The 55971-nt window shown below is 64.0% G+C and carries 55 protein-coding genes; 38 read left to right on the forward strand and 17 right to left on the reverse strand.

The features are described from left to right. Positions 1-445: 445 nt before the first annotated feature. Positions 446-823, reverse strand: a complete 378-nt coding sequence (locus CAG46_RS15590) for a termination factor Rho (protein ID WP_075045548.1) — start codon at positions 821-823, stop codon at positions 446-448. Positions 824-1112: 289 nt separating this feature from the next. Here CAG46_RS15590 and pstS point away from each other — a divergent pair, with 289 nt between their 5' ends. The 11 genes from pstS to CAG46_RS15645 all read left to right on the forward strand — a co-directional run bounded on the left by pstS (position 1113) and on the right by CAG46_RS15645 (position 11523). After that, entirely contained in the window at positions 1113-2144 is a 1032-nt protein-coding gene (gene pstS, locus CAG46_RS15595) for a phosphate ABC transporter substrate-binding protein PstS (RefSeq protein ID WP_025339575.1), read from the forward strand. Positions 2145-2216: 72 nt separating this feature from the next. Further along, positions 2217-3182 (forward strand): phosphate ABC transporter permease subunit PstC, encoded by a 966-nt coding sequence (gene pstC / locus CAG46_RS15600; RefSeq protein WP_023661148.1) that lies wholly within the window; start codon positions 2217-2219, stop codon positions 3180-3182. Then, complete coding sequence (gene pstA, locus CAG46_RS15605; RefSeq protein WP_024086822.1) at positions 3182-4075, forward strand: phosphate ABC transporter permease PstA; 894 nt, start codon at positions 3182-3184, stop codon at positions 4073-4075. The genes pstC and pstA overlap by 1 nt, the downstream gene beginning before the upstream one ends. Positions 4076-4150: 75 nt before the next feature. Then, entirely contained in the window at positions 4151-4912 is a 762-nt protein-coding gene (gene pstB / locus CAG46_RS15610; RefSeq protein WP_031324478.1) for a phosphate ABC transporter ATP-binding protein PstB, read from the forward strand. Positions 4913-5005: 93 nt separating this feature from the next. After that, entirely contained in the window at positions 5006-5704 is a 699-nt protein-coding gene (locus CAG46_RS15615) for a hypothetical protein (protein ID WP_085616084.1), read from the forward strand. Beyond that, positions 5704-6303, forward strand: a complete 600-nt coding sequence (locus CAG46_RS15620) for a hypothetical protein (RefSeq protein ID WP_085616086.1) — start codon at positions 5704-5706, stop codon at positions 6301-6303. The genes CAG46_RS15615 and CAG46_RS15620 overlap by 1 nt, the downstream gene beginning before the upstream one ends. Positions 6304-6460: 157 nt before the next feature. Next, positions 6461-7015: a helix-turn-helix domain-containing protein gene (locus CAG46_RS15625; RefSeq protein ID WP_015270026.1), complete on the forward strand. Its 555-nt coding sequence runs from the start codon at positions 6461-6463 to the stop codon at positions 7013-7015. Between the two features lie 27 nt (positions 7016-7042). Next, positions 7043-8389 (forward strand): glutamine synthetase family protein, encoded by a 1347-nt coding sequence (locus CAG46_RS15630; RefSeq protein ID WP_061550788.1) that lies wholly within the window; start codon positions 7043-7045, stop codon positions 8387-8389. 84 nt (positions 8390-8473) lie between these two features. Further along, positions 8474-9247 (forward strand): gamma-glutamyl-gamma-aminobutyrate hydrolase family protein, encoded by a 774-nt coding sequence (locus CAG46_RS15635; RefSeq protein ID WP_025339571.1) that lies wholly within the window; start codon positions 8474-8476, stop codon positions 9245-9247. Positions 9248-9316: 69 nt separating this feature from the next. Then, a complete protein-coding gene (locus CAG46_RS15640) occupies positions 9317-10675 on the forward strand; it encodes an aspartate aminotransferase family protein (protein ID WP_085616088.1) in 1359 nt (452 codons plus the stop codon). A 293-nt stretch (positions 10676-10968) separates the two neighbouring features. Further along, positions 10969-11523, forward strand: a complete 555-nt coding sequence (locus CAG46_RS15645) for a helix-turn-helix domain-containing protein (protein ID WP_025339569.1) — start codon at positions 10969-10971, stop codon at positions 11521-11523. A 31-nt stretch (positions 11524-11554) separates the two neighbouring features. On the opposite strand, the gene CAG46_RS15650 is transcribed toward CAG46_RS15645, so the two are convergent. Beyond that, the gene (locus CAG46_RS15650) at positions 11555-12325 is read right to left on the reverse strand and encodes an SDR family NAD(P)-dependent oxidoreductase (RefSeq protein ID WP_085616090.1); all 771 of its coding nucleotides are present in this window, start codon (positions 12323-12325) and stop codon (positions 11555-11557) included. A gap of 157 nt (positions 12326-12482) precedes the next feature. Here CAG46_RS15650 and CAG46_RS15655 point away from each other — a divergent pair, with 157 nt between their 5' ends. Genes CAG46_RS15655 through CAG46_RS15665 form a run of 3 tightly spaced genes read left to right on the forward strand, consistent with a single transcriptional unit; the run spans position 12483 to position 14753 of the window. Next, positions 12483-13004, forward strand: a complete 522-nt coding sequence (locus CAG46_RS15655; protein WP_085616380.1) for a chalcone isomerase family protein — start codon at positions 12483-12485, stop codon at positions 13002-13004. Positions 13005-13047: 43 nt separating this feature from the next. Beyond that, complete coding sequence (locus CAG46_RS15660) at positions 13048-14574, forward strand: cryptochrome/photolyase family protein (RefSeq protein ID WP_085616092.1); 1527 nt, start codon at positions 13048-13050, stop codon at positions 14572-14574. Continuing rightward, positions 14571-14753 carry a DUF2256 domain-containing protein gene (locus tag CAG46_RS15665; RefSeq protein ID WP_085616094.1) on the forward strand — a complete coding sequence of 61 codons (183 nt, stop codon included), beginning with the start codon at positions 14571-14573 and terminating at the stop codon, positions 14751-14753. The genes CAG46_RS15660 and CAG46_RS15665 overlap by 4 nt, the downstream gene beginning before the upstream one ends. Here CAG46_RS15665 and CAG46_RS15670 read toward each other — a convergent pair. The 7 genes from CAG46_RS15670 to CAG46_RS15700 all read right to left on the reverse strand — a co-directional run bounded on the left by CAG46_RS15670 (position 14691) and on the right by CAG46_RS15700 (position 20196). Beyond that, positions 14691-15179, reverse strand: a complete 489-nt coding sequence (locus CAG46_RS15670) for a DUF2878 domain-containing protein (RefSeq protein WP_085616096.1) — start codon at positions 15177-15179, stop codon at positions 14691-14693. The two genes, CAG46_RS15665 and CAG46_RS15670, sit on opposite strands and share 63 nt — an antisense overlap. Continuing rightward, on the reverse strand, positions 15179-16441 hold the full coding sequence (locus CAG46_RS15675) for a cyclopropane-fatty-acyl-phospholipid synthase family protein (protein WP_084785211.1): 1263 nt from the start codon (positions 16439-16441) through the stop codon (positions 15179-15181). Before CAG46_RS15675 ends, CAG46_RS15670 begins: the two co-directional genes overlap by 1 nt. Further along, complete coding sequence (locus CAG46_RS15680; protein ID WP_085616098.1) at positions 16416-17225, reverse strand: DUF1365 domain-containing protein; 810 nt, start codon at positions 17223-17225, stop codon at positions 16416-16418. Before CAG46_RS15680 ends, CAG46_RS15675 begins: the two co-directional genes overlap by 26 nt. Next, on the reverse strand, positions 17222-18469 hold the full coding sequence (locus CAG46_RS15685) for an NAD(P)/FAD-dependent oxidoreductase (protein WP_085616100.1): 1248 nt from the start codon (positions 18467-18469) through the stop codon (positions 17222-17224). The genes CAG46_RS15680 and CAG46_RS15685 overlap by 4 nt, the downstream gene beginning before the upstream one ends. Before the next feature lie 6 nt (positions 18470-18475). Beyond that, complete coding sequence (locus CAG46_RS15690; protein WP_075045539.1) at positions 18476-19228, reverse strand: SDR family oxidoreductase; 753 nt, start codon at positions 19226-19228, stop codon at positions 18476-18478. Beyond that, entirely contained in the window at positions 19225-19647 is a 423-nt protein-coding gene (locus CAG46_RS15695; RefSeq protein ID WP_085616102.1) for a nuclear transport factor 2 family protein, read from the reverse strand. Before CAG46_RS15695 ends, CAG46_RS15690 begins: the two co-directional genes overlap by 4 nt. Before the next feature lie 102 nt (positions 19648-19749). Beyond that, positions 19750-20196, reverse strand: a complete 447-nt coding sequence (locus tag CAG46_RS15700) for a PAS domain S-box protein (protein WP_046613898.1) — start codon at positions 20194-20196, stop codon at positions 19750-19752. A 153-nt stretch (positions 20197-20349) separates the two neighbouring features. Here CAG46_RS15700 and CAG46_RS15705 point away from each other — a divergent pair, with 153 nt between their 5' ends. From CAG46_RS15705 to CAG46_RS15720, 4 genes are all read left to right on the forward strand, one after another. After that, entirely contained in the window at positions 20350-21237 is an 888-nt protein-coding gene (locus tag CAG46_RS15705; protein ID WP_085616104.1) for a MerR family transcriptional regulator, read from the forward strand. 217 nt (positions 21238-21454) lie between these two features. Next, the gene (locus CAG46_RS15710; RefSeq protein ID WP_085616106.1) at positions 21455-22639 is read left to right on the forward strand and encodes a porin; all 1185 of its coding nucleotides are present in this window, start codon (positions 21455-21457) and stop codon (positions 22637-22639) included. A 269-nt stretch (positions 22640-22908) separates the two neighbouring features. Next, complete coding sequence (gene nosP, locus CAG46_RS15715; protein WP_085616108.1) at positions 22909-24072, forward strand: nitric oxide-sensing protein NosP; 1164 nt, start codon at positions 22909-22911, stop codon at positions 24070-24072. After that, the gene (locus CAG46_RS15720; protein ID WP_085616110.1) at positions 24041-25936 is read left to right on the forward strand and encodes a NahK/ErcS family hybrid sensor histidine kinase/response regulator; all 1896 of its coding nucleotides are present in this window, start codon (positions 24041-24043) and stop codon (positions 25934-25936) included. The genes nosP and CAG46_RS15720 overlap by 32 nt, the downstream gene beginning before the upstream one ends. 157 nt (positions 25937-26093) lie before the next feature. On the opposite strand, the gene CAG46_RS15725 is transcribed toward CAG46_RS15720, so the two are convergent. The 6 genes from CAG46_RS15725 to CAG46_RS15755 all read right to left on the reverse strand — a co-directional run bounded on the left by CAG46_RS15725 (position 26094) and on the right by CAG46_RS15755 (position 31408). Next, positions 26094-26759 carry a response regulator transcription factor gene (locus tag CAG46_RS15725; protein ID WP_013972165.1) on the reverse strand — a complete coding sequence of 222 codons (666 nt, stop codon included), beginning with the start codon at positions 26757-26759 and terminating at the stop codon, positions 26094-26096. 57 nt (positions 26760-26816) lie between these two features. Beyond that, a complete protein-coding gene (locus CAG46_RS15730; protein WP_085616112.1) occupies positions 26817-27377 on the reverse strand; it encodes a PQQ-dependent catabolism-associated CXXCW motif protein in 561 nt (186 codons plus the stop codon). Between the two features lie 292 nt (positions 27378-27669). Then, a complete protein-coding gene (locus tag CAG46_RS15740; protein WP_013972167.1) occupies positions 27670-28461 on the reverse strand; it encodes an ABC transporter permease in 792 nt (263 codons plus the stop codon). Further along, positions 28458-29198, reverse strand: coding sequence for an ABC transporter ATP-binding protein (locus tag CAG46_RS15745; protein WP_085616114.1), 741 nt, complete (start codon positions 29196-29198; stop codon positions 28458-28460). Before CAG46_RS15745 ends, CAG46_RS15740 begins: the two co-directional genes overlap by 4 nt. Further along, positions 29195-30184, reverse strand: coding sequence for a YVTN family beta-propeller repeat protein (locus CAG46_RS15750; protein ID WP_085588077.1), 990 nt, complete (start codon positions 30182-30184; stop codon positions 29195-29197). Before CAG46_RS15750 ends, CAG46_RS15745 begins: the two co-directional genes overlap by 4 nt. Before the next feature lie 30 nt (positions 30185-30214). Further along, on the reverse strand, positions 30215-31408 hold the full coding sequence (locus tag CAG46_RS15755; protein WP_085616116.1) for an ABC transporter substrate-binding protein: 1194 nt from the start codon (positions 31406-31408) through the stop codon (positions 30215-30217). 151 nt (positions 31409-31559) lie between these two features. Between CAG46_RS15755 and CAG46_RS15760 the strand changes: the two genes are divergently transcribed. Together CAG46_RS15760 and CAG46_RS15765 are read left to right on the forward strand one after the other, a co-directional pair. Next, on the forward strand, positions 31560-32834 hold the full coding sequence (locus CAG46_RS15760) for a histidine kinase (protein ID WP_085616118.1): 1275 nt from the start codon (positions 31560-31562) through the stop codon (positions 32832-32834). Then, the gene (locus CAG46_RS15765) at positions 32834-33472 is read left to right on the forward strand and encodes a response regulator transcription factor (RefSeq protein ID WP_046613887.1); all 639 of its coding nucleotides are present in this window, start codon (positions 32834-32836) and stop codon (positions 33470-33472) included. Before CAG46_RS15760 ends, CAG46_RS15765 begins: the two co-directional genes overlap by 1 nt. Before the next feature lie 180 nt (positions 33473-33652). Here CAG46_RS15765 and CAG46_RS15770 read toward each other — a convergent pair whose 3' ends face one another. Beyond that, a complete protein-coding gene (locus CAG46_RS15770) occupies positions 33653-34312 on the reverse strand; it encodes a pentapeptide repeat-containing protein (protein ID WP_085616120.1) in 660 nt (219 codons plus the stop codon). A gap of 178 nt (positions 34313-34490) precedes the next feature. Next, positions 34491-36386 carry a quinoprotein ethanol dehydrogenase gene (gene exaA / locus CAG46_RS15775; protein WP_085616122.1) on the reverse strand — a complete coding sequence of 632 codons (1896 nt, stop codon included), beginning with the start codon at positions 36384-36386 and terminating at the stop codon, positions 34491-34493. Positions 36387-36640: 254 nt separating this feature from the next. Here exaA and pedF point away from each other — a divergent pair, with 254 nt between their 5' ends. The 18 genes from pedF (at position 36641) to CAG46_RS15870 (ending at position 55728) form a co-directional block, all read left to right on the forward strand. Next, positions 36641-37102 carry a cytochrome c-550 PedF gene (gene pedF, locus CAG46_RS15780; RefSeq protein ID WP_046613884.1) on the forward strand — a complete coding sequence of 154 codons (462 nt, stop codon included), beginning with the start codon at positions 36641-36643 and terminating at the stop codon, positions 37100-37102. 5 nt (positions 37103-37107) lie between these two features. Continuing rightward, positions 37108-37983, forward strand: a complete 876-nt coding sequence (locus CAG46_RS15785) for an ABC transporter substrate-binding protein (RefSeq protein WP_085616125.1) — start codon at positions 37108-37110, stop codon at positions 37981-37983. A gap of 178 nt (positions 37984-38161) precedes the next feature. Continuing rightward, the gene (locus CAG46_RS15795) at positions 38162-38929 is read left to right on the forward strand and encodes a quinoprotein dehydrogenase-associated SoxYZ-like carrier (RefSeq protein ID WP_085616127.1); all 768 of its coding nucleotides are present in this window, start codon (positions 38162-38164) and stop codon (positions 38927-38929) included. A gap of 40 nt (positions 38930-38969) precedes the next feature. Continuing rightward, positions 38970-39902, forward strand: a complete 933-nt coding sequence (locus CAG46_RS15800) for a quinoprotein relay system zinc metallohydrolase 1 (protein WP_085616129.1) — start codon at positions 38970-38972, stop codon at positions 39900-39902. A 267-nt stretch (positions 39903-40169) separates the two neighbouring features. Further along, positions 40170-41954, forward strand: coding sequence for a PQQ-dependent alcohol dehydrogenase PedH (gene pedH / locus CAG46_RS15805; RefSeq protein ID WP_025339553.1), 1785 nt, complete (start codon positions 40170-40172; stop codon positions 41952-41954). Between the two features lie 162 nt (positions 41955-42116). Continuing rightward, positions 42117-43637 carry an aldehyde dehydrogenase family protein gene (locus CAG46_RS15810; protein WP_025339552.1) on the forward strand — a complete coding sequence of 507 codons (1521 nt, stop codon included), beginning with the start codon at positions 42117-42119 and terminating at the stop codon, positions 43635-43637. A gap of 271 nt (positions 43638-43908) precedes the next feature. Continuing rightward, positions 43909-43980, forward strand: a complete 72-nt coding sequence (gene pqqA / locus CAG46_RS15815) for a pyrroloquinoline quinone precursor peptide PqqA (protein WP_003253598.1) — start codon at positions 43909-43911, stop codon at positions 43978-43980. Positions 43981-44032: 52 nt separating this feature from the next. Further along, complete coding sequence (gene pqqD, locus CAG46_RS15820; RefSeq protein WP_025339551.1) at positions 44033-44305, forward strand: pyrroloquinoline quinone biosynthesis peptide chaperone PqqD; 273 nt, start codon at positions 44033-44035, stop codon at positions 44303-44305. 89 nt (positions 44306-44394) lie between these two features. Beyond that, positions 44395-45558: an alcohol dehydrogenase-like regulatory protein ErcA gene (gene ercA, locus CAG46_RS15825; protein WP_025339550.1), complete on the forward strand. Its 1164-nt coding sequence runs from the start codon at positions 44395-44397 to the stop codon at positions 45556-45558. Further along, the gene (locus CAG46_RS15830) at positions 45542-47269 is read left to right on the forward strand and encodes a NahK/ErcS family hybrid sensor histidine kinase/response regulator (protein WP_085616131.1); all 1728 of its coding nucleotides are present in this window, start codon (positions 45542-45544) and stop codon (positions 47267-47269) included. The genes ercA and CAG46_RS15830 overlap by 17 nt, the downstream gene beginning before the upstream one ends. A gap of 365 nt (positions 47270-47634) precedes the next feature. Next, the gene (ycaC, locus tag CAG46_RS15835) at positions 47635-48255 is read left to right on the forward strand and encodes an isochorismate family cysteine hydrolase YcaC (RefSeq protein ID WP_046613875.1); all 621 of its coding nucleotides are present in this window, start codon (positions 47635-47637) and stop codon (positions 48253-48255) included. A gap of 272 nt (positions 48256-48527) precedes the next feature. Then, positions 48528-50681, forward strand: coding sequence for an FUSC family protein (locus CAG46_RS15840; RefSeq protein WP_085616133.1), 2154 nt, complete (start codon positions 48528-48530; stop codon positions 50679-50681). Beyond that, complete coding sequence (locus CAG46_RS15845; RefSeq protein WP_085616136.1) at positions 50671-50877, forward strand: DUF1656 domain-containing protein; 207 nt, start codon at positions 50671-50673, stop codon at positions 50875-50877. Before CAG46_RS15840 ends, CAG46_RS15845 begins: the two co-directional genes overlap by 11 nt. A gap of 11 nt (positions 50878-50888) precedes the next feature. Beyond that, positions 50889-51827, forward strand: a complete 939-nt coding sequence (locus tag CAG46_RS15850) for an HlyD family secretion protein (RefSeq protein WP_025339544.1) — start codon at positions 50889-50891, stop codon at positions 51825-51827. A 22-nt stretch (positions 51828-51849) separates the two neighbouring features. Then, positions 51850-52749 (forward strand): LysR substrate-binding domain-containing protein, encoded by a 900-nt coding sequence (locus CAG46_RS15855; protein ID WP_025339543.1) that lies wholly within the window; start codon positions 51850-51852, stop codon positions 52747-52749. Between the two features lie 145 nt (positions 52750-52894). Continuing rightward, positions 52895-53302, forward strand: coding sequence for an OsmC family protein (locus CAG46_RS15860; protein WP_085616138.1), 408 nt, complete (start codon positions 52895-52897; stop codon positions 53300-53302). Positions 53303-53350: 48 nt separating this feature from the next. Continuing rightward, on the forward strand, positions 53351-54292 hold the full coding sequence (locus CAG46_RS15865; protein ID WP_085616141.1) for a pirin family protein: 942 nt from the start codon (positions 53351-53353) through the stop codon (positions 54290-54292). A gap of 11 nt (positions 54293-54303) precedes the next feature. After that, entirely contained in the window at positions 54304-55728 is a 1425-nt protein-coding gene (locus tag CAG46_RS15870; protein ID WP_085616143.1) for an OprD family outer membrane porin, read from the forward strand. Positions 55729-55971: the final 243 nt, after the last annotated feature.

Genomic DNA, 55971 nt, shown 5'->3' on the forward strand with positions numbered 1-55971 from the left:
ACAGCTACAACGGCTATGAAACGCCAGTAGCCATGGAGGAAAAGCTCAAGGCAGCGGCATGAACCTTAACCGGTGTCCAAAATTACTTGACCAGATCAAACCCGCTCCCACAGGGATCGCGCCCGGTTCAGGGTTGGCGCCATTCCAGTAGAGGCCATGGCCTTGCCCAAGGATCGTGAAAGCCTGCACGGGCCGGTGTGGGAGCGGGTTCACCCGCGAACACCGGCGTAGCCGGTGCCATGCACCGCGTTGCATTCTTCGCGGGTAAACCCGCTCCCACAGGGATCGCGTCTGGCCTAGGGTTGGCGCCATTTCAGTAGAGGCCATGGCCTTGCCCAAGGATCGTGAAAGCTTGCACGGGCCGGTGTGGGAGCGGGTTCACCCGCGAACACCGGCGTAGCCGGTGCCATGCACCGCGTTACATTCGCCGGGCCGGGGGCTTGTGTCATGCGTGTTTGAGCGCTTCCACCAATTGTGCCTTGGTCATGGTGGAGCGCCCCTTGATGTCTTTACTGCGCGCTTCCTTCATCAGGCTCTGCTTGCTCTGGGTTTCCAGGGAACTGCCCGATGTGCGGGAATGACCCTGGCGTGACTTCGCCGCCCGTTTGGCCGAGTCCGAGCGAGCAGTTTTCTTCTCGCTGGAAGAGGTGGCCTTGCCCGAGCCGCCTTTCTTCTCGCCACCCCCGGACTGTTTGTTGACGGTGGCCCAGGCGCGTGCTTCGGCCTGGTCTTCCGGCACGCCTTTGTGCTCGTAGCTTTCCTCGATATGTTCGGCCTTGCGCTTCTGCTTGTCGGTGTACTTGTCCTTGTCGCCGCGTGGCATGGCATTCACTCCCGTCTGGTTTGCATGAGCGGTTGAATGCCGCGGCAACACCCGAGTGCCCGGTAATCGACCAGCGGTGCCAGGAAACCTGTCGCCCACTCGAAACAGTCATTCAACCGACACATCGAGGCCTTAGGGTTGAGACAGGAACCCGTCCAGGGCTCTGCTCACTGATGTTGCCGTGATGGCGCCGCCAGACGGCTCTACCGTGCGGCTTGCCATTCATTGGTCACAAAGCTGTAACATTGCTGCTGCAAAGTGTGCCGGCCATCACACGGAGCGCTTTTCGATGATACGCCTGATGAAGTCTGCTGCACTCGCCGTTGCCGTTTCGCTTTGCGCCACTTCGGCATCCTTCGCCGCAGAGAACGTCCGCCTGACCGGTTCCGGCGCCAGCTTCCCGGCACCGATCTACCTGACCTGGTTCAAGGCCTTCAGCAAGGAAACCGACGGTGTCACCGTTGACTACCAGTCCAAGGGGAGCGGGGCGGGTGTTCAGGACTTTCTGAACAAGACCGTCGACTTCGCCGCCAGCGACTCGGCAATGAAAGCCGAAGAAATCGCCAAGGTCGGCGAGGGCGTGCAGTTGCTGCCAATGACCGCCGGTGAAATCGTCCTGGCTTACAACCTGCCGGGCAACCCTAAAGGGCTGAAGCTGCCACGCGATGTGTACTCCAACATCTTCCTCGGCAAGATCACCCAGTGGAACGACCCGCAGATCGTCGCGGCCAACCCTGAGCTGAAACTGCCAGCCACCCCGATCACCGTGGTCGTGCGTGCCGACTCCAGCGGTACCACTGCGGTATTCACCAAGCACCTGTCGGCCATCAACGCTGACTTCAAGCAAGCGCTGGGTGAAGGCAACACCGTCAACTGGCCGGCCAGCGACAAGTTCATCAAGTCGCCGAAGAACGACGGCGTAACCGCTACCGTCCGCCAGACCCCAGGCGCCATCGGCTACATCGAATACGGCTTCGCCAAGTTGGCCAAGGTCGACTTCGCCCAGCTGCAGAACAAGGCCGGCCAGTATGTCGTGCCGAACGCCGAGAGCGGTGCCGAGGCGCTGGCTGCGGTGCAGATGCCGGAGAACCTGGTGGCCTGGCTGCCTGACCCGGACGGTGCCAAGTCCTACCCGATCACCTCCTACACCTGGATGATCTTCCGCAAGGACAACGGTAACCCGGCCAAGGCCAAGGCCATGCGCGAAATGGTCGAATACAGCCTGACCGAAGGCCAGAAGATCGCCGACTCGATGGGCTACATCCCGCTGCCAGCGTCGGTTGTCGATCAGGTACGCAAAGCGTCCGCCAACATCCAGTAACACGCCCAGGCGCTCCCGGTGTGGCCTGGCGGCCATGCCGGGTGTGTTTGCCCTCTGTCCCGGAACTTGCCAATGAACACTCCTTTTGCCATCCCGGCTAACCCCGACTCCGCGTGCCAGCCACCGTCTGCGAAAGACTTCCTGGTTGATCGCACCTTCCGTGCGCTTGCACGCATCGGTGTGGTGCTGGTGCTGGCGCTGGTCTTCGCGCTGGTCTACGAAGTGGGCCGCAAGGCACTGCCAGGCATCGAGAAGCACGGCTTTGACGTGCTATTCGGCAGTGTCTGGGACGTCAACCAAGGCAAGTACGGTATTCTGCCAGCGATCTGGGGCACCCTCTACAGCGCCCTGATCGCCCTGTTGATCGCCGGTTTCTTCGGCGTCAGCATGGCCATTTTCCTGACCCAGGACTTCCTCCCGGCCCGGCTGGCGGCGGTGTTCCGCACCATCGTCGAGCTGCTCGCTGCCATCCCCAGCGTCGTCTACGGCCTGTGGGGGATCTATGTGGTCATCCCGGCCATTCGCCCACTGACCACCTGGCTGAACAGCGAACTGGGCTGGATTCCCTTTTTCGGTACTTCCCTGAGCGGCCCAGGGCTGCTGCCTGCCGCACTGGTACTGGCGATCATGATTCTGCCGACCATCGCCGCCGTTTCGCAGGACGCCCTGACCAGCGTGCCGATGAAGACCAAGCAGGCCGCCTACGGCCTGGGCGCCACCCACTGGGAGGCCATCCTCAAGGTGATGGTGCCATCGGCAGCCACCGGCATCTTCGGTTCGCTGGTGCTCGGCCTGGGCCGTGCGCTGGGTGAAACCATGGCGCTGGCCATGCTGGTGGGTAACGCCAACAACATTTCCCTGTCCTTGTTCGCCCCGGCCAACACGCTGGCGGCCTTGCTGGCGCTGAACTTCCCGGAGGCCGGCCCGAACGAGATCGAGGTGCTGATGTACGCGGCACTGGTATTGATGTTCATCACCCTGGCGGTGAACGTGCTCGGCTCGATGATCATGCTCTACGCCCAGCGGGGTAACAAATGATGACCAACCTCACCACCCCTGCAAACGCGTTGCCCAGCCTGCAGCGCAAGCTGGAAGGCCGTTCCCTGCGCAGCCTGGTGTTGACCACGCTGGCATGGTTCGCGGCACTGGTGGCCAGCGTGCCGCTGATTTCCGTGCTGTACATGCTGATCACCCGCGGCGGCGCACGCCTCAACCTGGAGGTGTTCACCGAGCTGCCGCCTACCGGCTTCGAGATGGGCGGGGGCTTTGGCAACGCCATGGCCGGTACTTTCGTCATGGTCGGCATTGCTGCCGCCATCGCCGTACCGGTTGGTATCCTGGCCGCGGTGTTCCTGGCCGAACTCGGCCCGGACAGCAAGCTGGCCAACGCCGCGCGCTTCGCCGCCAAGATGCTCACCGGCCTGCCGTCGATCCTGGCCGGCGTGTTCGCCTACGCCCTGGTGGTGATGACCACCGGCACCTACTCCGCGCCGGCAGGTGGTGTGGCCCTGGCGGTACTGATGCTGCCCATCGTCGTGCTGACCGCTGAAGAGTCGATGAAGATGGTGCCCAAGATCATGAAGGATGCCGCCTACGGCATGGGCTGCACCCGTGCCCAGGTGATCTGGAAAATCGTCCTGCCCACCGGCCTGCCGGCCATCCTGACCGGCGTCATGCTGGCCGTGGCCCGTGCCGCCGGCGAGACTGCGCCGCTGCTGTTCACCGCGCTGTTCAGCAACTACTGGATCCTGCATGACGGCGACCTGGCAGTCATGAACCCGACGGCCTCGCTGGCCGTACTGATCTACAACTTCTCCGGCATGCCATTCGACAACCAGCTCGAGCTCGCCTGGGCGGCCTCGCTGGTACTGGTGATGATCGTGCTGGTAATCAACATTCTGAGCCGAGTATTCGGCAAGCCCAAGTATTGAGAAAGGGAGCATCCGACCTTGAACGTATCCACTGCGCCAAAAGCCGCTCCCGTGGTCAGCGAAGCCCCCATCGTCATGGACTGCAAGCTGGACAAGATCTTCTACGGCAATTTCATGGCCGTTCGCGACAGCCATGTGCCGATCCGCAAGAACGAGATCACCGGTTTCATCGGGCCGTCCGGCTGCGGCAAGAGTACCGTGCTGCGTAGCCTCAACCGCATGAACGACCTGGTGAAGGGCTTCCGCTTCGAAGGCCATGTGCACTTCCTGGGCCAGGATGTCTACGGCAAGGGCGTCGACCCTGTGGTGGTGCGCCGCTACATCGGCATGGTGTTCCAGCAGCCCAACCCGTTCTCGATGAGCATCTTCGACAACGTCGCCTTCGGCCTGCGCCTGAACCGCTACAAGGGCGACATCGGCGACCGCGTCAAGCACGCGCTGCAGGGCGCCGCGCTGTGGGACGAGGTGAAGGACAAGCTCAAGGTCAGCGGCCTGGCCCTGTCCGGCGGCCAGCAACAGCGTCTGTGCATCGCCCGCGCCATCGCCACCGAGCCGGAAGTGCTGCTGCTGGACGAACCCTGCTCGGCACTCGACCCGATTGCCACCCGCAGGGTGGAGGAGCTGATGGTCGAGTTGAAGAAGGACTACACCATCGCCCTGGTGACCCACAACATGCAGCAGGCGATTCGTGTGGCCGACACCACTGCGTTCTTCTCGGTCGACATCTCCAAGGGCACCCGTACCGGTTACCTGGTCGAAATGGGCCCGACCACGCAGATTTTCCAGAACCCGCGTGAGCAGCTGACCGCCGACTACATCAGCGGCAAGTTCAGCTGAGGCCGTACCTGCCAAGGTGGCCGGGTGTTGCAGTCAGGAAGGCTGCAACACCCGGCCGCATTACCTTCCGCCAAGTGTTACCAGGGATTTCCAATGCCAGCGACGCGTCGTCTTGACCTGCCAGCGGTAGAGCGCGCACTGCGTGAGGTGCAGGCCCGCTTTGCCGAACTCAGCCAGCATTTCACCGAACCGCGGGATCCATTCACCGACGAGGTGCTGCTGAATGTGGTTGAAGGCTATGCCCTGATTGACGACTATGTCGCCCGGGGTGTCGACCTTTTCGACCTTCAGCAACTGAACCTGATGCTGGAGATCAACGCCACCGTGCTGTGCGGCAGCGACCCGGCACGCAGGCTGGAATTTGCCCCGCACCTGGCGGCGACCGAGGCGCACTTTTTCAATAATGTGGAGGGCGGCATCAAGGACCTCTACAACTGGTATTGCTCGTATGGCAGCGACTCGATCTGGAAGCGCGCGGCGGGTGTCTACGTTCGAATTCTGAGCAAGCCGCAGCTGTTCATCGAAGGCAACAACCGCACAGGGTCGCTCATTGTCAGCTACTTGCTGATGCGCGCGGGGCTACCACCATTCGTGCTGTCGCTGGACAACGCCGAGGGTTACTTCAACCCGTCCTCGGTCATACGCAACTCCGCCAAGCATGGGGTCAAGGCTTTGTACGAACTACCCAAGATCAAGAAAAAGTATGCAGCTTTCCTTGAAGCGCACGCGCCCGAGCCCGGCAAGTTCTTCCTCGGCGGCGCATCCATGCCTGCGCGCGAGAGGTGCCGCTGATGCAAAGCCCTTCTCTGTTCCAGCGCGGGCGGCAAGCCCTCGAGCGCACGTTCAATCGCCCGCAGGTACGCATTTCGTTCGATATCGACGACACGCTCGCCTGCCAGGCCGACCACGCCGCCGCCGAGCACAGCAAGCTGCCGGCGTTCGTCCACCGCTGGTTGGGTGAACCCCTGCGCAGTGGCACGCGCTCGCTGATTCGCGACCTGCGCCGCCAGGGTTGCAGCATCTGGATCTACACCTCGTCGGGGCGCACGCCGTCCTACATCCGCCGTTGGTTGATGCTCTACGGTATCCGCGTCGATGGCGTGGTCAACAGTGACCGGCACCAGCATATCCTGGCCGTGAACGGGCTTGAGAATTCGCCTTCGAAGTTGCCGTCGGCCTTCGATATCGACCTGCATGTCGATGATTCCGAGGGCGTGCGGCTGGAAGGCGTCGACCACGGTTTTCGCGTGGTGGTGGTGTGCCCCAAGGATGACAACTGGGCGCAGAAAGTGATGGATGCGGCGGTCGATGTCCAGGCACAGCTGGCCTGGCAGCAACCGCACCGCTATGAAATGCCGGTACGGCAGCGTTCGCAGGCCCTCGCTTCCTGAGGGCCTCAAGGTACTTTTCTCGTTACGCCTCTTCGCTACTTGTTGCCCCCCACCTCCATTCGCGGCTTCCCATTTTCAGCTTCGGCTTGACTCGTGAAATTTTTCATGTAATTTTTCATGAAAAATAACTCTAAAAATTTCACGGCAGTCTCAAACGATGAAGATGCACGAAGAGGTTGAAGCCCTCGCGATCCTTATTCACGACCTGCGCAAATTCAAGAACCTGACCCTGGGCGAACTGGCCGAGCGCATCAACCGCTCGGTCGGCTTCCTGTCCCAGGTCGAGCGCGGTGTTTCGCGCCCTACCGTGGCCGACCTCACCGCCATCAGTGAAGCGCTCGGCGTATCCACCGCGTACTTCTACAACCTGAGCAAGCCGCGCAGCGTCAGCTGGGTCACGCGCCCCCACGAGCGGCGCACGCTGTACCTCGAGTCGGGCATTACCGATGTGCTGGCTTCGCCCACCATCGGCGGCGCGTTCTCCATGCTCGACAGCCATCTCGAGCCAGGCGCCAGCAGTGGCGAGCTGTACCTGACTGACCGTTCCGAGCAGGGCTGTTTCGTGCTCGAAGGCGAACTCACGGTCTGGCTGGACCACGGCGACGCCGTGACCCTGCAGGCCAACGACTGCTTCCAGCTGCACCCCCACGCGCAGTTCCGTTACGCCAACCTGACGGAAAAAGCCACCCGCGTGCTCTGGGTCTTCAACTGAATTCGTTCACCTCACAAGGACAAGAAGATGAGTGTCGTCTTTCCGGATCTGCTGACTGAAGTGCGCTCGTTCCGAGCGCAGCACCCAGAAATACGTTATGTCGACCTGATTGCGCTGGATATTCCCGGGCACTTCTACGGCAAGCGCTACCCCATGGACATGCTGGAAAAAGTCGCAGCCGGCGCGCCGCTGAAGTTGCCGCAGAACTGCGTGCTGCTGGGCACCCAGGGTGGCCTCTACCCGATCGGCGACTACTGCTTCGCCGACGGCGACCCGGATGCCGCCCGCCGCCTGGTGCCGGGTACCCTCAAGCCGGTGCGCTGGGAAAAGGAACCGATCGCGCAGATGCTCATCACCTCCGACGGCACTGCCAAGCCCATCGAGTTCGAGCCCCGTGAAGTGCTGGCCCGGGTGATCCAGCGCCTGGCCAGGCGCGGCATTCGCCCGGTGGTGGCTTTCGAGCTGGAGTTCTACCTGTTCGACCGCAAGCTCGATAACGGCCTGCCACAGTACCCACGCGACAAGGCGACCGACGACCACGACGACCAGCCGAACATGCACATCGAGCGGCTGTCGCGCTTCGCACCGGTGCTGCACGAGATGGTCGATGGCGCCAACGAGCAGGGCGTGCCAGCGAACGTCATCACCGCGGAGCTGGGCCCAGGCCAGTTCGAGATCAACTTCTCGCACAGCGACGATGCCATGAGCGCGGCGGACTGGTCGGCGCTGTTCTGCCGCAGTACCCGCGGGATCGCGATGAAGCACGGCTACCGAGCCAGCTTCATGAGCAAGCCGTACCTCGACGCGCCGGGCAGCGGCATGCATGTGCATGTCAGCCTGTACGACAACGCCGGCAACAACATCCTGGCCGGCGATGACCAGCGCAAGCTGCGCCATGCGGTGGCAGGGTGCCTGGAGCTGCTGCCGCACTGCATGCCGATCTTCGCCCCCAACCACAATGCCTACCGCCGTTACGGCGCCATGGTCAACGCGGCGAGCAAGGCCAGCTGGGGTTTCGAAGATCGCGATGCGTGTATTCGCATCCCCGAGTCCGACCCGCGCAACCTGCGTATCGAACACCGCCTCGCCGGTGCCGATGCCAACCCGTACCTGGTGCTGGCGGCCATCCTGACCGGGATGGAGCATGGCCTGGAACGTGGCGTCGAGCCCATTGCCCCGCTGAACGACAACCGCCAGAGCGGCATCGAGTTCCCCAAGGATGCCTTCAGTGCCCTGGCGGCCATGCGTCACCACCCGGAGGTGAACGAGGGCCTGGGCAGTGAATTCGTGATGGTCTACTGCGAAAACAAATACCAGGAGCAACTGGACTTCATGCGCCACATCGATGCCCGCGAATACCGCTGGTTCCTGTAGCTGCCGGGGTTGGGGCAGCGCCGCTGCCCCCTGCCTTTCTACCGTTTCAATACAACGCGCAATATGGATTTGCCGGAGGAAGATATGCCACGTGTGCCCGTTATCGGCATTACCGCATGCACCAGCATGATCGAGCTGCATGCAACCCAGACCATCAGCGAGAAGTACGCGCGCGCGGCGGCCAAGGCAGCGTGCGGGCTGCCCATCGTGATACCCAGCCTCGCAGACCTGATGGACAGCGCCGATATTCTCGACGTGGTGGATGGGCTGATCTTCACCGGTTCGCCGTCCAACATCGAACCGTTGCACTACAACGGCCCGGCCAGTGCAGCGGGCACCCATCACGACCCGCTGCGTGATGCCACCACCTTGCCGCTGATGCGTGCGGCCATCGCCGCCGGTGTGCCGGTGCTCGGCATCTGCCGTGGCTTCCAGGAAATGAACGTGGCGCTGGGCGGCACCCTGCACCAGAAGGTGCATGAGACCGGCATGTTCATGGACCACCGCGAAAGCAAGGGTGAGCCCATCGAAAAGCAATACGGCCCGCGTCACGCCCTGCATATAGAGCCCGGCGGCATGCTCGACCGCATGGGCTTGCCGGCGGTCATCGATGTCAATTCCATCCACGGCCAGGGCATCGATGTACTGGCCCCCGGGCTGAGGGTGGAGGCGCTGGCACCCGATGGCCTGGTGGAAGCGATTTCGGTCGAGAACAGCAAGGGTTTTGCCCTGGCCGTGCAATGGCACCCCGAGTACCAGGTCATGGACAACCCACATTACCTGACCATCTTCCAGTCCTTTGGCAAGGCCTGCCGGCATCGCTCGGTATTGCGCCAGATGCTGTTGAAGTCCGCCTGACAGCGATCTATCCCAATTACAAAAAAGTACCTGCGTAGCACGGCTGCGCAGCTTGATGGAGTGAAGTCAATGAGTGAGCAGAATTCCCAGACCCTCGCCTGGCAAGCCATGAGCCGCGACCACCACCTGGCCCCGTTCAGCGATGTTCGGCAACTGGCCGAGAAAGGCCCGCGCATCATCACCTCGGCCAAGGGCGTGTACCTCTGGGACAGCGAAGGCCACAAGATTCTCGATGGCATGGCGGGCCTGTGGTGCGTGGCGGTGGGCTATGGGCGCGATGAGCTGGCCGACGTCGCCAGCCAGCAGATGAAGCAGCTGCCGTACTACAACCTGTTCTTCCAGACCGCGCACCCGCCCGCGCTGGAACTGGCCAAGGCGATCGCCGATGTGGCCCCGCGAGGCATGGACCATGTGTTCTTCACCGGCTCCGGCTCCGAAGGCAACGATACCGTGCTGCGCATGGTCCGCCATTACTGGGCGCTCAAGGGCCAGAAGAGCAAGAAGGTCATCATCGGCCGCATCAACGGTTACCACGGCTCCACCGTGGCCGGCGCGGGCCTGGGTGGCATGAGCAGCATGCACCAGCAGGGCGGGCTGATCCCGGATATCGTGCACATCCCGCAGCCGTACTGGTATGGCGAAGGCGGCGACATGACCGAGGCCGACTTCGGCGTGTGGGCGGCCGAACAGCTGGAGAAGAAGATCCTCGAAGTTGGCGTGGACAACGTTGCCGCCTTCATCGCCGAACCGATCCAGGGCGCTGGCGGGGTGATCATTCCACCGCAGACCTACTGGCCGAAGGTGAAGGAGATCCTGGCCAGGTACGACATCCTCTTCGTCGCTGACGAAGTGATCTGCGGCTTCGGCCGTACAGGCGAGTGGTTCGGTAGTGACTACTACGACCTCAAGCCCGACCTGATGACCATCGCCAAGGGCCTTACCTCCGGCTATATCCCCATGGGCGGCGTGATCGTGCGAGATGAAGTGGCCAAAGTCATCAGCGAAGGCGGCGACTTCAACCACGGCTTCACCTATTCCGGCCACCCGGTGGCGGCTGCGGTGGGCCTGGAGAACCTGCGGATACTGCGTGATGAAAAGATCATCGAGCAGGTGCACGACAAGACCGCTCCGTACTTGCAACAGCGCCTGCGCGAGCTGGCCGACCACCCGCTGGTAGGCGAGGTACGCGGCCTGGGCATGCTCGGTGCAATCGAACTGGTGAAGGACAAGGCCACCCGTGCGCGTCATGAAGGCAAAGGTGTCGGCATGATCTGTCGCCAGCACTGCTTCGACAACGGGCTGATCATGCGCGCCGTGGGCGACACCATGATCATCGCGCCGCCGCTGGTGATCAGCATCGAGGAGATCGACGAACTGGTGGAAAAAGCTCGCAAGTGCCTGGACCTGACGTACGAGGCTGTTCGCTGAGCGTCTGGGCGAGACAGTTGCCCCCACCTGACCGGTTGCGCGGTCAGGTGTAGGAGCGGCCTTGTGTCGCGATGGGCTGCAAAGCAGCCCCGGCAGTTTGTGCATCTGCGCTGAAACCCTGGGGCTGCTTTGCAGCCCATCGCGACACAAGGCCGCTCCTACAAGGGCCCGCGTCAACCGACCAGGCATATCTTCGCCGGCTCGTGCAATGCCGCGAAGCATCTTGCTTTGTGAAATGAATCATGTACTTTTCAGGGCATCAATTTTTCCCATCCGAAAGTCGCGATTCAACCATGAAAGTGCACGAAGAGATCGAAGGCCTGGCCGTACTGATTCGCGACCTGCGCAAGTTCAAGGGCCTGACACTGGGCGAACTGGCGCAGCGCATCGGCCGTTCGGTGGGCTTTCTGTCCCAGGTCGAACGGGGCGTATCCCGCCCAACCGTGGCCGACCTCACGGCTATCAGCGAAGAGCTCGGCGTCTCCACGGCCTATTTCTACAAGCTGGACCAGCCGCGCGAACTCGAGTGGGTCACCCGCCCTCACGAGCGTCGTACCCTTCACCTGGCCGGTGGCATCACCGATGTGCTGGCATCCCCCACGATAACGGGCGCGTTCTCCATGCTCGACAGCCACCTGGAGCCTGGGGCCAGCAGTGGCGAGGAGTACCTGGACGACAGCTCGGAGCAGGGCTGCTTCGTGCTCGAAGGCGAACTGACCGTATGGCTGGATGGCGGCGAGCCGGTAACGCTGCGCGCCAGTGACAGTTTTCAGCTGCAACCCCACGCAAGTTTTCGTTACGCCAACCTCACCGACAAGCCCACCCGCGTGCTCTGGGTGTTCAGCTGACAAGAGAAGCCAAGCCATGCTGGCTTTGGCGTCACCAGGCAATCGGTGTGCCGTCCCACGCCCAGAATGTACCGCTCTGGTCGGGGCCGTGTCGGCTCACCAGCGCTAGGATGCATGTCGCTGCAAATGCCGGCGAGAACAGTTTTCCCGGCGGTACATTGCCCTGAAAGGGTTGGGAAAGGCGGGTGTCGGTGGTCCCGGGATGCAGCAATAGTACCGTGGAAGCAGGGTTCAGTCGCTTGAGTTCGATGCTCGCAGTGTGCAGAAGCTGGTTGAGCGCGGCCTTGCTGGCGCGATAGCTGTACCACCCGCCAAGATGGTTGTCGCTGATCGACCCGACCCGCGCCGACAGTGCCACATAGGTCATCGGTTGCTGTCGCAACAAGGGCAGCAAATGCCTGAGCAGCAGGACAGGGGCGAAACAGTTGGTCGTGAAGCTGGCCAGCAGCCCAGCCATGTCCACCTGTGTCAGCGCTTTTTCGGCCCGTGCGGGTGCCTCTTGCAGCACGCCAAGCGTGCACAGTACAAGGTTCAGCTGGTCGCAGCAGGCGCCCACCCGTGCCGCCAGTGTTTGCAGTGCCACTTCGGAACACGCGTCGCAGTCGATGCGAACCAACTGTCTTGGGTGCTCGGCGAACAGAGCATCCAGCGCAGGGCTGCTGGTGGCATGTCGCGAGACGGCAAACACCCGCCCGATGTCGGCGCGCCCCAGCAACTGCGTGCACAGTGCAAGGCCAATTCCCTGGCTGGCTCCGCAGACCAGTACGTTGGCGGGAGAGTGAAGGTCATTGATAAGGCTCACTGAACTGCCTCCTTTCCTGGCACCACCGTATGTCCGCCTGTTCGCCACTTGCGCCGACATGTCGCTACGGGGTAGACACGTAAAATTGTACAATATGGCTAAAATCTGTACATAATTAACAATGTTGTACAGGTATTTTGGAGTGCTCGAGGTTACCATGGGGCGCACTGCTCGTTGGACCTGGCTTTGCCTGCTACTGACAGGCCTGTCCGAGGCGGCGGACTGGCGAGCGGAGCTCCCGGCGGCGCAACGGCTGGGCTCCGGTGAGTTCACCTGGTTCGGCCTGCGTCTTTACACCGCACAGCTATGGGCAGCAGGTCCGGTTCAGGGCTGGAACCGGCCTTTTGCCCTTGAACTCGCCTATCACCGAACGCTGTCCAGAGACATGCTGGTAAAGGCCAGCCTCGAGGAAATGTACCGCCTGGATCCTGATAGCCTGACGCCGCAGCGGCGCGCGGCGTGGTCCCAGGCCATGCAGCAGGCGTTCGTGGATGTACGCCCTGGCATGCGCATCACCGGCCTGTACATGCCGGGGCAGGGCTGCCGTTTCTACGTCGATGGCAAACTCAGCCGGGCGGTCGCCGACCCCGTTTTTGCACGGGCGTTCTTCGCCATCTGGCTCGATCCACGGGCCAGGGATCAACAACTGCGTCAGCGTCTGCTGGGGGACATGCCATGAATCTGCATAGCGGTAACGCTGACCAGCCAGGGGGAGCCTGAAGATGCGCCTGGGTCTGGTACTGGGTGACCAGCTGTCCTTCGATCTGGCCAGCCTCAACGCCCTCGATCCTGCCCGCGATGCTGTGCTGATGGCAGAAGTGGAAGGGGAAGCAAGGTATGTGCCGCATCATCCATTGAAGATCGTCCTGATCTTCAGCGCCATGCGGCACTTCGCCCAGGCGCTGCGTGAGCGCGGTTGGCAAGTGCATTATGTGCAACTCGACGATGACGGCAACAGCGGTAGCATCGTTGGCGAGTTGCGGCGCTGGCAGCAAGCCTTGGGAGCCACGCACATTCACCTGACCGAGTGCGGAGAGTGGCGCCTGGAGCAGGCGTTGCGCGATGCCGCACTGCCGCTTGTGTGGCATCGCGACACGCGATTTCTCTGTTCTCGCGAAGCCTTCGCGCGCTGGGCCCGGGAGCGCGGCCAACTGCGCATGGAGTACTTCTACCGTGGCATGCGCAAGCGTACCGGTCTGCTGCTGGAGCCTGACGGCAGCCCGGCAGGTGGAACCTGGAATCTCGATGGCGACAATCGCAAGGCCTTGCCCCGCCAGCTGCGTGGCCCCTTCGCCGCGCATTTCGAGCAGGACGAGATCACGGCAGCGGTAATAGCCCTGGTACGCCAACGCTTCAGCGACCACTACGGAGCCATCGACGGTTTCGACTATCCGGTGACCCATGCCGAGGCAAGGCAGCTCTGGCAACACTTTCTGGATTTCGGCCTGGCAGCTTTCGGTGACTACCAGGATGCGATGGCCGAGGGCGAGCCGTACCTGTTCCATGCGCGCATCAGTGCGGCGCTGAACATCGGGCTTCTGGACGTACGTTGCCTGTGCGAGGAGGTCGACAAGGCCTGGCGCGAGGGGCGAGTACCGCTCAATGCAGCAGAGGGCTTCATCCGCCAGTTGATCGGCTGGCGCGAGTATGTGCGCGGCATCTACTGGCTGCGCATGCCGGAGTATGCGGCGCTCAACTACCTGGGCAACGAGCGAGCGTTGCCGGAATTCTACTGGACCGGGCGCACCCGCATGCGCTGCATGGAGCAGGCCATCGGCCAGACCCTTCGCCTGGGCTACGCTCACCATATCCAGCGGCTTATGGTCACCGGCAACTTCGCCTTGCTGGCCGGTATCGCCCCAGCCGCGATTTGTGAGTGGTACCTGGCGGTCTACATGGATGCCTTCGACTGGGTCGAGCTGCCCAACACGCTTGGTATGGTGATGTACGCCGACGGCGGCTACCTGGGGTCCAAGCCTTACTGCGCCAGTGGTCGTTATATCCAGCGCATGTCCGACCATTGCAAGGCGTGCAGTTACAGGGTTGACCACGTGACCGAGGTGGATGGCTGCCCGTTCAATGCCTTGTATTGGCATTTTCTGATTCGCCATCGCTCGGAACTTTCGGCTAACCCGCGTCTGGCGCTGGTCTATCGAAGCCTGGATGGCATGGCGGCTGACCGTCGCGATGCCGTGTGGCAGCGTGGCCAGTCACTGCTGGCACAACTCGATGCGGCGCAGCCGATATGAAAAAAGGTCTTTTGCCCAGCAAGATCTGCGTAGTGTGTGGGCGGCCGTTCAACTGGCGCAAGCGCTGGGCGCGTTGCTGGGCGCAGGTGCGCTACTGCTCCGAACGATGCCGCAGGTCAGCACCGCACCGCGAGGCGCGCGAGCAAGGGCAGGGTAGCGGCCCATATCGGCACCAGTAACAGGCCGGTTTCCAGCGTGCCCATGGGCAAGTCGACATTTGCCAACCTCGCCCCGCTCAGATAGGCCAGAGGGCCGCCAACTGCACCCACCAGCGCACCGAGCCGCCAGTGCCTGTCGGCCCATGCCAGGCTGTGGCGCATGCCGCTGGCCAGCACCAGCCACAGCAGCGCAAGCCACAGCGGCAGTGGCCAGGTGTCGAAACCGAACACGCCCAGCGCGCCCAGCACGCTGTCCAGCACACATCCCACCGGCGTTACGCGCAACAGCGCCTTGACCTCTGCGTGGACGTCCGGGCACAGGCTCAGGTGCACGGCCAGGCCAGGAATCACAAGCAACGAAAGGAAGGTTTTTTCGGCCCCCAATACGCATAGCCACCAGCCAGCCTGTAGCCACAAGGCATTGGCGAGCAGCCAGCGACGGCTCATCAGGCACTGCCAGGCAAGGGCGCGCGCCGTGCCTGGGGCGCTGCCCAGAGCAGATGCGCGACACCGATGGCGCGCTCCTCAAAACCGCCTTGGCAGTAACACAGGTAGAATTCCCACAGGCGCTGAAACATGTCGTCGTAGCCAAGGTCCGTCAACGCAGCGCGTGCCTGGCGCAGGTTTTCTCGCCAGTGCCGCAGGGTGCGGGCATAGTCCTGACCGAAATCTTCCATGTGCAAGAGGTTGAGTGCGGTGTGCCGGCTGGCAGTTTCCAGCAACACGCTCAACGAAGGCAGGGCGCCACCGGGGAAGATGTAGCGCTGGATGAAATCGACCGACCGCCGCGCCTGTGCATAGCGCTGATCGCGGATGGTGATCGCCTGCAACAGCATCAGGCCGTCTGGCTTGAGTAGCGAGGCACACTGGCGGAAATACACCGGCAGGTAACGGTGGCCGACAGCCTCGATCATCTCGATCGAGACCAGTTTGTCGAAGGTGCCTTGAAGATCGCGGTAGTCTTCGCGAAGCACTTTCACGCGCTGCTCCAGCCCCAGGGCCTGAACGCGTTGCAGGGTATGGCTGTACTGCGCCTCGGAAAGCGTGGTGGTGGTGACCTTGCAGCCATATCGGGTGGCGGCGTGGATTGCCAGGCTGCCCCACCCGCAGCCGATCTCCAGCAGATGGTCGGCAGGGCACAGTTCCAGCTTCTGGCAGATGCGCTCCAGCTTGTGCAACTGAGCTTGTTCCAGCGTCTGTTCAGGGTGTTCGAACCGGGCTGCCGAATACATCATGGTGGGGTCCAGCAGCCGCTCGAACAGGGCATTGCCCAGATCGTAGTGCGCCAGGATATTGCGGCGGGCACCGCGCCTGCTGTTGCGGTTGAGTTTGTGCTGCAACCGCAGGGCAGGGCGGCCGAAGCGGGCCAGGCCACCCTCGAGGGTGTCAAGTACCTCAAGGTTTGCGACAAACAGGCGAGTCACCAGCGCCAGGTCGGGACTTCGCCAATAGCCGTGGATGTAGGCTTCGCCAGCACCGATCGAACCATTGCCGGCTATCAGGCTCCAGGTGATGTCATCAAGGATTTCCACCTCGGCCTGCAGCGGGCTGTCGGCGTCACCGAAGCTCCATTGCTGCCCGTGGCTGAGCAGGCGCAAATGGCCATGGCGCAGCCTGCCCAGGCTGGCGAGCACGGCGTTTCGTGCCAGGCCACCGAACAACGGCCCGAGGCCGGCGAACTTGCTAACGCTCAGGGTGGGGTTCGACATCATCAGGGTCCTCGCAGGAATGGCCGAGCGCCAGGTCACTCTGGCTGGGCGTGTGGTCATGGATGGGCGTGCGTTTGAACAACAGGCGCAGTGCCTGCCAGTAGATGGCCGCGACGGTGCGCAGGCTCATCCAGGGGAAGGCCAGTACGTATCGGTGCACGGCGGCTTTATCCAGCGGCTGGCGCTGCAGGGCCAGGTCGGCCTCGAACACCTTGTTATCGGCTTGCCAGTTCTCCATGTGGATGCGCACATGCTCTGCGTCCAGGGCAAAGTGCAAGCGATAGTCCATGTGCAGTGGCATGAAAGGCGACACATGAAAGGCCTTGGTGACAGTGAAGGGCCTGGCAAGGTTTTCGCTGACCGGCAGCACGTAATGGAAGCGTTCGCGCCATGGCGTGTTTCGCACCTCCAGCAGGATTGCCGTCAGTCGTCCGTCGCGGTCATGGCAGAAATAGAAACTGACCGGGTTGAACGACAGCCCCCAGCAACGCAATTGCGTGAGCAGGTGCACCGGCCCCTCAGGCATCTCTCCCGTCGCGTTGTGCACCAGCGAACGTGCAGCCTGGGCCAGCGTCTCGCCGCGGCGGGTCCGAGCTGGCAGGTAATCTGCCGGGTGCCAGCTGAGCGGCGCCAGACGCCAGCGCCACAGCCAACGTGACAGGCCTGTCAGCCAGGCTTGCTCGTCCAGGTCCAGGTAGAACATGCCGATCCTGTAGCGGAAGGCGTGGGGGCGCGGCGCCAGGCGCCGGTGGCTGACCCAGCCCACGCAAAGGCTGCTGTTCACAGGTGCTCTCCGAAATGCGCGGCCACCTTCAACGCACTGACCACGCCATCCTCGTGAAAGCCGTTGCCCCAGTAGGCGCCGCAGAAGTAGCTGTGGCGATAGCCCTGCAGCTGTTCCTGGCGCGCCTGCGCGGCGCACGCCGCAAGGCTGTATTGCGGATGGTCGTACTGGAAGCGGGCAATGATCTGCGCCGGATCCACCAGCGCGGTCTGGTTGAGGCTCACGCAGAACGTCGCCGGTGCCTGGATGCCTTGCAGAATGTTCATGTTGTAAGTCAGCGCGGCAGGCGCCTGCTGTGGCCCGCCGAGCCGGTAGTTCCAGCTGGCCCAGGCGCGTTTGCGGCGGGGTAGCAGACGGGTATCGGTGTGCAGCACCACATCGTTGCTGGCATAGCCGATGGCGCCGAGCACTTCCCGCTCCTGCACGCTCGGCGCTTCCAGCAGCGCCAGGGCCTGGTCGCTGTGGCAGGCAAACACCACATTGTCGTAACGTTCGGTACCGGCAGCGCTCATCAGGGTGACGCCACCTTCGTCGCGGCTGACCCGGTAAACCTTGCAGTCGAGGCGGATGCGCCCGGCAAACGGTCGGCACAGCGGACCGACATAGCTGCGCGAGCCCCCTTCGATCACGCGCCACTGTGGGCGTTGGTTGACCGACAACAAGCCGTGGTTGCGACAGAACCGCACAAAGAACGCAAGTGGGAAGCCGAGCATGTCCGCGCGGGACATCGACCATATCGCCGAGCCCATCGGTACGATGTAATGATCGATGAAGCGCTGCCCATACCGCTGCATCTGGAGGTAGGCGCCCAGGGTAGCGTTGGCATCGATACGCTGGTTATCCAGGTCGGCGAGCGCCTGACGGTTGAAACGCAGAATGTCCCTTAGCATCCCCCAGAACCCCGGGGACACCAGGTTGCGGCGTTGGGCAAACAGGGTGTTCAGGTCGTGCCCGTTGTATTCCAGGCCGGTGGCCGGATCATGCACGGAGAAACTCATTTCGGTCGGCCGCGAGGCGACTTTCAGGTGCTCGAGCAAGCGTATGAAGTGCGGATAGGTCCAGTCATTGAATACGATGAAGCCGGTATCTATTGCATGGCGTTCACCCTGCCAGATCACATCGAGGGTATGCGTGTGGCCCCCGATCCATTGCTCGGCTTCGAAAACCGTAACCTCATGCCTGCGTGACAGCAGATGAGCGCAGGATAGCCCTGCGATGCCGCTGCCGATTATTGCTATACGCATGGATCATCATTCCTGTTCATGACGGGCAAGGTGTTGCCCTAGCGCCAGGCGCAGGCGTGCGGGCAGTGCGCCGAGCAGTCGCAATACCAGGGTGAAAAGCAGGGGGAAGTTGATTTCCAGCGGGCGCTCGGGAAGGCGTCTGGCGATATGGCTGGCTGCGCGCTGTGCCGACCATAGCTGGGGCATGGGGAAATCGTTGCGACGGGTCAATGGCGTATCTACAAAGCCAGGGCTGACGAGGGTGACGGCGATGCCCTCGCGGGCCAGGTCGATGCGCTGCGATTCCACCAGGTAGCGCACGGCTGCCTTGGACGCGCCATAGGCACCGGCGCGGGGCAGGGCCAGCCAGGTCACCGAACTGCCCATCACTACCAGGTGAGGGTGCTGACCGGCGCGAAGCAAGGGCAGGGCCGCTGCCAGGCAGTAGCTGACGGCAAGGAAATTGGTACGGACCACGCGCTCGACAAGGGCTGGGTCGAAATGGCCCGGTTCCAGGTACTCGCAGGTGCCTGCATTGAGGATCACCTGGTCCAGTGCTCCCCAGGCCTGCTCGATACGGGTTGCGATCCCGGATACCTGTACAGGGTCGTCGAGGTCGCCGATGGCCAGCAGCACCTGCCCGGGAAAGTGTTCAGCCAACGGCGCGAGACGATCCGCATTGCGTCCGCCCAAGGCAACCTGGTGGCCTTGCTCCAGCAGGCATTGTGCAAGTGCGGCACCGATACCGCTGCTTGCGCCTGTCAGCCAGCAGCGGCTCATGCGACCCTGCCTTTGAGCCATCGAATCGCACGGCCCATGACCGGAACGTGTTCGTAGAGCAGTGCTGCTGCGTCGAAATAGTCCTGGTGGAAATGGACCCGTTCATGCCATTGCAGGTAACTGCATCCCTGCAAGGTGATCTGCTCACCACCGGCCAGGCGTGGATGGCGGAACTGCAGGGTCCAGCGCAGGTAACCTTGCCCGGGCGTCACTTCGTCGGCGCTGGAAAAGGCATAGCGGATATCGTGAGCGTTGGCGTACACCTGCGCGAAATAGGTTCGCAGAGCCGGCAGCCCCTGGATCTGATGCAACGGATCGCGAAAGGTGACATCGTCGCTGTACAGCTTTTCAAGGGTGCCGAGGTTGCCCCCGTCGAGGCGGCTGAAATGCTCGGCGAATTGCTGCAGATACGCTGACATGCTGGGCTCCAGGAAATCCTGTACAGAAATGGCTTGCTGTACAGGTATAGCTGAAGTCTAAGCGTAAATCTATACAAGTCAACGACCTTGTATAGGTTTTGGTCAGCGCTCCGCCTGGCCCAGTTGCCGGCGCAATTCAGCTACCTCGGCCTCCAGCTCGCGTAGCTTTTCCTCGGCGAAAACCTGCGCTGTAACGTCGCGCTGGATGCCGATGTAGTACGTCAACTGGTCCGCTTCGTTGTGCACGGGCGTGATGGACAACTCGTTCCAGAACAGGCTCCCGTCCTTGCGGTAATTGCGCAGCACCTGGCAGCATGGGAGGCCTCCACGGATTGCCTCGCGGATGCTGTCGAGGCCCGCCTGGTCATGATCTTCGCCCTGCAGAAAACGGCAGTCCTGATACAGGATTTCCTCGGCGCGATAGCCGGTCAGGCGCTCGAAGGCGGGGTTGACGTAGATGAGGATGCTGTCGTCGCCTTCTTGCTCTGCGACGACGATGCCATCGTTGGAATGCTCGACCATCAGTTGCAGGAGTTTCGCGTTGATCATGGGGCCCACCTACAGGCATTTGTATGCGAAGTGCGCAGCCTGGCCTGCGTGCAGAAGGCCTCGGCGCCGTTTGTTGCATGATGAACCAACGAGGCTCGCCGCAGAAGGTGCATATGGGTTTAGAATGTGCCACCCCCCAGATAAACCCTCATCATGACTGACGCCACCCCAGCCGATTTGTTACCCATGCGCGATGTGGTCAGCCTGACCGGCATCAATCCGGTGACCTTGCGGGCCTGGGAGCGGCGCCATGGGTTGATAAGCCCGCAGCGCACCGAGGGCGGCCATCGCCTGTACACGGCCCGGGATGTCCAGCGCATACGCGACATCTTGCACTGGACCGGCAATGGCGTGCCCATCAGCAAGGTAGGCGACATCCTCGCAGGTCAGCCAGATGCGCCGGTGCAGCAGCACTCGGGCTTCGACGACTGGCGCCTCGCCGTGGAGCGCGCCACCCAGGCATTCGATACACAAGCGTTGGAAGCCATCCACGGGCAGTTGTTCACCATCCTGCCCAAGGCCAGCGTGCTGCGCGAGGTGCTGATGCCGGTCTGGCATGGCCTGGCTTCAGGCATTGCGCCGGGCCAGCGTAGCCAATGGCTGTTTCTGGACATGTTCCTGCGCGCCCGCCTGCTGCTGCGTCTGCAGATGAACCAGGCCGATGCGCCGCGCGTGCTGCTGGCAGGCACCGAGGGGCAAGCCGAACTGCAGGTATTGTGTACCGGCCTGTTGTTGAGCGGCGAGCAGCAACGCATCGAAGTACTCGGGTGCGGGCAGCCGCTGGAAGAAATCCCCATGCTATGTGCGGCGATGCAGCCTGCGGCACTGGTGATCAAGGTTCAGGTGCCGGTGGACCCTGCCTTGGCCAGGCGCCTGCGTTCGCTGCAAATGCAGATCGCTTGTCCGCTGGCCTTGATTGGCGAGGGGCTGGCCGATTCGCCACCCGCCTGGAAAGGCCTGCCGTTGTGTCTGCTGGACGAGCAACGGGCTGATGCCTCAAGCACGCTAGGCGCGTTGCTCAGTGGTGCCCTGGACCTTTGACCGGGGCTCGCTCCAGTCTGCCGTATTGATCCTCGCCTGCTCCTGTGGGTTACGCCAGAAGTCTTGCCTCTGGGTGTAACCCGGTCCTGGGCCGGAATCATCACGCCCCGCACGCTGGCCAAAAGCACCTGGCAGCCCCCTCCAAGGCAGCGTTTCTGGCTGTTTGCCAGCTTCTGATAATCGCCTCCGACATCCCGTCCCCGTTTCGGAGCGCGCCATGTACAACAATAAGAATCTGTCCCCACGCTTGCTGGCGGCTGTTACCGTCAGCCTCTCGACCCTTTGCCTGAGCAGCCTCGCCCAGGCCGAGATCATGCTGTACGACAAGGACCAGACGACGTTTTCCACCGACGGCTATATCAACGCCTTCTACGTCAACAGCGATGTCGACCGGCAGGGCGAGCAGTTCGATCGCCGCCAGTCACGGGTGAAAATGGGCTTTCTGCCCAACTACCTGGGCTTCAACATGGGCAAGCAGGTGGATGACCTGAAGCTCGGCGCGCGTGCCTCGTTCTGGGTGACCATCAACGACAGCGAAACCAACGGCACCGACACCGCCATCGATGTGCGCCAGTTCTACGGCACCGTGGCCAACCCCGAGTGGGGTGAGGTGCTGATTGGCAAGGACTTCGGGCTGTTCGCCCGTTCCAATATCCTGCTCGACGAACTGCTGGCCGGTTATGGCCAGGTCAGTGACACCCTGGGGCTGGTGGACGGCGGCGGGGTATCGTTCGGCAACATCGGTAGCGGCTACCCGTACCCGTTCCCCACCTCGCAGATCACCTACCGCACGCCAGTGATGGACGGCCTGCGGGTGGCGGTGGGCATCATGGACCCGGTGGACACCAACGACAGCAGCCCGACCGGCAAGGCCTATCAGGAAAACCCGCGTACCGAAAGCGAGATCACCTACCAGTTCGACCTGGCTGGGGCGCAGATCTACAGCTGGGTCAACGGCAGCTACCAGACCTCCGACAACACCGACCCGGCGGTGCAGTCGGTCACCTCCAAAGGTGTCGGCTACGGTGTGCAGGCGAAGATGGGGGGGCTGTCGCTGACCGGCTCGGGGTTCCAGGCCAAGGGCATCAACCCGTTCTTCACCAACAACGCTGGCGAACCGACCTTGCGCAATGTCGACAGCGATGGCTACCTGCTGCAGGGCTCCTACAAGGTCGGCAAGAACCGGGTGGCGCTGTCCTATGGCAAGACCAAGGACGATGGCAACGGCGCGGTGGGCAGTGGTGCGGATTACGAGACCCGCGGCGTGGCGCTGTTCCATGACGTCAACGACAACCTCAAGCTGGTTGCCGAGTACAACCAGTTTTCCATCGACGGCCATGAAACCAGTGACCAGAACGAAGACACCGATACCTTTGCGGTGGGGGCGGTGCTCACCTGGTAAGCCTTGCCAGACCGGGCAACACGGTCAATTGCAGGAGCGGCCTTGTGTCGCGAAAGGGCCGCAAAGCGGCCCCAGGATTTCAGCAGCGATGCACAAATTGCTGGGGCTGCTTTGCAGCCCTTTCGCGACACAAGGCCGCTCCTACAAGGTCCCGCGCATGCCGGTGATATTACGTCCATGGAACCGCCCACCCGCTACCCAAGTAGCATTCGTCGTCGATGATCGCCTTCGTACACTCATCACTCAGCCACCCCGCGCCGGAGACCACGATGCAGCAGGCTCACAACGACGGTGTGGTCAGCGCCATGTCCCAGGCAACCGACGCCCGGCAGGCAGCTCAGGAGCTGGCGGCGCAGTTGCTGCACCCGCACCTGGGCTTCGTGCTGTTCTTCTGCTCCGCCGAATACGACCTGCAAGCCTTGGGCGAAGCCCTGGAGCAGGGTTTTGGCGGCATCCGCCTGGTCGGTTGCACCAGCGCCGGCGAAATCACCCCGCTGGGCTACGGCCGCAATTGCATAACGGCAGTCGGGTTCGATCATCGGCACTTTTCCATCGCCACCGAGCTGATCGATGAAATGGAGCGCTTCAGCCTGATCGACGCCCAGCAGATGGTCGAGCGCCTGGTCGGCACCTGTCGCAGCAATAACCTAGCGCCGATCAAGGGCCACAGCTTTGCCCTGACCCTGCTCGACGGCCTGTCCAGCCGCGAGGAAATGGTGCTCGCCGCCCTCAGTGCGGCCCTGGGCGATATCCCGCATTTCGGCGGGTCGGCCGGCGACGACAACTACCTGACCCGCACCCACGTGTATTTCGGCGGCGCGTTCCACCACGGCGCCGCGGTGGTGGTGCTGGTCAATACCTGGCTCGACTTCGAAGTGTTCACCACCCACCACATCCTGCCGCGTCAGGAAAAGCTGGTGGTCACCGGTGCCGACAGTGCCCAGCGCCGGGTCTTCGAATTGAATGCCGAGCCTGCTGCCGAGGAATACGCCCGGCACATCGGCGTGCCGGTGGCCGAGCTCGATCATCAAGTGTTCGCCGCACATCCGCTGGCCGTGCGCATCCATGACCAGTATTACGTGCGGGCGATCCAGCAAGTGCACCCGGACCTGAGCCTGAGTTTCTACTGCGCGGTGGAGAACGGCATCGTGCTCACCGCCATGACCCCGGGCCCGCTGTTGCCGAACCTGCACCAGTTGTTCGACGGCTTGCAGCAGCGCCTCGGCCCGCTGCTGCTGACCATCGGTTGCGATTGCTTCCTGCGGCGGCTGGAGCTCGAAGCCCGGCACGGCCTGGAGCCGATCGGCGCGTTCCTGCGCGAGCAGCGGGTGATCGGCTTCAACACCTACGGAGAACAGTTCAATGGCATGCACATCAACCAGACCTTCACCGGGGTCGCCATTGCCCGCAACCGGCCTCCTGTCGGTCGCTGAACTGCAGGCCGAGGTCGCCCGGCTGCAGCACCAGAACCACAAGCTGCAGCGTATCAACGGCGCACTGATCGAGCGTATCGAGTCCGGCGTCACGCGTGGCAACGACCCTTATGCCGCGTTCCAGCATTCGGTGGTGCTGGCCGAGCAGGTGCGCGAACGCACCGAAGCGCTGAACCAGGCCATGGCCGAGCTCAAGGCCGTCAACCACCTGCTCAGCGAGGCCCGGCAGCGGGCCGAGACGGCACACCAGCACCAGATTCGCCTGATCACCGACCATGTGCCGGCGCTGATCGCCTACCTGAATGCCGACCTGGTCTACGAATTCACCAACAAGGTCTATGAAGAATGGTACTGCTGGCCTCGCGGCGTGATGCTGGGCCAGAGCCTGCGCGAGGCCCACAGCGAGCAGCATTACCAGCGCCTGGAGGCCTACGTGGCGCGGGCGCTGGCAGGGGAGAGCGTAACCTTCGAGTTTGCCGAAACCAACATCAACGGCCAGGAACGCTACATGCTGCGCTCCTACGTGCCGAACCGCCTGGCCAATGGCGAAGTGGTGGGCATCTTCGTGTTGATCCGCGACATCACCGAGCGGCGCAATACCGCGCAGGCGCTGCACCAGGCGTATCAGCATCTGGAGCAACGGGTACGCGAGCGCACTGCCGAGCTAACCAGCCTGAACGAACAGCTGCTGCGCGAAATCGAGGAGCGCAGCCGGGTGGAATCGCGCTTGCGCGAGGCCAAGCGGGAGGCCGAGCAGGCCAACCTGTCGAAAACCAAGTTCCTTGCCGCCGTCAGCCATGACCTGCTGCAGCCACTGAACGCGGCGCGGCTGTTCACCAGTGCCTTGCTCGAACACCGCGAGCCGCACAACAGTGCTCACCTGGTGCGTAATGTCAGCAACTCGCTGGAGGATGTGGAGAACCTGCTAGGTACCCTGGTGGATATTTCCAAGCTCGATGCCGGCGTGATCAAGGCCGATGTCGCCCCGTTCGCCCTGCGCGAACTGATGGACAACCTCGCTGCCGAATACGCCCAGGTGGCGCGCAGCGAAGGGCTTGAGCTGCATTTCGTGGGCTGTTCCGCCGTGGTGCGCAGTGACATTCAGCTGCTGGCGCGGATCCTGCGCAACCTGCTCAGCAATGCCATTCGCTACACCCGCAGCGGCCGCGTGGTGCTGGGCTGCCGGCGCCAGCGTGGCGGCTTGCGGATCGAAGTATGGGACAGCGGGATCGGTATCGCCGAAGAGCACCTGGAAGAAATGTTCCAGGAGTTCAGGCGCGGCGATGTGCAGCGCCCGGACCAGGACCGTGGCTTGGGCCTGGGCCTGGCGATCGTGGAAAAGATCGCCGGCATCCTCGGCCACCGGATTCGGATGCGGTCATGGCTTGGCAAAGGCTCGGTATTCGCGGTCGAAGTGCCGCTGAGCGCCACTGCGCCAAAGGCCCAGCCGAGCCTGGCGATCAGCGAACCGATGCTCGAGCGCCTGCGCGGGGCGCGGGTGTGGGTGCTGGATAACGATGCGGCGATTTGCGCCGGCATGCGCACCCTGCTGGAGGGGTGGGGTTGCCGGGTGGTCACCGCGCTGTCGGAGGAGGACCTGGCGCGCCAGGTGGACAACTACCATGCCGAGGCCGACCTGCTGATCGCCGACTACCACCTGGACAACGACTGCAATGGCGTCGACGCCGTGGCGCGGATCAATGCCCGCCGCGCCCAGCCCTTGCCGGCGATGATGATCACCGCCAACTACAGCAACGAGCTCAAGCAACAGATCCGCGAGCTGGGCCACACCCTGATGCACAAGCCGGTGCGGCCGATGAAGCTGAAGGCGGCGATGAGCCATTTGCTGGGCAGCCAGGGCTAGCCGCGATGCCAGACAGTCAGCGGTATTGGGGCTGCTGCGCAGCCCATCGCCGGCAAGCCGGCTCCCACAGGTACTGCGCAGGACTCGAGAGTTGCGCAGTACCTGTGGGAGCTGGCTTGCCGGCGATGGGCCGCAAGGCGGCCCCCAGATAGCGGTATCAACGCCGCAGGTAATCACCGAAATCGATATCACCGGCACTGAGGATGGCCTGCACCCGGTTGTGCACGTTGAGTTTGCGCAGGATCGCCGAAACATGGGCCTTGACCGTGGTCTCGGCGATATCCAGGGTGTAGGCGATCTGCTTGTTCGACTCGCCCTTGGTCATGCGCTCGAGCACCAGCAGCTGCTTGCGGGTCAGGGCCTGGAGCATCTCCGGCGGGAAGCTCGGGGCATCGTTCAGGCGCCGGCTGGTGCTGCTTTTCTGGGCACGGATGATGTCGGGCGGCAGGTAGACGTTGCCATTGAGGATCTGCTCGATCGCCTCGATCATCTGTGAGCGGGGCGAGGACTTGGTGATGAAACCCACCGCACCATAAGTGATGGCCTGCAGCACGATCTGCTTTTCCTGCTCGGCCGAGACGATCACCACCGGCGTGGTCGGTGCCTCGTTGCGCAGGGTGATCAGGCCATTGAGGCCATGCATGCCGGGCATGTTCAGGTCGAGCAGGATCAGGTCGAGGTCGTCGTGCTCGTGGGTCAGCGCCAGAGCGCTGTCCAGGTCGGCAGTTTCCATGACTTCGCTGCCCTGGAAGCCATCGCTGATAACGTTGTGGATAGCTTCGCGAAACAGGGGGTGATCGTCGGCAATCAGAATTTTGTACATGGCCTTTTCACCTCGTTTTTATTGGATGGAGCGGGCACGCGTTTGCAGGCGATGAATTCAGGGGAAGGGTTCTGGCTGCGCCGGTTGCAGCGGCAGGTTGGCCTGCTGCCAGGCGTCCAGGCCGTCGCGGTACCAATACAGATTCTCATAGCCCAGGGCTTTCGCGCGTTTTACCGCGTTCCAGCTTAACCAGCAATCGGAGCGGCAGTAAAAGACCAGCGGTTGCTCCGTGCGCCCGGCGGTGGCTTGTTGCAGGTTGCGCACGAAGTAATCGTGCCACGCCGGGCTCAGCTCACCGTCGCCGGTGTTGGCCAGCCAGCGGCTGCCGGGGATGTTGGCGTGGGGTTCATCTTCGATGAAGCGGCCTTGCAGCCATTGGCGGCGGTAGACGTCGATCAGTACCGGCCTTGGGGTGTGCCCCAGCAGGGCTTGCAGGGTGGCAGTGTCGATGACCTGGCCGCCCTCGACCTGTTGTGGGGTCGGGCTGCGGTAGAGGGTGGTGCGATAGCCGTCGGCGGAGAATAGCGGCGTGGTGTCGGCCTGGGCGATGCCCAGCGTCAGGCTCAGGGAAAGCGCCGCCAGCAATGGGCGTGGCAGCCGGGGCAGGGCACGTGGCATGGGGTTTGTCCTTTTTGTTATAGGTCCATTACATGCCAGTGGCGGTGCATTGTGAATGCGACGATCAGACAGCAAAGGCAGTACCAAAGTAGTAGAAAGCCGGGCGCCTCTGGCCTGATCCTGCCCAATATCTGAATGCATGCGCGATCCCTGTGGGAGCGGGTTTACCCGCGAACACCGGCGAAGCCGGTGCCATGCACCGCGTTGTCTTCTTCGCGGGTAAACCCGCTCCCACACGGACCGTGTTCCTTCAACGGGTTCGGCGAAGGGTCCGGAGGGAGACAGCTGCCAATCAGCGCGGCTTGCGCAGCGCCGCATGCTGGGGGTTGAAGGTAAGGATCGCCAGCAGGGTGAACAGCACGGTCAGCCCCAGGCATACCGCCAGCGCCAGCGGGTTGAAGCGCTCATACAAGGCAAAGCGCACCAGCTCCACGGCATGGGTGAACGGGTTCACTGCACACAGCCAGTACAGCCACTGGCTGGCCTCACGCATCTTCCACAACGGGTACAGCGCCGAGGACAGGAAGAACAGCGGGAATATCACGAAGTTCATCACCCCGGCAAAGTTCTCCAGCTGGCGAATCGCATTCGACAGCAACAGCCCCAGGGCGCTGAGCATCAGCGCCACCAGCAATAACGCCGGCAGCGCCAGCAACAAGCCCGCAGCCGGTGGCTGCACGCCATACAACCAGGCAATGGCAAGAAAGGCGTACACCTGCAGCAGGGAGATCAACGAGGTTGCCAGCAGCTTGCTGCCGAGCAGGAAGGGCCGCGGCAACGGGCTGGTCAGCAACACGCGCATGCTGCCCATCTCCCGGTCATAGACCATCGACAGCGAGCCCTGCATGCCGTTGAACAGCAGGATCATGCAGGCAAGGCCCGGGATGATGTAAACCTCGTAGGGGATGTAGGTGTCGTAGGGCTCGATGATCGCAATGCCCAGGGCCGCGCGAAAGCCGGCGGCGAACACCAGCAGCCACAGCAGCGGGCGCACCAGGGCGCTGAGAAAACGGGTGCGCTGCAGGACGAAACGCAGGCATTCGCGCAGGAGAATGCCGTTGAAGCACTGCCAGTAAGCGTTCATCGGGCATCGGCTCCTGTGGGGGCGCTGGTCAGGCGGGCAAAGGCATGGTCGAGGTCACCGCCGTGCTCCAGGCTCAGGGCGTCGGCCGTGCCGCTGGCCACCAGGCGCCCTTGATGCAGGATCAGCAGGTCATCGCTGGGCTGCACTTCGTCCAGCAGATGGGTGGTCCACAGCACACTGAGGCGCTGCTCGCGGCACAGCAGCCGCAGGTGCTGGTTGAGCGCCAGGCGGCTGGCCGGGTCAAGGCCGACGCTGGCCTCGTCGAGCAACAGCAAACGCGGTTCATGCAGCAGCGCGCGGGCAATCTCCACTCGGCGTCGATGGCCGATGTTCAGCGCCCGGACCGGCTCACGCCGCCGTTCATCGAGGCCCTGGCGGGCCAGTTCGGCATCGACCCGAATATTGCCCTGGCGCCGCGACAGGCCATGCAGCGAGGCGTGGTAGCGCAGGTTCTGCTCCACGCTCAGGTCAAGGTCGAGGGTGCTTTGCTGGAACACCACGCCCAGTTGGCGCAAGGCCGGGCGTGTGGCGTTGCGCAGCGAGCAGCCGCACACGCGGATGTCGCCATGCTGCAGGTCGTACAACCGGGTGAGCAGGGCGATCAGGGTCGACTTGCCGGCGCCGTTGGGGCCCAGCAAGGCGGCGAAACGCCCGGGCGCCAGGCTGAAGCCGACCTGCCTGAGCGCCTCGCGCTGGCCGTAGGCAAAGCTCACGTCACTGACTTCGAGGGTATTCATGGCGTCACCACCACGCCCCAGGGGTAGCGGCCGACCTTCACCGACTTGAGCACCTTGAGGTTTTTTGCATCGATCACCGAAACGTCGCCGCTGACCCCGTTGGTGGCCAGCAACTGGCTCTGGTCCGGGGTGAACGCCAGTTGCCAGACCCGCCGGCCCACCAGCAGGTAGTCGAGTACTTCGTAGGTCTTGGCATCGACCACCGCCACATGGTTGGCCGGGCCCAGGGCGACGAACGCGTACTTGCCATCGGCGCTGAGCTTGATGCCTACCGGCTGGACCTTGTCCGGGTGCACGCCCTTGATCTGGAAATTCAGGGTTTTCAGCACCTGGCGGCTGGCCACGTCGAGGATGGTCACCGTGCCGCCGATTTCTGCCGAGGCCCACAGCCGCGAGCCGTCCTGGCTGAACTCGACGAAGCGTGGCCGCTGGTCCACCGGGGTGCTGTCCGCCAGGGTCTGGGTGCTGGTGTCGATCCAGTGCAGCATGTTGGTGGTTTCGCTGGTGTTGACCGCCCACTTGCCATCCGGGCTCACCGCCATGCCTTCGGGCTCGATGCCGACGTCGATCTGCCCGAGCACCTTGTCGGTCTGGGTGTCGATCACCGTCACCAGCGCGTCGTCCTCGTTGGACACGTACAACCAGCGGTCGTTGGGGTGCAGGGCGAACTGCTCGGGGTCCTTGCCGGAGGGCAGCTCCTTGATGATCTTGCGGGTGGCCACGTCCATCACCTGCACTCGGTCCGAATCGCTGGCGCAGATGTACAGCAGCGTGTTGTCGTGGGACAGCAGCAGGCCGCGCGGGCGCTGGCCCACCGGCAGGGTCTCGGTGACTTGCAGGGTCTGCATGTCGATCAGGCTGAGGCTGTTGTCCTTCTCGTTCGACACCCAGGCGGTGGCGGCCACGGCATGCCCGCCGGCAAGCGCCAGGGCGCCCGACAGCAGGCTGGGGTAAAGCAGTGCCCGGTGAAACGGGGAGCGACGCATGGCGAAATCCTTTTTGTTGTGGTTATCGGGTCAGGGGTAGCCGCAGGTCACTTCGGGCTTGTCGTAGCCCAGGCTGTCCATTTCGTTGAACGGGTGCAGGAAGCCCTCCTGCGGCGAGGTGCTGACCAGGGCCCGCGGCTGCACCAGCGGGATTGGCTGGCGCAGCTCGCCGTTCCACGGGCGGTAGCTGAGCTTGCGGCCCTTGAAACCGTCCAGCGGCAACTGCTCGCTGAGCAGCAGTTGCTGCAGGGCGCGGGGCTCGGCCTGGCGCAGTTTGCTCACTGCGCTGGCGACGCTGCGCACGGCCATCCAGGCGGCGAAGTCGCGGTCGTTCATCCAGCGCCCGGCCTGGGCTTCGAAGCGCTTTTGCAACTGCGCCGCGCCGAAGGTTTCCACGGTCTTGTGCCAGCCGGTGGGGGTCAGGCCCTGGGTGCCGGCCACCGGGCGCGGGTACCAGGTCTGGTAGGGCAGGTACTCGCCGAAGTCGCCGCGCTCGTCGGCCACCAGCACCACGTCGTACTCGGCGGTTTGGGTGAACAGCGGCATGTCGGCCTGGGCGCTGCGGCGCTGGTCGTTGTCGAATGTCCAGGCTTTCTCCGCGACCAGCTGCATGCCAAAGCGCTTCATGGACCGGCGCAGGGCCGCCGCGTAGGCGCGGTCGTCGTCGGTCTGGCCGACGATCAACAGCGCTCGCTGCCATTTGCGCAGTACCAGGAATTGCGCCAGGGCATCGGCCAGCATGGCGCGGCTGGGCAGGCTGTGCAGCACATTGCCCAGGCACTGGCTGCTGCGCAGGCTGTCGTCCGGGCTGCCGGCGTTGAACAGCAGGCTGTCGGGCAGGGCGGCAGACAGCGCGCGCAGGCTGGCGGCGGGGGCATTCACCACGAACAGCCGCAGGCCCTGGTTGTGCTGGGCCTTGGCGGCTTGCAGCAGGGCTTCGGGGCTGTCGACGCTGGCATTGGCCAGGTGGAATGCCTGCTTGAGAAAACGCCCGCTGCTGTTGCTGTCGACAATCGCCAGTTCGGCGCCCTGCAGCCCGGCATCGGTGGGCTCGGGAAGGATGTTGGATAGCAGCGGGCCGGGATCGGGGCGATAGCCGAGGTAGCCGATGCGCACCTGCAACGGTTCTGCGGCCTGGGCCTGCGCAGCGGGCGCCGGGCTCGCAGAAAGCGTCGCGGCCAGGGCCAGCAGGCAGGTCAGGGCAAGGTGGGCAGGCTGGCGCATAAGGCAACTCCACGGCAGATGGCGCCAGCATAGGAAGCCCGCCGGGAGGGGGAAATATGCAGAAAGTAGCGCTCGGCCGGTACCAAGGTAGTAATTCACCACACGGGGCCGGGTTTTACGATGAGCCGCAGCCCCTGGAGGAGAATTGCCCATGCGCCTTGTCAACCTGTCGGCCCTGTGGCGAATCAACCTCTGGGTCACCTGTTGCTTCGCGCTGGTGACGCTGGCCTGTGCCGGGGTGCTGCTGCGCCAGGCGGTGGCTGATGTGGAGCGGGAGTTGCAATCGGCGCAAGCCGTGGTGGCGTACCTCGGGGACACCGCCGAACGCGCCCCGCAGAGCCTGCAACCACGGCTGACGCAAAGCCTGCGCCATGTGCGGGTGCACTGGCTGGCGGCGGATGAACCTGCGCGGCTGCCGCAAGAAACCGGCCTGGATGCCTGGCTGGGCCGCCAACTGCTTGGCCAGCGCCATGACAGCAGCCGGCTGCTGGAGCTGGGTGACGGCCGCCGGGTAATGATTGCCGTGGATGCGCGGGATGAAATCGACGAGGTCCGCGACTCGCTGCAGCAGCTGTTGGTCCTGTGCGGCCTGGCGTTGTTGCTGAGCTTGTTGACCATCCGCTGGGCGGTGCGGCGGGGCATGGGACTGCTGGACGAGCTGCTGCAGGCCTTGCGCCAGGTCTCGGGTGGGCAATTGACCGCACGCCTGAATGAGGCCGGCTTGCCGGAGGCGCGCCAGCTGGCCGAGCATTTCAACCGCATGACCGCATCTCTGCAGCAGGCCCGGGCCGACAATACCCAACTCACCCAGGCCCTGCTGGCGGTGCAGGAGCAGGAGCGCACCCAGCTGGCGCAGACGCTGCACGACGACCTCGGGCAATACCTGGCGGGTATTCGGGCCCAGCTCTGCCTGCTGCGCATGGTCGCCGACCAGCCCGCCGTGGTGGCGCAGACGACACGTACCCTGGAGCTTGATTGCGAACGCCTGCAGCAAGGTTTCCGCGCCCTGGTACACGACCTGTACCCGCTGGCGCTGCAGCACATGCCGCTGGCCGAAGCCTTTGGCCTGCTGGTGAGCCAATGGCAGGCCAGCCAGGGTATCGATTGCCGCCTGCGGGTCGGCGAGCAGTTGCCGGCACTGCCCGGGCCGAGCAGGACGCATCTGTATCGCTTGCTGCAGGAGGCATTGACCAACGTCGCCCGGCACGCCGGCGCCAGCCAGGTGCGGGTGCGCCTGCAACGCAGCGCCAAGGGCTTGCGCCTGCTGGTTCGCGACAACGGTCGCGGTGCCAGCCAGCCCCAGCGCCCCGGGGTAGGCCTGCACTCGATGGCCGAGCGCGCCCGCAGCCTCGGCGGTGAACTGCGCATCCTCAGCCGCCCGGGTGCCGGCTGGGCGCTGGACCTGAACATTCCCATGGAGGTGTGATGAATATCGTGTTGGTCGATGACCACGCCGTGGTCCGCCAGGGCTATGCCAGCCTGTTGCGGGCAGTGCTGCCGACAGTACAGGTGCGTGAGGCTGCCAGTGGCGAAGAGGCGCTGGCCCGGGTTCAGGAGCAGGTGCCCAACCTGGTGATCATGGACTTCGGCCTGCCTGGCATCAGCGGCCTGGAAACCACCCGGCGCCTGCGTCAGCGCCTGCCGCAATTGCGGGTGCTGTTCTTCAGCATGCATGACGAACTGCCGCTGGTGCGCCAGGCGCTGGATGCCGGGGCCTCGGGCTACCTGACCAAGAACTCGGCGCCCGAAGTGCTGATCGAGGCGGTGCAGCGGGTGTTGGCCGGGCATGCCTATATCGAACAGCCCCTGGCCACCCAGCTGGCCTGCACCTCACAGCACAATGCCAGCGACCCGCGTCTGCAGCGCATGACCCAGCGTGAGCTGGAGATTTTCGTGATGCTTGCCAAGGGCACACCGGTGCGGGGGATTGCCGAGCAGCTGTGCATCAGCGCCAAGACCGTGTCCAACCACCTGACCTTGCTCAAGAGCAAGTTGCAGGTCAGTTCCCATGCCGAGCTGGTGCATCTGGGGATTGATCTGGGGGTGGTGCGGGTGGCGGGGTGAGGTGTTCTGCTATCTGGACTCTGCGCAGAGCCTTGTAGGAGCGGCCTTGTGTCGCGATGGGCCGCAAAGCGGCCCCCAGGGGCTTCAGCGTCAACGCAGCAATCGTCGGGGCTGCTTTGCAGCCCATCGCGACACAAGGCCGCTCCTACAGGGGGGCCTGCGCAAGGCAGGATATCGGGCTCAATTGTCCCAAGTCTCGGGGCACCCCTTGCACCCCTCCATGTTGGCCTCCTGAAAATTCCCGTAATGCTGCCGCGCCCCGCGCAAGTCGGCGCGGGCCAGGTTGCTCTGGCCAAACTTGGCCTCCTGCAGGTTGGCATCGCCGAGGTCGGCCTCTTGCAGGTCAGCCTTGCTCAGCCAGGCCATTTCCAGGTCCGCCGCCCGCAGGTTGGCCTGCTGCATCTTTGCCCCTGACAACCTGGCGAACTGCAGGTAGGCCGCGCTGAGGTCGGCCTTGGCAAATTGCGCACCCTGGGCATACAGGCCCCAGCCTTGGATAGCCACGAGCCGGCTTTGGCTCAGGTCGGCCAGGCGCAGGTTGCTCTGCTGCAGGCTGGCGCGGGTCAGGTTGGCGCCTTGCAGTCTGGCCTTTTCCAGGTTGGCCAGGTCCAGCCGGGCATGGCGCAGGTCGGCATCGCGCAGGTCGGCACCGGCCAGGTTCATCTTGCGCAGGTCCTGGTTGGCCAGGTTGGCGCCCCGCAGGTCGGCCCCCGGGCACTGGCTGGCTTCGGCAATCACGCAGCCGTTGATGGTCAGGGGGGTATCGTTGCCAGCGTCGTCGGCATTCTCGGCCATGGCAGGGGCCAGCACGATCAGCAAGGCAAGTGGCAGGTAGTTCATGGCGAAAGGCTCTCAATGTGAAGTCGGGTATGCACCCTGGGGCCGCTTTGCGGCCCATCGCCGGCAAGCCAGCTCCCACAGAAACTGCGCAACCCTTGAGACCTGCGCTGTACTTGTGGGAGCTGGCTTGCCGGCGATGGGCTGCATCGCAGCCCCAGTGATGCGTCAACTCATGCAGTCAACGCTGTGCAGTCTTGTTGTCCCAGCTGGGGATCTTGAACACCCAGAACGAACCACCCTGGGCCACCGGCTTGGTCAGTTCGGCCATGTCGCCACCCCATAGCGGCACCGCGCCGCCGTAGCCCACGGTCACGCCGATGTACTGCTCGCCGTCCTGTTCCCAGGTGATTGGCGGCGAGACGATGCCGCTGCCGGTCTGGAACTTCCACAGCTCCTTGCCCGTCTTGGCGTCGAAGGCCTTGAAGAAGCCGTCGCCGGTGCCGGTGAACACCAGGTTGCCCTTGGTCGCCAGCACGCCGGCCCACAGCGGCAGCTGCTCCTTGTGCTCCCACACCAGCTTGCCGGTGCTCGGGTCCATGGCGCGCAGGGTGCCGACGTGGTCGTCGTACATGCGCTTGATGCGAAAGCCCATGCCCAGGTAGGCCGAGCCCTTCTTGTAGTTCACTTCCTCGGTCCAGTACTCCTCCTTCCACTGGTTGCCAGGGATGTAGAACAGGCCGGTGTCCTGGCTGTAGGCCATGGGGTTCCAGTTCTTGCCACCAAGGAAGGGTGGCGAGACCTCCACCGGCTTGCCCTTGGTTTCTCCCGGCAGCGGTTTGGCCGGGCGCTGCCCGGGGTTTTCCACCGGGCGCCCGGTCTTGAGGTCGATGTGGCTGGCCCAGGTGATGTTGTCGACGAAGGGGAAGGCGTTCTGCAGTTTGCCGTTGCTGCGGTCCACTACGTAGAAGAAGCCGTTGCGGTCGGCGTGGCCGGTGGCCTTGACCAGCTTGCCGTCCTTGCCCTTGTAGTCGAACAGCACCAGTTCGTTGTTGCCGGAGAAATCCCAGGCATCGTTGGGCGTGTGCTGGTAGAACCACTTCACCTCACCGGTGCTCGGGTCGACGCCGACCTGCCCCGAGGTATACAGGCTGTCGTAGTCATGCGGGTTGCCGCCTTTCGAGGTGCGCGCCCAGGTGTTCCAGGGGCCGGGGTTGCCAGCACCGACAATGATGGTGTTGGTCTCGGGGTCGAAGCTGGCGCTTTGCCAAGGCGCGCCGCCGCCGTGGCTCCAGGCTTCGACCTTGCCGGTTTCGGTGGTGGGGTCGTCCGGCCAGGACGGTGCCTTGACGTCACCGGTCGGCGTGCTGTCCTTGCCGTTCAGGCGGCCCATGTGGCCCTCGACGAAGGGCCGCATCCACACCTCTTCGCCGGTGTCCGGGTCGCGGGCGAACAGTTGGCCGACCACGCCGAATTCATCGCCGGAGCTGCCGTGGATCAGCAGTACCTTGCCGCTGGTCTTGTCCTTGATCAGCACCGGGGCGCCGGTCATGGTGTAGCCGGCGGCGTGGTCGCCGAACTTCTTGTTCCACACCACTTTGCCGGTGCGCTTGTCGAGGGCGATGACCCGCGCGTCGAGGGTGCCGAAGTAGATCTTGTCGCCGTAGATCGCCGCGCCACGGTTGACCACATCGCAGCAGGGGCGAATGTTGTCCGGCAAGCGGTGGTTGTAGGTCCACAGGCGCTTGCCGGTTTTCGCATCGAGGGCGAACACCCGCGAATAGGAGCCGGTGACGTAGACCACACCGTCACTGACGATGGCCTGGGATTCCTGGCCGCGCTGCTTTTCGTCGCCGAAGGAATAGGACCAGGCCGGGGTCAGCTTGAACACGTTCTGGTCATTGACCTGGGCCAGCGGGCTCCAGCGTTGGGCGTTGGTGCCCATGCCGTACTGCAGCACGTCCTGGGTGGTCAGGTGGTCGTTGGCGATGTCTTCCCAGGTCACGTTCTTGCCGGCAGGTGCGGCTGGGGCGGTGGCGGCTATGGCCGCGTTGCTCAGGGCCAGGCTACCGGCCAGCAGCAAGGCCCGCACGCTCAGGGCCAGAGGGGAAAGGGCGGGTAGCGTTCTTGTTGTCATGGTTGCAGTTCCCAGTGGAGGTTTTGGCCTGCACAGGGTGGGACGCGGCGGGCGTCGCCGGATACGGAAAATGTCCCGCCCTTGCCGGGAATAGTTCCCGCAGGGCACCTCATTTGGCCCTTCGCCACAAGCCCTACTACCAAGGGAGTAAGGCGCGGCCACCAAAGCAGCATTCGGCCGCTTGCGGGCTGTTTCTAAGATGGCGCCACGGCCTCTGTGGTTGAGGCCTTGCGTGCAATCGTGAGGGCATAAAAATGACAACAAAACGCAACGTCTTGCTGGCTGCCGGGCTGCTTGCCAGTGCGGTGCTGACCGGCACGGCCTGGGCACATGGCAATGTGGTGCCCCAGGCCGTGGAAACCCAGGGCCTGACCCCGATCAAGGACGCTGGCGTAACCCTGGACGGCGATGGCTGGGCGGCGGTCAACCCGTACCGCAGCTCTCCCGAGCACGACAAGGCCGTGGAAATCGGTGCCTCGGCCTACAACCAGAACTGCGCCGCCTGCCATGGCCTGGAGGCCAAGTCCGGGGGCATCGCCCCGGATTTGCGCATGCTCGATGCCGGCGAGGCCGGGGATGAATGGTTCGTCGAGCGTGTACGCCATGGTGCGGTCCGCGACGGCCGGGTGTACATGCCGAAAATGGCCGACTACCTGAGCCAGGAGGCCCTGTGGGCGGTGCGCACCTACCTGGACAGCGTGCACGTCGAGGAGTGACGGCCATGCGTCTGTTGGCGGTGCTGTTGAGCGGCCTGCTGCTGTGTTGCGCAGCGGCGCAGGCGCAGGTGCGCAGCTACGACGCGATCATCGCCGCTGGCGAACTGAAGGTGGCGGTGTACAAGGACTTTGCGCCCTACAGCTTCGAGGACCACGGCCAGCCGCGCGGTGTCGACGTGGAACTGGCGCAGGCCCTGGCCACGGCGTTGGGGGTGCGCTTGCAGCTGATCTGGGCGCCACCTGGGGAGAAGCTCGACGACGATCTGCGCGACTATATCTGGCGTGGCAGCCCGCTGCGCCACCAGCAACTGGCCGACCTGATGATGCGGGTGCCGTACGACCATGCCTACGCGCAGCGGCGCAATGAGGTGGGCGAGCTGGAAAACGCCCAGGTGGTGATGTTCGGCCCCTATCAGGAGGAGCGCTGGCAGGTCGCCTACGATCGTCGCCGCCTGGCCTCGGTGGCCAGTGTCGCGGTGTTCCAGCAGCACCCGATCGGGGTCGAGGTGGACAGCGTGCCGTCGTTCTACCTGACTTCCGTGTTCAACGGCATGCTCAGCGCCAGGACCCATCATTACCCCAATGTGCAGCAGGCCTTCGGTGCCATGCAGGCCGGCCAGGTGGACGCGGTGATGGCGATGCGCGGCGAGGTTGACTGGCAACTGCACCAAGCCGCCGACCCGCAACTGGCCCTGGCGGAAAACGCCTACCCGAACCTTGGCAAGCAGGCCTGGGAGATCGGCATGGCGGTGCATGAAAGTAACCGGCAGCTGGCCTATGCGGTGGAGGAAGCGCTTGAGGTGTTGATTCGTGATGGGCGGATGAAGGCGATTTATGCCAGTTACGGCCTGCGTTACCAGGTGCCGGAGATGTATCAGTAACAAGCTTCGCAGGCTTGTGAGTTTGTAAAAGCAACACATCCCCCTGTGGGAGCGGGTTCACCCGCGAAGAATGCGACGCGGTATATGGCACCGGCTTCGCCGGTGTTCGCGGGTGAACCCGCTCCCACAAGGACCGTGCACTGTCAGCCAGGTTTGCGTTGATCAAAAGGAGTAGGTGATGAACTGGCGAGCGACTTTCCTGCTGGCCTGCTGGGTGCCCTGGGCCGCACAAGCCCTGGCCAGCGAGCCAGGTAGCCAAAAGGACCCGGTGCCGTCGGTGATGTGGGACTTCTACCACAAGCAGCTGCTGGGCCAGGCCGCATTCGTATTCGATGACCGGGTCAAGCTGCTGGCGCCGCCATTTGCCGAGGACGCCCGCCAGGTGCCGCTGGAGATCGACGCCCGGGCGTTCAGCGGCGAGGTGGTGCGGATTCTCGCCTGGGCCGAACTCAACCCGCTGCCGCGCATTGTCGACTTCCAGCCCGGCGAGCGCGTGCTGCCATGGTTGTCGATCCGCATCCGCATCGAGCAGGCCACACCGCTGCGCGCTGCGGTGCTGACGCGCGACGGCCTGTGGCACGTCGGCTCGGCCCTGATCGATGCCGCTGGTGGCGGTTGTACCGCGCCCAGCGTGGTACGTACCCAGCCCGGCTGGGAAGAGCACCTCGGTGAAGTCCTGGGCGGGCGCTACCCGCGCGGCGACAGCAGCCGCTTGCGCCTGCAGGTGGCCCACCCGATGGACAACGGCCTGGTCAGCGGCATTCCCGAATTCTTCCTCAACCATGCCGAGCTGCAAGGCGCGGACGGCCAGCGCCTGGCCAGCCTGGAACTGTACCCGGCGGTCAGCGAAAACCCCAACCTGGGCTTCGACATCCAGGGCCCCGGGCCGACCCGGTTGGTGTTGCAGGACAACAGCGGCAACCAGTTCGAGGCAGCAGTGCCCTGAACGCGCTGCCCGACTCCATCCCTGACCAGAGGCGCCCGTCATGCGTTGCATTCTGCTGTTGCTGCTGTGCCTGGGCCTGCCGGCCTGGGCAGACCTGGACTATCGGCTCAAGCCCCGGCAGGTCGCCGAGGGCACCTGGCTGCTGGAGGGCAGCACCGACAATTTCGCCAAGGACAACGGCGGCAATATCGTCAACACCGCGTTCATCGTCACCGACAGCGGGGTGGTGGTGATCGACAGCGGGCCGTCGAAACGCTACGGCGAAGTCTTGCGCCAGGCCATTGCCGCCACCACCGACAAGCCGGTGGTCGAAGTGCTGCTGACCCATCATCACCCCGACCATGTGCTGGGCAACCAAGCCTTTGCCGATGTGCCCATCGGCGCCCTGGCCGGTACCGGCGAGCTGTTGCGCCAGCAGGGCGAGGCCATGGCCGAGAACATGTACCGCCTGGTCGGCGACTGGATGCGCGGTACCGAGGTGGTGCTGCCGACCCGGGTGCTGGAGCCGGGTATTCACGAGGTGGGTGGCCACCGCCTGCGGCTGCTGGCGCTGGGCGGGCATACCGGTGCCGACCTGGCGATTCTGGATGAAAACACCGGCGTGCTGTTCGCCGGCGACCTGGTGTTCCACGAGCGCGCGCTGACCACGCCCAACAGCCCGGGGCTGGAGGTGTGGCTGAAGGACCTGGACACCTTGCAAGCGCTGCCCTGGAAGCAGCTGGTACCCGGTCACGGACCGCTGGCCAGCGATGCCCGGCCGTTTGCGCAGATGCGTGATTACCTGGGCTGGCTGGATGGGTTGATGCGTGACGGCGCGGTGCGTGGCGATGACATGGCCGAGATGATCCGCAGCCCGATACCCGAGCGGTTTGCCGATATCAGCCTGACCCGATACGAGCTGATTCGCAGTGTCAGCCACCTGTACCCCCGCTACGAACGCCAACAGCTGCGGCGCGTGGACAGCAAGGGCTGACACGGTCCTTGTAGGAGCGGCCTTGTGTCGCGAAAGGGCTGCAAGGCAGCCCCGGCAATTTCAGCCATGGGCACAAATCCTGGGGCCGCTTCGCGCCCCTTTCGTGACACAAGGCCGCTCCTACAGGGGGCCGCGCAAGTTCACTGATACCAAGGAACTAGAAAATTCCGCACTGCGGGCAATTGTTGGCAAGCAGGTCGGGACCAAGAATTCCCGACACACCGGGAAGTTTTCCCGGATACAACAAAAAAACCAAAGGTAGCCGTCATGACCCGATCCACACGTCGTCCCGTGTTCGCCTTGAGCCTGGTGCTCAGCGCCATGCTGCTTGCCGGTGCAGCCCACGCCGCTGTCAGCAATGAAGAAATTCTCCAGGACCCGAAGAACCCGCAGCAGATCGTGACCAATGGCCTGGGCGTGCAGGGCCAGCGCTACAGCCCGCTGAACCTGCTCAATACCGACAACGTCAAGGACCTGCGGCCGGTCTGGGCGTTTTCCTTCGGTGGTGAGAAGCAGCGCGGCCAGCAGGCCCAGCCGCTGGTCAAGGACGGGGTGATGTACCTGACCGGCTCCTACTCGCGGGTGTTCGCCGTGGACGCCCGTACCGGCAAGAAGCTGTGGCAATACGATGCGCGCCTGCCCGATGACATTCGCCCGTGCTGCGACGTGATCAACCGCGGCGTGGCGCTGTACGGCAACCTGGTGTTCTTCGGCACCCTCGATGCCAAGCTGGTGGCGCTGAACAAGGACACTGGCAAGGTGGTATGGAGCAAGAAGGTGGCCGACCACAAGGAAGGCTACTCCATCAGCGCCGCGCCAATGATCGTCAACGGCAAGCTGATCACCGGCGTTGCCGGCGGCGAGTTTGGCGTGGTGGGCAAGATCCAGGCCTACAACCCGGAAAACGGCGAGCTGCTGTGGATGCGCCCGACCGTGGAAGGGCACATGGGCTACGTGTACAAGGACGGCAAGGCGATCGAAAACGGCATTTCCGGCGGCGAGGCAGGCAAGACCTGGCCCGGCGACCTGTGGAAGACCGGTGGTGCGGCGCCTTGGCTGGGCGGTTACTACGACCCGGAAACCAACCTGATCCTGTTCGGCACCGGCAACCCGGCACCGTGGAACTCGCACCTGCGCCCGGGCGACAACCTGTATTCCTCGTCGCGCCTGGCCCTGAACCCCGACGATGGCACCATCAAGTGGCACTTCCAGAGCACGCCGCACGACGGCTGGGACTTCGACGGCGTCAACGAGCTGATCTCGTTCAACTACAAGGACGGCGGCAAGGAGGTCAAGGCCGCCGCCACCGCTGACCGCAACGGCTTCTTCTACGTGCTGGACCGCACCAACGGCAAGTTCATCCGCGGCTTCCCCTTCGTCGACAAGATCACCTGGGCCACCGGCCTGGACAAGGACGGCCGGCCGATCTACAACGAGGCCAGCCGGCCGGGGGCGCCGGGTAGCGAGGCCAAGGGCAGCTCGGTGTTCGTGGCGCCGGCGTTCCTCGGTGCCAAGAACTGGATGCCGATGGCCTACAACAAGGACACCGGGCTGTTCTACGTGCCGTCCAACGAGTGGGGCATGGACATCTGGAACGAAGGCATCGCCTACAAGAAGGGCGCGGCGTTCCTTGGCGCCGGCTTCACCATCAAGCCGCTCAACGAAGACTACATCGGCGTGCTGCGCGCCATCGACCCGGTCAGCGGCAAGGAAGTATGGCGCCACAAGAACTTCGCGCCGCTGTGGGGCGGGGTGCTGACCACCAAGGGTAACCTGGTGTTCACCGGCACGCCGGAAGGCTTCCTGCAGGCGTTCAACGCCAAGACCGGCGACAAGGTCTGGGAGTTCCAGACCGGCTCCGGCGTGCTCGGCTCGCCAGTGACCTGGGAAATGGACGGCGAACAGTACGTTTCGGTGGTTTCCGGGTGGGGCGGCGCGGTGCCGCTGTGGGGCGGCGAAGTGGCCAAGCGGGTCAAGGACTTCAACCAGGGCGGCATGCTCTGGACCTTCAAGCTGCCCAAGCAGCTGCAAACGGCAAGCGCCAGTCGCTAAGCCGATAACCCGCCGCTTGCTGCAGCAGACCCTGCGGCAAGCGGCCCTACTACCAAATGACGAGAGCCCCGCTGCCAACGATGCATTCGCCCGGCAGGCGGGGCTTTTTACCATCGGCCCATCGCCTGTCGCCGGACAGGCATCGACCCGCAGAGGCTCAGCATGATCTACGCACAACCCGGAACCCCAGGCGCCATCGTGTCCTTCAAGCCACGCTACGGCAACTTCATCAACGGTGAATTCGTGCCGCCGCTGGGCGGCCAGTATTTCACCAACAGCTCGCCGGTCAACGGCCAGCCGATTGCCGAGTTCCCGCGCTCTGGCGCCCAGGACATCGAGCAGGCCCTGGACGCCGCGCATGCCGCTGCCGAGGCCTGGGGCAAGACCTCGGTGCAGGACCGCGCCCTGGTGCTGCTGAAGATTGCCGACCGCATCGAACAGAATCTCGAAGTACTGGCCGTTACCGAAAGCTGGGACAACGGCAAGGCCGTGCGCGAAACCCTCAACGCCGATGTGCCGCTGGCGGCGGACCACTTCCGCTATTTCGCCGGCTGCATCCGCGCCCAGGAAGGCGGCGCCGCCGAGATCAACGAAGGCACCGTGGCCTACCATATCCACGAGCCGCTGGGTGTGGTCGGGCAAATCATCCCGTGGAACTTCCCGCTGCTGATGGCCGCCTGGAAGCTCGCTCCGGCCCTGGCCGCCGGCAACTGCGTGGTGCTCAAGCCGGCGGAGCAGACGCCACTGTCGATCACCATTTTCGCCGAGCTGATCGCCGACCTGCTGCCGGCAGGCGTGCTGAACATCGTCCAGGGCTTTGGCCGCGAAGCCGGTGAAGCCCTGGCCACCAGCAAGCGCATCGCCAAGATCGCCTTCACCGGTTCCACCCCGGTGGGCTCGCACATCATGAAGTGCGCGGCCGAGAACATCATCCCGTCCACCGTCGAACTGGGCGGCAAGTCGCCGAACATCTTCTTCGAAGACATCATGCAGGCCGAGCCCGCGTTCATCGAGAAGGCAGCCGAAGGCTTGGTGCTGGCGTTCTTCAACCAGGGCGAAGTGTGCACCTGCCCGTCGCGGGCGCTGATCCAGGAGTCGATCTACGAGCCGTTCATGGCCGAGGTGATGAAGAAGATCGCCAGGATTACCCGTGGCAACCCGCTGGACACCGCGACCATGGTCGGTGCCCAGGCCTCGGAGCAGCAATACGACAAGATCCTTTCCTACCTGCAGGTTGCCCGGGAGGAGGGCGCGCAGTTGCTCACCGGTGGCGCTGCCGAGCGGCTCGACGGCGACCTGGCCAGCGGTTACTACATCCAGCCGACCCTGCTCAAGGGCAACAACAAGATGCGCGTGTTCCAGGAGGAGATCTTCGGCCCGGTGGTGGGCGTGACCACCTTCAAGGACGAAGCCGAAGCCCTGGCGATCGCCAACGACAGCGAGTTTGGCCTGGGCGCGGGGCTGTGGACCCGTGACATCAACCGTGCCTACCGCATGGGCCGTGGGATCAAGGCCGGGCGCGTTTGGACCAACTGCTACCACCTGTACCCGGCGCATGCCGCGTTCGGTGGCTACAAGAAGTCCGGAGTGGGCCGCGAGACGCACAAGATGATGCTCGATCACTACCAGCAGACCAAGAACCTGCTGGTGAGCTACGACATCAACCCGTTGGGCTTCTTCTAAAACCTGGGATGGCCTCGGGGGCTGCTTTGCAGCCCATCGCAGGCAAGCCAGCTCCCACAGGTACTGCATGGACCTTGAACCTTGTGCAGTACCTGTGGGAGCTGGCTTGCCGGCGATGAGGCCAGCACAGCAACACATTACTCCTCGGCTTGTCGCTGCCTTCCTACCAACGCACCCCGCAAACCTGTCCCAAAGTAGCATTCGGCCCCGCCGCCCCTCGTGCATTAATGCCTCTACCGGAATCGCCCGGCACCAAGAAGAGGAATGCCCCATGTGGACTAAACCCGCCTTTACCGACCTGCGCATCGGCTTCGAAGTGACGATGTACTTCGCCAATCGTTGATGCCTGTCCGGCCATCACCGCGATGGCCGGTTCTTCACTGAGCAAGCCTGTTGTGAACCTGATCGATCGCGAACAAGCCCTGGCCTTGCGCAAGGGCTTTCGCCTGCGCTGGGAGCCGCGTCAGGCGTGCCATGTGCTGCTGTACCCCGAGGGCATCATCGAGCTCAATGCCAGTGCCGGCTGGGTGCTCGAGTTGCTGGACGGCCAGCGCAGCGTGGCGGCTGTCATCGACCGCCTGGCACAGCGCTTCCCCGGTGTGCCGGGGCTCGACGAGGACATCCTGGCGTTCCTGGAGGTGGCCCGTGCCAAGTACTGGATCGAATGAGCCGTGGTCACGCTTTGGTCTGGTTGCTTTCGCTACGGGATGCTTTACGCTGGCGGTTACCTTCCAGAACAATAAGAACAGGCTTACCGATGAGCCAGAGTTTCAGCCCGCTTCGCAAGTTCGTTTCACCCGAGATCATCTTTGGTGCCGGCTGCCGGCACAATGTCGCCAATTACGCCAAGACCTTCGGTGCGCGCAAGGTGCTGGTGGTCAGCGACCCCGGTGTGATTGCCGCCGGTTGGGTGGCAGACGTGGAGGCCAGCCTGCAGGCCCAGGGCATCGACTACTGCCTGTACAGCGCCGTATCACCCAACCCACGGGTCGAAGAGGTGATGCTCGGTGCCGAGATATACCGGCAGAACCACTGTGATGTGATCGTCGCGGTCGGCGGCGGCAGCCCGATGGATTGCGGCAAGGCCATCGGCATCGTGGTCGCCCACGGGCGCAGCATCCTCGAATTCGAAGGCGTGGACATGATCCGCGTGCCCAGCCCGCCGCTGATCCTGATCCCGACCACGGCCGGCACTTCGGCGGACGTGTCGCAGTTCGTGATCATTTCCAACCAGCAGGAGCGCATGAAGTTCTCCATCGTCAGCAAGGCGGTGGTGCCGGACGTGTCGCTGATCGACCCGCAAACCACCCTGAGCATGGACCCGTTCCTGTCGGCCTGCACCGGTATCGATGCGCTGGTGCATGCCATCGAAGCCTTCGTTTCCACCGGCCACGGCCCGCTGACCGACCCCCACGCGCTGGAGGCCATGCGCCTGATCAACGGCAACCTGGTGGAAATGATCGCCAACCCCACCGATATCGCCCTGCGCGAGAAGATCATGCTGGGCAGCATGCAGGCGGGGCTGGCGTTTTCCAATGCGATCCTGGGTGCGGTCCACGCCATGTCGCACAGCCTGGGCGGGTTCCTCGACCTGCCGCATGGCCTGTGCAATGCGGTGCTGGTGGAGCACGTGGTGGCGTTCAACTACAGCTCGGCACCGGAGCGTTTCAAGGTGATTGCCGAAGTGCTGGGTATCGACTGTCGCGGCCTCAACCACCGGCAGATCTGCGCGCGCCTGGTGGAGCACCTGATCGCCCTGAAGCATGCCATCGGCTTCCACGAAACCCTGGGCCTGCATGGGGTGCGCACGGCCGATATCCCGTTCCTGTCGCAACATGCGATGGATGACCCGTGCATCCTCACCAACCCGCGTGCGTCGAGCCAGCGTGATGTCGAGGTGGTCTATGGCGAGGCCCTCTGACGAGCAGCAACGGGCGCTGGCCGGGCTGCTGGGGCTGGGCGACCACTCGGCGCGCAAGAGCCATTACCCGGAGCTGGCGGCGCGCCTGGACGAACTGGAGGCCGAACGCAACCGCTACAAGTGGCTGTTCGAAAACGCCGTGCACGGGATTTTCCAGGCCAGCCTGCAAGACGGCATGCGTGCCGCCAACCCGGCGTTGGCACGCATGCTGGGTTACGACAACCCGCAAGCGTTGCTGTTTCCGCTGACGGACCTTGCCGCCAACCTGTTTGTCGGCGGGGCCGAAGAGTTGCACGCCATCACCGCGACCCTCGCCCGTGAACGCAGCCTGCACGGCTATGAAACCCGCTTGCGGCGCAAGGATGGCAGCCACCTCGATGTGCTGATGAACCTGTTGCTCAAGCCCGGCCAGGAAGGGCTGGTGGAAGGGTTTGTCGCCGACATTACCGAACGCAAGCTGGCCCAGCAGCGCCTGCAGCAACTGAATGACGAACTCGAGCAACGGGTGGCCGCCCGCACCGATGAACTGCTGGAGGCCAACCGCAACCTGCAACAGCAGATTGCCGAGCGCAAACAGATTGCCCGCGCCCTGCGCGATGCCCGCGACGCTGCGGAAACCGCCAACCGCAGCAAGGACAAGTACCTCGCTGCCGCCAGCCATGACCTGCTGCAACCGCTGAATGCCGCGCGGCTGCTGATCTCGACCTTGCGCGAAAGGCCATTGCCAGACGCGGAAAAGGTGCTGGTGGAGCGTACCCACCAGGCCCTGGAGGGTGCCGAAGACCTGCTGACCGACCTGCTGGACATTTCCCGGCTCGACCAGGCGGCGGTCAAGCCGGACGTGGCGCTGTACCGCCTCGACGAACTGTTCGGGCCACTCGTCTCGGAGTTTCGCACGGTGGCCGATGCGGCAGGCCTGAAGCTGCGCGCGCGCATTGGCGACTACGCCATCAGTACCGACCTGCGGCTGATGACGCGTATCCTGCGCAACTTTCTCAGCAACGCCTGCCGTTATACCGACGAGGGCAGGATCCTGCTGGGGGCCAGGCGCCGCGGCGATCACTTGCGCCTGGAGGTGTGGGATACCGGGCGGGGCATCGCGGCGGATCGGCTGCAGGCCATCTTCCTCGAGTTCAACCAACTGGACGTAGGCCGCGCCGCTGACCGCAAGGGCGTGGGCCTGGGGCTGGCCATCGTCGAGCGGATCGCCAAGATTCTCGGCTACCGCATCGAGGTGCGTTCGTGGCCGGGGCGTGGCTCGATGTTCAGCATCGACGTGCCGATCGGCGAATCCATGCCGCTGCCTATCCACCAGGCCGCGCCGCAGCCGGGCGCCGGCAACCCGTTGCCGGGCCGCCGCCTGCTGGTACTGGACAACGAAGTGAGCATCCTCGAGAGCATGGGCGCGCTGCTCGGGCAGTGGGGCTGCGAAGTGGTTACCGCGACCGACCAGGCCGGGGCCTTGCTGGCCTTGCAGGGGCGGGCACCGGAATTGATCCTGGCGGACTTTCACCTGGACCACGGTGTTGTCGGCTGCGAGGTGGTCAGGCACTTGCGTGAACATTTCGGCGCCGCCATTCCCGCGGTGATCATCACTGCCGACCGCAGTGATCAGTGCCGACGCTCCTTGAACAAGCTCGGTGCGCCGTTGCTGAACAAGCCCGTCAAACCGGGGAAGTTGCGTGCGGTATTGAGCCAGTTGCTGGGCTGAAGCCCCAACCCCGCGGCCTTGCGCGACAGATAACTGAATTTGCAAGCGATCCTCGTACCCTGTGGGAGCGGCTTTAGCCGCGAAGAATCCAACGCGGTGCATGGCACCGGCTGCGCCGGTGTTCGCGGCTAAAGCCGCTCCCACAGGGGCCCTGCTAATTCAATGAGTCATGTGCAGTTCTATGAGAGCAGCCTTGTGCTGCTCCTACAGGGGTTCGCGCAGTGCCAGGGTGGCTGTTCCCGAAATGGGACGCTGTGTTGCGGATGTCAGCCTGTCACGGCTCTGCCTGGCTGGTTATCTTACCGGGGCGCCATTGTTTGGGCGAAGTCATACCAAACGCATCCAACCCGAGTAAGGAAAACATCATGGCCTTTCAATACAAGCGACTGGACAAGAATAACGCCGCCGTACTGCTGGTGGATCACCAGACGGGTTTGCTCTCTTTGGTAAGGGATATCGAACCCGACCGTTTCAAGAACAATGTGCTGGCCCTGTCGGACCTGGCCAAGTACTTCAAGTTGCCGACCATCCTCACCACCAGCTTCGAGAACGGCCCAAATGGCCCGCTGGTGCCCGAACTCAAGGAGCAGTTCCCTGACGCGCCGTACATCGCGCGCCCGGGCAACATCAATGCCTGGGACAACGAAGACTTCGTCAAGGCGGTCAAGGCCACCGGCAAGAAGCAACTGATCATCGCCGGTGTGGTGACCGAGGTTTGCGTGGCCTTCCCGGCACTGTCGGCCCTGGAGGAAGGCTTCGATGTGTTCGTGGTCACCGATGCCTCCGGTACCTTCAACGAACTGACCCGTGATTCGGCCTGGCGCCGGATGGAAGCCGCCGGCGCGCAGCTGATGACCTGGTTCGGCGTGGCCTGCGAGCTGCACCGCGACTGGCGCAACGACATCGAAGGCCTGGGCACGCTGTTTTCCAACCACATCCCGGACTACCGTAACCTGATGACCAGCTTCAGCAAGCTGTCGAAGTAATCCGGCCGGGGCGCCATGCGCGTGCATGGCTCCCCGATCGCTGGTGTCACACATCAGTTTTGTGCCGCCGGTGCCTGCGCCTCGAGCAGGGCGGTACCCAACCTGTCGTCAGTTAATCTGCTTATATATCTTACGGTTGCTCGACTCGCGCACTTGAACGGTAATGTGGGTGTGCTCGCGGATGCGCAGAGACGCCTCCAGCTCATGAATCAACCCGGCCCGGAATGCCATGCGCCCATGCGCGGCTCCCTGGCCGTGTCCCGAGGTGCCGGATGGCTCCACTGATTTCCTATTTCAAGATGGCCTTGAACCCTGGCCGTGGGGTGCTGTTCTTCGCGCTGCGTACCATCGTTGCAGGCCTGTTGTGCCTCTACCTGGCGTTCATCTTCGACCTGGAACAACCGAAGTGGGCGCTGATGACCGTGATCATCATCAGCCTGCCGTTGGCCGGCATGACCCTCAAGCGCAGTTTCGCCCAGGTACTGGGCACTGCAGCGGGGGCGGCCATGGCGGTGGTGATCATGGCCTTGTTCCCCCAGGCGCCAATGCCTTTCATCGTCTGCCTGGCCCTGTGGCTGGCGTTCTGCACGGCGGGCGGCACGCTGCTGCGCTATACAGACTCGCATGCCTTCGTCCTCAGCGGGTTTACCGCCGTGGTGGTCGCGATGCTGGCCGTGCCGGAACCGGACGGCATCCTCCTGCTGGCCATCACCCGGTTGACCGAAACCCTGCTGGCGGTGGCCTGCGTGGCCGTGGTCAGTTTGTTGAGCGCGCGCCCACAGGCAGTGGCGCAGGGCTACTTCAGCAAGGTCGATAGCCTGGTCAAGCTGATCGCCCGGCACGCCGCCGAGGTGGTGCGCAGCGAAGAGGACGAAGCCGCGCTGCACCAGCGGCAGGCGCAACTGATCAGCGAGATCAGTGCGCTGGAAGGCCTGCGCCGCCATCTCTATTTCGATGCGCCGCACCTGCGCAACGCCGATGGGCTGGTGCAGCTGCTGGCCAACCAACTGGTGCTGCTGGTGTCGCGCCTGCTGGTATTGCGCCAACAGCGCGAGTTGATCAAGCAGCACTGGCAAGGGCCGTTGCCAGAAGAAATCCAGCTGTTGCGCCAGGACGAGCTGGACAACCTGGAGGCACTGGCCCGTGACGGCGTGAAGTTGTCGGCGCAGCGCCGCGAAGCGATCCACCACCTGTACCAGCGCTTCGACGCCGCCGCTGACCGGGTCGAGTTTCTCGACGAGCCCTTGCCCCCGCGCATGCGCTCGCTGGCCTGGGCCCTGCGCTGGGAGCAGGCGCGCCTGCTGCAGCAGCTGAATGAACTGATCGAGCTCAACGAGGCGATCCAGCAGGGCAGGGGCGCCAGTTGCCCCCATGCCCAAGGGCAGGCCAGCGCGCTGCATCTGGACTTCCGCCTGGCCGGCATGAACGCCGTGCGGGCCTTCCTGGCGCTGTTTCTCGCCGGTTGGTTGTGGATCGAAACGGCCTGGGACGGCGCGCGTTCCGGGGTGATCCTGATCGGTGTCATGTGCTCGCTGATGGCGACGCTGCCGCGGCCGTTGCTGGCCAGCCAGAACTACAACCGTGGCCTGCTGGTCGCGCTGCTGTTGTCAGCCGTGTACCAGTTTGCCCTGCTGCCGATGTTCACCGATTTCGAAATGCTTGCCGTGTGCCTGGTGCCGTTGCTGTACCTGGCGGCCGTCGGCCTGGCCAGCCCCATGACCGCGGGCATCGGCATGGGCATCGGGTTGATCAGCCTGTTGATGATCGGGCCGCAGAATGTCGGCGCCTACCACAACAGTGCCATGCAGTGGTTCGAGTTTGCCGGCGGCTATGCGGCGGCTGGCGGGCTGGCGATGGTGGTGTTCGCCCTGGTGTTCCCGTTCAACCCGCAAAAGCGCATGGCCCGGCTGTTCCGCCAGACCCGCGAGGATGTGCATGAGTACGTGACGGCACCTGCCAGCGTGGCGCGTCAGTTCGATTTCGAGAGCCGCATGCTGGACCGCCTGTCGGCGATGATCGGCCTGTTGCCCGCCGCCACTGATGCGCGCTCCCGGGAGTTGTTCGATTGCAGCCTGGTGTGCCCGGCGTTGGCCATTGCGCTGGGCCAGGCGCATGCCCAGTGCGTCAACCTCACGGTGTTGCCTGAAGGCACGAGGGCGCGTTTGCGCCTAGGGTTGCAGGAGATGGCAGATCTGATCGGTGCACGCCGGCGGGTGGATGTGGACGGGCTGTTGCGCGAGCTGGCCGAGCTTGCCGAAACCCTCGATGCGCTGCACCAGGCACAAGCCGAGGCGGGCCGCGAGACGCTGCGGCAGTTGTTCATCCTGCGGGTCGCGCTATCGGTTGCCGGCCAGCTGCTGCAGCGCTATCGACCGGTGCTGGCAGCGCAGACGTTGCCTGAGGAGGAGGGCGCCTATGCCCGTTGATTTCGAGTTTGGCGGGGTCTACCTGCCGCCGATTGCCCAGGCGTTGTTGCTGGGGTTGCTGTTGTTCCTGGTGCTGGACGCCCTGTTGCGGCGCAGTGGCGTGCTGGCGCGTGTGTGGCACCCGGCGCTGTTGCAGGGCGCCTTGTATGCCGCGATCTGCGCGGCGCTGGTGTTGTCGATGGGAGCGAGTGCCTGAATATGCCTGTGTTGAAACCTGTTCTTGCCAAGGCCGTGACCCTGGCGGTGCTGGCGCTTGCGGTGGTGCTGGGCTGGTTTGCCTGGGACTACTACACCCGTGCGCCCTGGACCCGTGATGCCCGTGTGCGGGCCGATGTGGTGACCCTGTCGGCCGAGGTGGCAGGGCGCATCATCGAGCTGCCGGTGCAGGACAACCAGTTCGTCAGGCAGGGCGACCTGCTGCTGCAGATCGACCCGGCGCGCTACGAGCTGGCCGTGCTGCATGCCGTGCGAGCCGTCGAAGTCGCGCGTGCGGCGCTGGGGCAATCGCAGGCCGCCATCGTCGCCAACGAGGCGCAGCTCAAGCAGCGGCGCAGCGAAGAGCAACGCCGACGCAAGCTGCAATCGATGTCGGCAATCTCTGCCGAAGAATGGGAAAAGGCCGGCACCGACGTGGCCGTGGCCCAGGCCGACCTGCTGCGCGAACAGTCCAACCTCGGCCTGGCACAGGCCAACGTGCAACTCGCCGAGGCCACGCTGCAGCAGGCCCGGCTCGACCTGGAACGCACCCGGGTCAGCGCCCCGGTCAGCGGTTACGTGACCAACCTGCTGACCCGCCAGGGCGACTATGCCCAGCCGGGCATGCCGCTGCTGGCGCTGGTCGACAGTTCGTCGTTCCACGTCAGTGGCTATTTCGAGGAAACCAAGTTGCCGAAAATCAAGGTGGGCAGCCGTGCGCGCATCGCCCTGATGAGTGGCGAGGTGCTGGAGGGCACGGTAGAGAGCATTGCCTATGCCATTACCGACCGCGAGAACCAGCCGGGCAACCGCCTGCTGGCCAACGTCAACCCGAGCTACACCTGGGTCAAGCTTGCCCAGCGGATCCCGGTACGGCTGCGCCTGGAGCGCAGTGCCGATGCGCCACCCTTGCGTGCGGGGACCACTGCCACCGTGACCATTCTCGAATAGCTGGGGGTGGGCGATGAGCATGATGTTCGATTTGAATGAGCTGTACCTGTATACCAAGGTGGTCGAGTGTGGCGGTTTCGCATCGGCCGGGCGCGCGCTCGGCCTGCCCAAGTCGCGGCTGAGCCGGCGAGTCGCCAATCTGGAGGACCGCCTGGGAGTGCGCCTGATCCAGCGCTCCACCCGGCAGTTCGCGGTCACCGAAGTGGGGCTGGAGTACTACCATCACTGTATGTCGATGGTCGATCGGGCATTTGCTGCCGAGGACGCTATCCAGCGCAGCCGCGCCGTGCCCAGCGGCATTGTCCGGCTGGCCTGCAGCACCTCGCTGCTGGATGCACGGCTGGCGCCGATGCTTGGGCAGTTCATGGTGCAATGCCCGGCGGTGGAGTTGCTGGTGAAGAGCTACAACCGGCGGGTCGATGTGATCGGCGAGGGCTTCGACCTGGTCCTGAGCGTGCGCCATCAACCGCTGGAAAGCAGCGAGCTGGTGATGCGCAAACTGGCACAGAGCCGCCAGTGCCTGGTGGCTTCGCCCGGCTTGCTGGCGCAGTACGACCGCCCTCTGCAGCCTGCCGACCTGTTTGAACTGCCCAGCCTTGGCTGGGGGGCGAATGTTCAGGAGTACGTCTGGGACCTGGACGGCCCCGAAGGCGGGGTGGCGTCCATTCGCTTCCGCCCACGGTTGGTCTCCGACGATATCGCGGTGCTGTACCAGGGCGCGCTCGCGGGCGTGGGCGTGGTGCTGCTGCCAGCGGATATGGTGAAGGATGACCTGGCCGCCGGGCGTTTGCTGAACGTGCTGGAGAGCTGGGTACCCAGGATGGGCGAGGTAATCGCCCTGTTTCCTTCGCGGCGGGGGCTGACGCCTGCGGTGCGGGAGTTGATCGACTTTCTTGCGGTGGCGTTCGAGCGGTCGGCGTAGCGCCTTTGACCGGGCGCAGCGTTCACCAGGCAGAACGCTGCGGCGCATTTCATCACCTACCGTCCGTTGCGTCGTGCACCTATCATTCAAGCTTTGCAGCCTGTGCAGCAGGGTGGCCACAGGCAATCGTCAATCAGGAGTTTCAATGTCAGAGCGAGCAATCCGCGCTTCGTTTGCAGGCGTGGCGTACCAGGTGAACGTGACAGATGGCCTGCACCAGTGGGCCAGCGATGTTGATGCGGCGGCAGGCGGCGGGGATGTCGGGCCGTCACCCCATGGGCTGTTGCTGTCATCCCTTGGCGCCTGCACTTCCATCACGGTTGCCATGTACGCACAGCGCAAGGAAATGCCGCTGCAAGCCATCGATGTGGATATCCGCATCGAGCAGGAACAACTGGGGCGCGAACCTCGGATCCAGATCGCTCGTGACATTCGCTTGAGCGGGCCGCTGAGCGAAGAGCAACGCACGCGCTTGCTGGAAGTTGCCAATGCCTGCCCCATTCACAAGGTGTTGAGCGGCGAAATCATCATCGCCAGCAAGCTGGTTGGATGAGGCCAGGCGCAGCGTTGCGCCTGCCAGCTGCCGGTAGAGGAGCAGCACATGAGTACACACGAGACCCACAGTGAGCTGTCGCTGTCCAGGGATTGCCCGATCAGCGACGGCGTGCGGGCGATCCAGCGGATCACCTCGCGTAGTGCCGAAGTTGGCGGTGGCATCCCTGTCAGCCGGCTGTTGCCGTCGCGCCAGCGGCGGATGATTGGCGCCTGGTGCTTCCTGGACCACGCCGGCCCGGCGATCTTCGCGTCGGAAAATGGCTTGCGTGTCGGGCCGCACCCGCACATCGGCCTGCAAACCTTTACCTGGATGCTCGAGGGCGAAGTGCTGCACCGCGACAGCTTGGGTAACACCCAGGTGATTCGCCCGGGCGAGGTTAACCTGATGACCGCGGGCTACGGAATCACCCATAGCGAGGAGTCGCTCCCGGGGCAGGACCGGCTGCATGCCGTGCAGCTGTGGATTGCACTGCCCGAGGCCGCGCGTGAGCGCCCGCCGGCTTTCACCCACCACGCCGGCTTGCCGCGCTGGCAGTCGGATGGCTTGTGCCTGACGCTGCTGGCCGGGGCATATGGGGCCTACAAGGCACCCACCTGCATCTTCTCGCCATTGCTGGGGCTGGACCTGGCTGCCGATGTAGCGGTGGACGCCAGGCTTGAGCTCGATACCCGCTTCGAATACGGCGTGCTGCCGCTGACCGGCGAATGGCGCATCAACGGTGAGGACTACAGCGCCAATGAGCTGGCCTACCTGGGCCGTGGCCTGGATGTGCTCGATCTGCAGGCTGCGGCCGGCGCGCGTGCCATCTTGCTGGGCGGCTTGCCATTCGAGGAAGAGATCTTCCTGTGGTGGAACTTCGTCGGCCACAGCAAGGCCGAGATCGTCCAGGCCCAGCGCGAGTGGGAGCAGGGCAGTGCCAGGTTCGGCGAGGTGGTTGGCTTTGACGGGCCGCGCCTGACTGCGCCAACCATCCCTTGGCGGGCATGAGGTGCACGACGATGGCGACCCTCGACGCGAATCGGCGCCTGCTGCTTTGCCCGTTGGGGCTTGGCCTGGTGCTTGCGGCGCCTGCCCAGGCCGACAACGCCCTGGGCCAGAAGGACAACATCTTCACCGGTGTCAATGACCGGCAGGCCGTGGAACTGGGCATCCCGCCCGGGCTGGTCGAAGGCGCGCGCCTGGATGCGCTGGTGAGGAACTACTATTTCCAGCGCGATAACCACTCTGACCTGGTACCCCGCGACCCGACCGAATGGGCCCAGGGTTTTCTGTTTTCGTTCCGCTCGGGCTTCACCGATACGCCTGTCGGGTTGGGCGTGGATGCGCACGCCTTCCTCGGCATCAAGCTCGATGGCGGCGGTGGAAGTGGCGGCGCTGGCTTGCTCCCGCTGGACTCATCGCTCAAGCCGGGTGACACGTTTTCCAGTGCCGGCGCGGCGCTCAAGCTGAGGTACCTCGACACCTTGGTGAAGGCCGGCGACCAATTGGTCGAGAACCCGGTGGTGGCGAGCGGCACAAGCCGCCTGTTCCCGCAGACGTATCGTGGCGTCACCCTGAAGAACCATGGCATCGACGACCTGTGGCTGGATGCCGGGTTCGTGGAATCTACCCGGCTGCGCAACCAGAGCGGCCACTCCCACCTGGTCACCGCCTATGGCGCGCGCAACAGCGCGGGTGTGGCGGCGGACCGCGAAAGCCCTCATACCGGCTGGCTTGGCGCGGTGTATGGCCGGCCGCAAGGGTTGCAGCTGACCGTTTATGGCGGCCAGCTGGAAGACATCTGGAATCAGTATTACCTGGGGGTTTCGCAGGTGTTTCGGGTCAATGATGCGCTGCTGCTCAAACCCTACCTGCACTACTTCAAGACCCGGGACCAAGGGCGCAGCCAGCTGGGTGACATCGATAACGACACCTACAGCGCCGGCATCTCGGCGACAGCCTATGGCCAGACCCTGACCCTGGGCTTGCAGAAGGTCGACGGCCGAACGCCGTTCGACTACATCACGCAGAACGACCGTGTCTTCCTTTACCTGAGCAACTCCCAGCAATTTGCCGATTTCAACGGCCCCGGTGAAAAGTCCTGGCGCCTGCAGTACGAAACCAGCCTGGCGCCGCTGGGGGCGCCTGCGCTGCAGTTCATCGCGGCCTATACCCGGGGCGAGGCCGACCTCACCCGTGTCGACCCAGCAAGCGTCGGTTATGGCTATATCTACAACCCGGACGGCAAGCACGCCAAGCACTGGGAACGCGACCTTGCCCTCAAGTACCAGGTCCCAGCCGGCCCGGCGAAGGACCTGTCGCTGACCCTGCGCTGGGCAACGCACCGCGAGGGTGATGGCTATACCGCGCCCGGCAATACCCGCGGCAACTCCAGTGCCGATGAGTACCGCCTGATCGTCGATTACCCGATCAGCCTGTTCTGATTGCGTGATGTGCGTTGGCGACGACGCACAGGCCCGCTGAAGGGATGATGCTTGGTCATGCAAGCCCGCTCTCCTAGAACTGCACATAACTCGTTGAATTAGCAGGGCCCCTGTGGGAGCGGCTTTAGCCGCGAACACCGGCGCAGCCGGTGCCATGCAGCGCGTTGGATTCTTCGCGGCTAAAGCCGCTCCCACAGGGTGACGCGGATTGCTTGCGAATTCAGTTCTCTACGCGACAGCGCA

The organism is Pseudomonas sp. B23(2017), from assembly GCF_002113725.1.
In the GTDB taxonomy this organism is placed as follows: Bacteria; Pseudomonadota; Gammaproteobacteria; order Pseudomonadales; family Pseudomonadaceae; genus Aquipseudomonas; species Aquipseudomonas putida_Z.

Excerpts from the sequence above, each read along its gene's own strand:
- CAG46_RS15795 (WP_085616127.1), top strand. The coding sequence starts at position 38,162 with ATGAACTGGCGAGCGACTTTCCTGCTGGCCTGCTGGGTGCCCTGGGCC.
- CAG46_RS15860 (WP_085616138.1), top strand. The coding sequence starts at position 52,895 with ATGTCAGAGCGAGCAATCCGCGCTTCGTTTGCAGGCGTGGCGTACCAG.
- CAG46_RS15620 (WP_085616086.1), top strand. The coding sequence starts at position 5,704 with ATGCAAAGCCCTTCTCTGTTCCAGCGCGGGCGGCAAGCCCTCGAGCGC.
- CAG46_RS15690 (WP_075045539.1), bottom strand. The coding sequence starts at position 19,228 with ATGAGCCGCTGCTGGCTGACAGGCGCAAGCAGCGGTATCGGTGCCGCA.
- ercA (WP_025339550.1), top strand. The coding sequence starts at position 44,395 with ATGAGCCAGAGTTTCAGCCCGCTTCGCAAGTTCGTTTCACCCGAGATC.
- CAG46_RS15855 (WP_025339543.1), top strand. The coding sequence starts at position 51,850 with ATGTTCGATTTGAATGAGCTGTACCTGTATACCAAGGTGGTCGAGTGT.
- CAG46_RS15725 (WP_013972165.1), bottom strand. The coding sequence starts at position 26,759 with ATGTACAAAATTCTGATTGCCGACGATCACCCCCTGTTTCGCGAAGCT.
- CAG46_RS15870 (WP_085616143.1), top strand. The coding sequence starts at position 54,304 with ATGGCGACCCTCGACGCGAATCGGCGCCTGCTGCTTTGCCCGTTGGGG.
- exaA (WP_085616122.1), bottom strand. The coding sequence starts at position 36,386 with ATGACAACAAGAACGCTACCCGCCCTTTCCCCTCTGGCCCTGAGCGTG.
- pstA (WP_024086822.1), top strand. The coding sequence starts at position 3,182 with ATGACCAACCTCACCACCCCTGCAAACGCGTTGCCCAGCCTGCAGCGC.
- CAG46_RS15615 (WP_085616084.1), top strand. The coding sequence starts at position 5,006 with ATGCCAGCGACGCGTCGTCTTGACCTGCCAGCGGTAGAGCGCGCACTG.
- CAG46_RS15635 (WP_025339571.1), top strand. The coding sequence starts at position 8,474 with ATGCCACGTGTGCCCGTTATCGGCATTACCGCATGCACCAGCATGATC.
- CAG46_RS15700 (WP_046613898.1), bottom strand. The coding sequence starts at position 20,196 with ATGATCAACGCGAAACTCCTGCAACTGATGGTCGAGCATTCCAACGAT.
- CAG46_RS15740 (WP_013972167.1), bottom strand. The coding sequence starts at position 28,461 with ATGAACGCTTACTGGCAGTGCTTCAACGGCATTCTCCTGCGCGAATGC.
- CAG46_RS15745 (WP_085616114.1), bottom strand. The coding sequence starts at position 29,198 with ATGAATACCCTCGAAGTCAGTGACGTGAGCTTTGCCTACGGCCAGCGC.
- CAG46_RS15765 (WP_046613887.1), top strand. The coding sequence starts at position 32,834 with ATGAATATCGTGTTGGTCGATGACCACGCCGTGGTCCGCCAGGGCTAT.
- CAG46_RS15675 (WP_084785211.1), bottom strand. The coding sequence starts at position 16,441 with ATGTCGAACCCCACCCTGAGCGTTAGCAAGTTCGCCGGCCTCGGGCCG.
- CAG46_RS15830 (WP_085616131.1), top strand. The coding sequence starts at position 45,542 with ATGGCGAGGCCCTCTGACGAGCAGCAACGGGCGCTGGCCGGGCTGCTG.
- CAG46_RS15630 (WP_061550788.1), top strand. The coding sequence starts at position 7,043 with ATGAGTGTCGTCTTTCCGGATCTGCTGACTGAAGTGCGCTCGTTCCGA.
- CAG46_RS15670 (WP_085616096.1), bottom strand. The coding sequence starts at position 15,179 with ATGAGCCGTCGCTGGCTGCTCGCCAATGCCTTGTGGCTACAGGCTGGC.
- pedH (WP_025339553.1), top strand. The coding sequence starts at position 40,170 with ATGACCCGATCCACACGTCGTCCCGTGTTCGCCTTGAGCCTGGTGCTC.
- CAG46_RS15590 (WP_075045548.1), bottom strand. The coding sequence starts at position 823 with ATGCCACGCGGCGACAAGGACAAGTACACCGACAAGCAGAAGCGCAAG.
- CAG46_RS15695 (WP_085616102.1), bottom strand. The coding sequence starts at position 19,647 with ATGTCAGCGTATCTGCAGCAATTCGCCGAGCATTTCAGCCGCCTCGAC.
- CAG46_RS15705 (WP_085616104.1), top strand. The coding sequence starts at position 20,350 with ATGACTGACGCCACCCCAGCCGATTTGTTACCCATGCGCGATGTGGTC.
- ycaC (WP_046613875.1), top strand. The coding sequence starts at position 47,635 with ATGGCCTTTCAATACAAGCGACTGGACAAGAATAACGCCGCCGTACTG.
- CAG46_RS15755 (WP_085616116.1), bottom strand. The coding sequence starts at position 31,408 with ATGCGCCAGCCTGCCCACCTTGCCCTGACCTGCCTGCTGGCCCTGGCC.
- CAG46_RS15625 (WP_015270026.1), top strand. The coding sequence starts at position 6,461 with ATGAAGATGCACGAAGAGGTTGAAGCCCTCGCGATCCTTATTCACGAC.
- CAG46_RS15845 (WP_085616136.1), top strand. The coding sequence starts at position 50,671 with ATGCCCGTTGATTTCGAGTTTGGCGGGGTCTACCTGCCGCCGATTGCC.
- CAG46_RS15750 (WP_085588077.1), bottom strand. The coding sequence starts at position 30,184 with ATGCGTCGCTCCCCGTTTCACCGGGCACTGCTTTACCCCAGCCTGCTG.
- CAG46_RS15800 (WP_085616129.1), top strand. The coding sequence starts at position 38,970 with ATGCGTTGCATTCTGCTGTTGCTGCTGTGCCTGGGCCTGCCGGCCTGG.
- CAG46_RS15810 (WP_025339552.1), top strand. The coding sequence starts at position 42,117 with ATGATCTACGCACAACCCGGAACCCCAGGCGCCATCGTGTCCTTCAAG.
- CAG46_RS15865 (WP_085616141.1), top strand. The coding sequence starts at position 53,351 with ATGAGTACACACGAGACCCACAGTGAGCTGTCGCTGTCCAGGGATTGC.
- CAG46_RS15645 (WP_025339569.1), top strand. The coding sequence starts at position 10,969 with ATGAAAGTGCACGAAGAGATCGAAGGCCTGGCCGTACTGATTCGCGAC.
- pstS (WP_025339575.1), top strand. The coding sequence starts at position 1,113 with ATGATACGCCTGATGAAGTCTGCTGCACTCGCCGTTGCCGTTTCGCTT.
- CAG46_RS15785 (WP_085616125.1), top strand. The coding sequence starts at position 37,108 with ATGCGTCTGTTGGCGGTGCTGTTGAGCGGCCTGCTGCTGTGTTGCGCA.
- CAG46_RS15730 (WP_085616112.1), bottom strand. The coding sequence starts at position 27,377 with ATGCCACGTGCCCTGCCCCGGCTGCCACGCCCATTGCTGGCGGCGCTT.
- CAG46_RS15640 (WP_085616088.1), top strand. The coding sequence starts at position 9,317 with ATGAGTGAGCAGAATTCCCAGACCCTCGCCTGGCAAGCCATGAGCCGC.
- CAG46_RS15760 (WP_085616118.1), top strand. The coding sequence starts at position 31,560 with ATGCGCCTTGTCAACCTGTCGGCCCTGTGGCGAATCAACCTCTGGGTC.
- CAG46_RS15665 (WP_085616094.1), top strand. The coding sequence starts at position 14,571 with ATGAAAAAAGGTCTTTTGCCCAGCAAGATCTGCGTAGTGTGTGGGCGG.
- CAG46_RS15655 (WP_085616380.1), top strand. The coding sequence starts at position 12,483 with ATGGGGCGCACTGCTCGTTGGACCTGGCTTTGCCTGCTACTGACAGGC.
- CAG46_RS15770 (WP_085616120.1), bottom strand. The coding sequence starts at position 34,312 with ATGAACTACCTGCCACTTGCCTTGCTGATCGTGCTGGCCCCTGCCATG.
- pstC (WP_023661148.1), top strand. The coding sequence starts at position 2,217 with ATGAACACTCCTTTTGCCATCCCGGCTAACCCCGACTCCGCGTGCCAG.
- CAG46_RS15685 (WP_085616100.1), bottom strand. The coding sequence starts at position 18,469 with ATGCGTATAGCAATAATCGGCAGCGGCATCGCAGGGCTATCCTGCGCT.
- CAG46_RS15710 (WP_085616106.1), top strand. The coding sequence starts at position 21,455 with ATGTACAACAATAAGAATCTGTCCCCACGCTTGCTGGCGGCTGTTACC.
- nosP (WP_085616108.1), top strand. The coding sequence starts at position 22,909 with ATGCAGCAGGCTCACAACGACGGTGTGGTCAGCGCCATGTCCCAGGCA.
- CAG46_RS15660 (WP_085616092.1), top strand. The coding sequence starts at position 13,048 with ATGCGCCTGGGTCTGGTACTGGGTGACCAGCTGTCCTTCGATCTGGCC.
- pstB (WP_031324478.1), top strand. The coding sequence starts at position 4,151 with ATGGACTGCAAGCTGGACAAGATCTTCTACGGCAATTTCATGGCCGTT.
- CAG46_RS15840 (WP_085616133.1), top strand. The coding sequence starts at position 48,528 with ATGGCTCCACTGATTTCCTATTTCAAGATGGCCTTGAACCCTGGCCGT.
- pedF (WP_046613884.1), top strand. The coding sequence starts at position 36,641 with ATGACAACAAAACGCAACGTCTTGCTGGCTGCCGGGCTGCTTGCCAGT.